General features: G+C 41.7%; 47 protein-coding genes, 1 pseudogene and 1 riboswitch (1 of these 49 cut by a window edge). Of the genes and pseudogenes, 21 read left to right on the forward strand and 27 right to left on the reverse strand.

What is annotated here, in order from left to right; all coding sequences use genetic code 11:
- Positions 1-125: 125 nt before the first annotated feature.
- Entirely contained in the window at positions 126-782 is a 657-nt protein-coding gene (locus IRQ78_RS13460; RefSeq protein WP_194442480.1) for an inovirus Gp2 family protein, read from the reverse strand.
- Between the two features lie 374 nt (positions 783-1,156).
- Here IRQ78_RS13460 and IRQ78_RS13465 point away from each other — a divergent pair, with 374 nt between their 5' ends.
- On the forward strand, positions 1,157-2,071 hold the full coding sequence (locus IRQ78_RS13465; RefSeq protein WP_194442481.1) for a hypothetical protein: 915 nt from the start codon (positions 1,157-1,159) through the stop codon (positions 2,069-2,071).
- Here the strand turns inward: IRQ78_RS13465 and IRQ78_RS20805 are convergent.
- Both IRQ78_RS20805 and IRQ78_RS13470 read right to left on the reverse strand, forming a co-directional pair.
- A complete protein-coding gene (locus IRQ78_RS20805) occupies positions 2,068-2,277 on the reverse strand; it encodes a hypothetical protein (protein ID WP_323741599.1) in 210 nt (69 codons plus the stop codon). The genes IRQ78_RS13465 and IRQ78_RS20805 overlap by 4 nt on opposite strands.
- A gap of 4 nt (positions 2,278-2,281) precedes the next feature.
- Entirely contained in the window at positions 2,282-3,286 is a 1,005-nt protein-coding gene (locus IRQ78_RS13470; RefSeq protein WP_323741600.1) for a tyrosine-type recombinase/integrase, read from the reverse strand.
- 300 nt (positions 3,287-3,586) lie between these two features.
- Here IRQ78_RS13470 and IRQ78_RS13475 point away from each other — a divergent pair, with 300 nt between their 5' ends.
- Together IRQ78_RS13475 and IRQ78_RS13480 are read left to right on the forward strand one after the other, a co-directional pair.
- A complete protein-coding gene (locus IRQ78_RS13475) occupies positions 3,587-4,123 on the forward strand; it encodes a YaeQ family protein (RefSeq protein WP_054552313.1) in 537 nt (178 codons plus the stop codon).
- An 8-nt stretch (positions 4,124-4,131) separates the two neighbouring features.
- Positions 4,132-4,737, forward strand: a complete 606-nt coding sequence (locus IRQ78_RS13480) for a PGAP1-like alpha/beta domain-containing protein (protein ID WP_138599097.1) — start codon at positions 4,132-4,134, stop codon at positions 4,735-4,737.
- 4 nt (positions 4,738-4,741) lie between these two features.
- Here the strand turns inward: IRQ78_RS13480 and IRQ78_RS13485 are convergent, their stop codons facing one another.
- Positions 4,742-4,951 (reverse strand): hypothetical protein, encoded by a 210-nt coding sequence (locus IRQ78_RS13485; RefSeq protein WP_054552311.1) that lies wholly within the window; start codon positions 4,949-4,951, stop codon positions 4,742-4,744.
- Between the two features lie 364 nt (positions 4,952-5,315).
- Between IRQ78_RS13485 and IRQ78_RS13490 the strand changes: the two genes are divergently transcribed.
- The gene (locus IRQ78_RS13490) at positions 5,316-5,789 is read left to right on the forward strand and encodes a Dps family protein (RefSeq protein ID WP_054552310.1); all 474 of its coding nucleotides are present in this window, start codon (positions 5,316-5,318) and stop codon (positions 5,787-5,789) included.
- A 58-nt stretch (positions 5,790-5,847) separates the two neighbouring features.
- Here IRQ78_RS13490 and IRQ78_RS13495 read toward each other — a convergent pair whose 3' ends face one another.
- The 5 genes from IRQ78_RS13495 to IRQ78_RS13515 all read right to left on the reverse strand — a co-directional run bounded on the left by IRQ78_RS13495 (position 5,848) and on the right by IRQ78_RS13515 (position 13,887).
- On the reverse strand, positions 5,848-6,249 hold the full coding sequence (locus IRQ78_RS13495; protein WP_054552309.1) for a hypothetical protein: 402 nt from the start codon (positions 6,247-6,249) through the stop codon (positions 5,848-5,850).
- A 51-nt stretch (positions 6,250-6,300) separates the two neighbouring features.
- Complete coding sequence (locus tag IRQ78_RS13500) at positions 6,301-8,394, reverse strand: S9 family peptidase (RefSeq protein WP_194442482.1); 2,094 nt, start codon at positions 8,392-8,394, stop codon at positions 6,301-6,303.
- Between the two features lie 276 nt (positions 8,395-8,670).
- The gene (locus tag IRQ78_RS13505; protein WP_194442483.1) at positions 8,671-9,240 is read right to left on the reverse strand and encodes a chitin-binding protein; all 570 of its coding nucleotides are present in this window, start codon (positions 9,238-9,240) and stop codon (positions 8,671-8,673) included.
- Between the two features lie 108 nt (positions 9,241-9,348).
- A riboswitch (cyclic di-GMP riboswitch) is annotated at positions 9,349-9,432 on the reverse strand.
- 135 nt (positions 9,433-9,567) lie between these two features.
- Positions 9,568-12,705, reverse strand: a complete 3,138-nt coding sequence (locus IRQ78_RS13510; RefSeq protein ID WP_138619616.1) for an efflux RND transporter permease subunit — start codon at positions 12,703-12,705, stop codon at positions 9,568-9,570.
- 9 nt (positions 12,706-12,714) lie between these two features.
- Positions 12,715-13,887 (reverse strand): efflux RND transporter periplasmic adaptor subunit, encoded by a 1,173-nt coding sequence (locus IRQ78_RS13515; protein ID WP_054552306.1) that lies wholly within the window; start codon positions 13,885-13,887, stop codon positions 12,715-12,717.
- A 265-nt stretch (positions 13,888-14,152) separates the two neighbouring features.
- Between IRQ78_RS13515 and IRQ78_RS13520 the strand changes: the two genes are divergently transcribed.
- Positions 14,153-16,663: a zinc-dependent metalloprotease gene (locus tag IRQ78_RS13520; protein ID WP_194442484.1), complete on the forward strand. Its 2,511-nt coding sequence runs from the start codon at positions 14,153-14,155 to the stop codon at positions 16,661-16,663.
- A gap of 49 nt (positions 16,664-16,712) precedes the next feature.
- On the opposite strand, the gene IRQ78_RS13525 is transcribed toward IRQ78_RS13520, so the two are convergent.
- Positions 16,713-17,327, reverse strand: a complete 615-nt coding sequence (locus IRQ78_RS13525; RefSeq protein WP_138619614.1) for a PQ-loop domain-containing transporter — start codon at positions 17,325-17,327, stop codon at positions 16,713-16,715.
- A 271-nt stretch (positions 17,328-17,598) separates the two neighbouring features.
- On the opposite strand from IRQ78_RS13525, the gene IRQ78_RS13530 reads away from it, so the two are divergent.
- Positions 17,599-18,738: a tetratricopeptide repeat protein gene (locus IRQ78_RS13530; protein ID WP_054552303.1), complete on the forward strand. Its 1,140-nt coding sequence runs from the start codon at positions 17,599-17,601 to the stop codon at positions 18,736-18,738.
- Between the two features lies 1 nt (position 18,739).
- Here IRQ78_RS13530 and IRQ78_RS13535 read toward each other — a convergent pair whose 3' ends face one another.
- From IRQ78_RS13535 to IRQ78_RS13555, 5 genes are all read right to left on the reverse strand, one after another.
- Positions 18,740-21,562 (reverse strand): TolB family protein, encoded by a 2,823-nt coding sequence (locus IRQ78_RS13535; protein ID WP_194442485.1) that lies wholly within the window; start codon positions 21,560-21,562, stop codon positions 18,740-18,742.
- An 85-nt stretch (positions 21,563-21,647) separates the two neighbouring features.
- The gene (locus IRQ78_RS13540) at positions 21,648-21,890 is read right to left on the reverse strand and encodes a hypothetical protein (RefSeq protein WP_054552301.1); all 243 of its coding nucleotides are present in this window, start codon (positions 21,888-21,890) and stop codon (positions 21,648-21,650) included.
- Positions 21,891-21,969: 79 nt separating this feature from the next.
- Positions 21,970-23,532, reverse strand: a complete 1,563-nt coding sequence (locus tag IRQ78_RS13545) for a PH domain-containing protein (RefSeq protein ID WP_228482630.1) — start codon at positions 23,530-23,532, stop codon at positions 21,970-21,972.
- Entirely contained in the window at positions 23,495-24,028 is a 534-nt protein-coding gene (locus tag IRQ78_RS13550; protein ID WP_054552299.1) for a PH domain-containing protein, read from the reverse strand. Before IRQ78_RS13550 ends, IRQ78_RS13545 begins: the two co-directional genes overlap by 38 nt.
- 68 nt (positions 24,029-24,096) lie before the next feature.
- Positions 24,097-24,948 (reverse strand): D-hexose-6-phosphate mutarotase, encoded by an 852-nt coding sequence (locus IRQ78_RS13555; RefSeq protein ID WP_138599104.1) that lies wholly within the window; start codon positions 24,946-24,948, stop codon positions 24,097-24,099.
- Positions 24,949-25,277: 329 nt separating this feature from the next.
- Between IRQ78_RS13555 and IRQ78_RS13560 the strand changes: the two genes are divergently transcribed.
- The 6 genes and pseudogenes from IRQ78_RS13560 (at position 25,278) to IRQ78_RS13585 (ending at position 29,983) form a co-directional block, all read left to right on the forward strand.
- Positions 25,278-25,763 carry a MarR family winged helix-turn-helix transcriptional regulator gene (locus IRQ78_RS13560; RefSeq protein ID WP_138619611.1) on the forward strand — a complete coding sequence of 162 codons (486 nt, stop codon included), beginning with the start codon at positions 25,278-25,280 and terminating at the stop codon, positions 25,761-25,763.
- Between the two features lie 105 nt (positions 25,764-25,868).
- On the forward strand, positions 25,869-27,188 hold the full coding sequence (locus tag IRQ78_RS13565) for a porin (RefSeq protein ID WP_138619610.1): 1,320 nt from the start codon (positions 25,869-25,871) through the stop codon (positions 27,186-27,188).
- A 224-nt stretch (positions 27,189-27,412) separates the two neighbouring features.
- Positions 27,413-27,802, forward strand: a pseudogene (locus IRQ78_RS13570) (YbaN family protein); the annotation flags it as partial.
- Positions 27,803-27,998: 196 nt separating this feature from the next.
- On the forward strand, positions 27,999-28,631 hold the full coding sequence (locus tag IRQ78_RS13575; protein ID WP_138599106.1) for a PepSY-associated TM helix domain-containing protein: 633 nt from the start codon (positions 27,999-28,001) through the stop codon (positions 28,629-28,631).
- Positions 28,631-29,131 carry a DUF2271 domain-containing protein gene (locus IRQ78_RS13580; RefSeq protein ID WP_138599107.1) on the forward strand — a complete coding sequence of 167 codons (501 nt, stop codon included), beginning with the start codon at positions 28,631-28,633 and terminating at the stop codon, positions 29,129-29,131. The genes IRQ78_RS13575 and IRQ78_RS13580 overlap by 1 nt, the downstream gene beginning before the upstream one ends.
- A 9-nt stretch (positions 29,132-29,140) precedes the next feature.
- Complete coding sequence (locus IRQ78_RS13585; RefSeq protein ID WP_138599108.1) at positions 29,141-29,983, forward strand: DUF4198 domain-containing protein; 843 nt, start codon at positions 29,141-29,143, stop codon at positions 29,981-29,983.
- A gap of 26 nt (positions 29,984-30,009) precedes the next feature.
- Here IRQ78_RS13585 and IRQ78_RS13590 read toward each other — a convergent pair whose 3' ends face one another.
- Positions 30,010-30,546, reverse strand: a complete 537-nt coding sequence (locus IRQ78_RS13590; protein WP_194442486.1) for a hypothetical protein — start codon at positions 30,544-30,546, stop codon at positions 30,010-30,012.
- A 128-nt stretch (positions 30,547-30,674) separates the two neighbouring features.
- On the opposite strand from IRQ78_RS13590, the gene IRQ78_RS13595 reads away from it, so the two are divergent.
- Genes IRQ78_RS13595 through IRQ78_RS13605 form a run of 3 tightly spaced genes read left to right on the forward strand, consistent with a single transcriptional unit; the run spans position 30,675 to position 32,969 of the window.
- Positions 30,675-31,100, forward strand: coding sequence for a DoxX family protein (locus IRQ78_RS13595; protein WP_194442487.1), 426 nt, complete (start codon positions 30,675-30,677; stop codon positions 31,098-31,100).
- 60 nt (positions 31,101-31,160) lie between these two features.
- Entirely contained in the window at positions 31,161-32,027 is an 867-nt protein-coding gene (locus IRQ78_RS13600) for a pirin family protein (RefSeq protein ID WP_194442488.1), read from the forward strand.
- 54 nt (positions 32,028-32,081) lie between these two features.
- Positions 32,082-32,969 carry a LysR family transcriptional regulator gene (locus tag IRQ78_RS13605; protein WP_138619607.1) on the forward strand — a complete coding sequence of 296 codons (888 nt, stop codon included), beginning with the start codon at positions 32,082-32,084 and terminating at the stop codon, positions 32,967-32,969.
- Here the strand turns inward: IRQ78_RS13605 and IRQ78_RS13610 are convergent.
- The 4 genes from IRQ78_RS13610 to IRQ78_RS13625 form a co-directional block, all read right to left on the reverse strand.
- Positions 32,964-33,848 carry an SMP-30/gluconolactonase/LRE family protein gene (locus IRQ78_RS13610; protein WP_228482631.1) on the reverse strand — a complete coding sequence of 295 codons (885 nt, stop codon included), beginning with the start codon at positions 33,846-33,848 and terminating at the stop codon, positions 32,964-32,966. The two genes, IRQ78_RS13605 and IRQ78_RS13610, sit on opposite strands and share 6 nt — an antisense overlap.
- Positions 33,849-33,875: 27 nt before the next feature.
- Positions 33,876-34,583, reverse strand: a complete 708-nt coding sequence (locus IRQ78_RS13615; protein WP_138619606.1) for a sulfite exporter TauE/SafE family protein — start codon at positions 34,581-34,583, stop codon at positions 33,876-33,878.
- A gap of 128 nt (positions 34,584-34,711) precedes the next feature.
- Positions 34,712-35,491: an SDR family NAD(P)-dependent oxidoreductase gene (locus tag IRQ78_RS13620; protein WP_054552286.1), complete on the reverse strand. Its 780-nt coding sequence runs from the start codon at positions 35,489-35,491 to the stop codon at positions 34,712-34,714.
- Positions 35,492-35,536: 45 nt separating this feature from the next.
- Positions 35,537-36,259, reverse strand: coding sequence for a FadR/GntR family transcriptional regulator (locus tag IRQ78_RS13625; protein ID WP_054552285.1), 723 nt, complete (start codon positions 36,257-36,259; stop codon positions 35,537-35,539).
- A gap of 261 nt (positions 36,260-36,520) precedes the next feature.
- Between IRQ78_RS13625 and IRQ78_RS13630 the strand changes: the two genes are divergently transcribed.
- Positions 36,521-38,149 (forward strand): sodium:solute symporter, encoded by a 1,629-nt coding sequence (locus IRQ78_RS13630; protein WP_055020596.1) that lies wholly within the window; start codon positions 36,521-36,523, stop codon positions 38,147-38,149.
- A 43-nt stretch (positions 38,150-38,192) separates the two neighbouring features.
- On the opposite strand, the gene IRQ78_RS13635 is transcribed toward IRQ78_RS13630, so the two are convergent.
- Positions 38,193-39,221, reverse strand: coding sequence for a glycoside hydrolase family 43 protein (locus IRQ78_RS13635; protein WP_194442489.1), 1,029 nt, complete (start codon positions 39,219-39,221; stop codon positions 38,193-38,195).
- A gap of 103 nt (positions 39,222-39,324) precedes the next feature.
- Here IRQ78_RS13635 and IRQ78_RS13640 point away from each other — a divergent pair, with 103 nt between their 5' ends.
- Positions 39,325-40,329 carry an arabinan endo-1,5-alpha-L-arabinosidase gene (locus IRQ78_RS13640; protein WP_054552282.1) on the forward strand — a complete coding sequence of 335 codons (1,005 nt, stop codon included), beginning with the start codon at positions 39,325-39,327 and terminating at the stop codon, positions 40,327-40,329.
- 83 nt (positions 40,330-40,412) lie between these two features.
- Here the strand turns inward: IRQ78_RS13640 and IRQ78_RS13645 are convergent, their stop codons facing one another.
- The 4 genes from IRQ78_RS13645 to IRQ78_RS13660 form a co-directional block, all read right to left on the reverse strand.
- The gene (locus IRQ78_RS13645; protein ID WP_194442490.1) at positions 40,413-40,838 is read right to left on the reverse strand and encodes an FKBP-type peptidyl-prolyl cis-trans isomerase; all 426 of its coding nucleotides are present in this window, start codon (positions 40,836-40,838) and stop codon (positions 40,413-40,415) included.
- Positions 40,839-40,848: 10 nt separating this feature from the next.
- Complete coding sequence (locus IRQ78_RS13650) at positions 40,849-43,293, reverse strand: glycoside hydrolase family 127 protein (RefSeq protein ID WP_138619603.1); 2,445 nt, start codon at positions 43,291-43,293, stop codon at positions 40,849-40,851.
- 77 nt (positions 43,294-43,370) lie between these two features.
- A complete protein-coding gene (locus tag IRQ78_RS13655) occupies positions 43,371-44,708 on the reverse strand; it encodes an MFS transporter (protein WP_054562984.1) in 1,338 nt (445 codons plus the stop codon).
- Between the two features lie 272 nt (positions 44,709-44,980).
- On the reverse strand, positions 44,981-47,797 hold the full coding sequence (locus tag IRQ78_RS13660) for a TonB-dependent receptor (protein ID WP_138619602.1): 2,817 nt from the start codon (positions 47,795-47,797) through the stop codon (positions 44,981-44,983).
- 599 nt (positions 47,798-48,396) lie between these two features.
- On the opposite strand from IRQ78_RS13660, the gene IRQ78_RS13665 reads away from it, so the two are divergent.
- The 4 genes from IRQ78_RS13665 to IRQ78_RS13680 all read left to right on the forward strand — a co-directional run bounded on the left by IRQ78_RS13665 (position 48,397) and on the right by IRQ78_RS13680 (position 54,555).
- Complete coding sequence (locus tag IRQ78_RS13665; RefSeq protein WP_138599117.1) at positions 48,397-49,359, forward strand: glycoside hydrolase family 43 protein; 963 nt, start codon at positions 48,397-48,399, stop codon at positions 49,357-49,359.
- 355 nt (positions 49,360-49,714) lie between these two features.
- A complete protein-coding gene (locus IRQ78_RS13670) occupies positions 49,715-53,164 on the forward strand; it encodes a LamG-like jellyroll fold domain-containing protein (RefSeq protein WP_138619601.1) in 3,450 nt (1,149 codons plus the stop codon).
- Positions 53,165-53,294: 130 nt separating this feature from the next.
- Complete coding sequence (locus tag IRQ78_RS13675; RefSeq protein WP_138619600.1) at positions 53,295-53,714, forward strand: hypothetical protein; 420 nt, start codon at positions 53,295-53,297, stop codon at positions 53,712-53,714.
- A gap of 406 nt (positions 53,715-54,120) precedes the next feature.
- Positions 54,121-54,555 carry a DUF4019 domain-containing protein gene (locus tag IRQ78_RS13680; RefSeq protein ID WP_228482632.1) on the forward strand — a complete coding sequence of 145 codons (435 nt, stop codon included), beginning with the start codon at positions 54,121-54,123 and terminating at the stop codon, positions 54,553-54,555.
- A 358-nt stretch (positions 54,556-54,913) separates the two neighbouring features.
- Here the strand turns inward: IRQ78_RS13680 and IRQ78_RS13685 are convergent, their stop codons facing one another.
- Both IRQ78_RS13685 and IRQ78_RS13690 read right to left on the reverse strand, forming a co-directional pair.
- On the reverse strand, positions 54,914-56,860 hold the full coding sequence (locus tag IRQ78_RS13685; protein WP_323741601.1) for an RICIN domain-containing protein: 1,947 nt from the start codon (positions 56,858-56,860) through the stop codon (positions 54,914-54,916).
- Between the two features lie 12 nt (positions 56,861-56,872).
- Positions 56,873-57,671, reverse strand: the 3' portion of a protein-coding gene (locus IRQ78_RS13690; RefSeq protein WP_194442491.1) for an aldose epimerase family protein. The gene runs 413 nt beyond the window's last position; the window shows 799 of its 1,212 coding nt (coding positions 414-1,212); the start codon falls outside the window, past its right edge — the gene reads right to left on this strand; its stop codon occupies positions 56,873-56,875.

Consider the following 57,671-nt stretch of genomic DNA (forward strand, 5'->3'; position numbering starts at 1 on the left):
CTCATAATGGTATTTTGAGAACTTGCCAGCCCTTATATACTAAGGGTTTAAGCTTACTTAGCTAGTTGAAGGTCTCAAAACCTCGTTAAAGCAAATTATGAGAAGCACAGGTCTTAATTTGAATATTACCTCAGACTAGAGCCAAAACAACGCTGCCCTGAACCATATTGCTTAGTATTGAGCTTTGCGAGGTAACTCAGCCGATAAAACAGAGCATCGAAGTCTTGAATAAAGTTAGGGTTATTAGCGTCAAGGTAGTAATGAGCATTTTGAGGCAAATGAACTAATTGCATAGTTTCATCTACAGGTAAGCTCAATGCACTTGCCCAAGCCTTAACTATTCGAGTAAACAGATTATCACTCTCTGCATTTATTTTACCCGTACAGTGATACCGGTCCTTGTTAAAAAATAGAACAAGATGATAATGCTGATGATGAGCAGTGCTCTGTTCTCTTGCCCAAATATACCTAACATTGCAAGGGTGTGGCGTTCTACCTTCACGAGTTTTACGGTTTGTATCAGCTTTAATCTGCGCCGCAAGAGAAGCAATGAATCGTTTAATAACTTTATTACAATCTAAATCAATTGTATTTGAATGAGCAGGTAACCTTAAATCAATTCTCACTGCAAACGTTCTTTTATGCTCAGCACATGCAGCAAGCATGACTTTCTCAATAGCATCTAAGTAGGGAATAACTAGAGGCTGATTGTCTCTAGCGAGTGTTTGATATTGCTTGTAGGTAGGATTGGCAGTTACAGGGTATTGTGTTGGATTATTCATTCTCTTTGTCCTGATAAGCATTAGTTCATATCAGGTGGATGAATAGTATTTTTTAATTTGTATTTGTTGTGATGATTACTTCGTTACTATTAAATCTAATTAATATTACCAAACCGAAATTTACACTAATAATGCCACCTTAATTTACAACGGCTAACTTCACTAAAGCATTACTTAGGGCTGCTTTAAAAATTTAAATTAACTCTGAAGTTATAATTTAGCCAAAAATCGCCTGCCCCCCATATAAAACATAGCACCTAACGCATCTGAGCCACATGAAAATCACTGCAAGGAAACTATATAACTACCATAACGTCACTAAACAAACTACACTGAAGACTACTTTAAATACTACTTAGTAACAGAGCATAATTATGACTAAATTTAAGGGTGTGAGCCAAATAGAGGGAAAAGAAAGACGTTTCATTGAGTCGTGCTTCCGTGTACTCCAACGTGAAGGCGTACAACTCCCTATGAGGTTTGAGACTCCCATAGAAGGTGCAAAAATTATTAATCAAATTATTGCATCAAGAGAGGCTAGCTCAGAAGAAAAAGACCAAATGGCTTTATCTTTAATTGATGAAGCCAAGCAGGAGCTATTGCCTTTAGATGAATTTAATTGGTTTAAAGATGATGAGCGTGCATGTTACTTTGTCTGGGCTTCCATCTATTTATGTAGATATTTATCTACCCCTCATCATCCAATCAACAAATCACCAAATCACCCACTTATATTCGCTGTTCATTACAACCAACTAGGTTTAAAAAACAACCCATCAAACTCACAGGAAAGATTTGATGAGGTTGTAAAATACTTTGATTACATCCCGCAACATAAACAATGGAAGTTAGATTTAATTACTTATCTAAAAGATACTTGGAGTCAAGTATTTAAAAGCCGAAAGCCATTTTCTTGGTTAAAGAAGGATAACGATGAACAGTGCCTCTGGGCATGGGAGTACATGCAAAGAGTAGATATTAATCGCTCCAAACCTATGATTTACCAATTTTCACCTACAAATACAGCTGAAAGATACCTAGCTATATATGCTGCATTTGATACGTGGAAAACAACAGTTGAAGCTAAGAGACTTTTTTCAATCGATTTTAATAAGGCGTGGCAACAAAAAAAGCACCGCGATAGCAGACAAGGAAAAAAAGCATGCAGTTTAGTGTTACACGAAGAAACTAAGTTAAAACTAGACGAATTAGCTCAAGCTAAAAACGTAACCCTAAGTCAGCTAGTTGAGCAATTAATTAACAAAGAACATTCAAAGCAACTTGGCTAAGGTAGATCAACTACCCTCAAAGACCGCTCTAAGCCATCACTCCACCACTTCATTATTGGCCTGCGTTGCTCTAAATAATCTGAGCGGTTATATGCCGCTCTAGTTTCATTTTCATCTGCGTGTGCTAAGCACGCTTCAATTAAGAGGCTATCGTAGCCTCGCTCATGTAGTGCTGTAGACGCAACAGAACGAAGGCCATGAGCCACAAGCTTATCTTTTATAGCCCAAGCTACGCTTTATGGCTGCATTCACTGTATAAGTACTTGCATGGCCATTAGGATCACGTTCATTAGGGAAAATATATTGATGATGCCCGCTGAGTGGCTTCATTTTCTCTAATATTGCTATCGTAGCAGGTGTTAAAGGTACTCTATGCGTTCTTCTGCGCTTCATTTCTTCAGCTGGAATTATCCAAACTTTATCATCAAAGTAAATATCTTCCCATTTAGCCCTAGCAGCTTCTTTTGGGCGAGTCATGGTGTGTAGCTGCCAAAGAATCAATAACCTAGTCTTATTTTGAATATTTGGCGCACCCCATAAAGCTTTTAAGAAGTCAGGTAATTCACCTGGCTTAATAGTTGCCATATGTTCTACTACATTCTTAGAAAATACCTTAATAATTTTGGCTAATGGGTTAGCTTGTATATAGCCATGATTAACAGAGTAATCCATAATCTGATTAAGGCTCTGGCATATACGCTTAACTGTTGAGTGTTTCCCGTCAGATTCTAAAGGCCTAAGAACTTCAATCGTCTCTGGTGCTGTAATGCTCTCCAAAGGCATATTTTTCATTTTTGGAAATACATACTTTTCTAATGTCTTCCACTCACGAGACGCGTGCTGCTCAGTGACAGTAGGCTTTTTACGCTCAAACCAAAGCTCTGCAGCTGCGATAAAAGTATTATTATGCTTACGGACTTCCTCTTTCTTCTTCTCTAACTTATGTGTTTTTGGATCAATGCCATTGGCTAGTAGCTTTCTTTTATCAGCGGCATCATCCCTTGCGTCTGAAAGGGATTTATCTGGGTAAATACCTAAAGGCATTTTGTTGTATTTACCCGTAACTGGATTTTTGTACTTAAACTGCCAGGATTTTGTACCGCTGGGTAAGACACGCAATTGCAAACCGCCACCGTCTGAAAGAGTTTGCTCTTTCTCTTGCGGCTTTGCTGCTTTAACTTTCTTATCTGTTAGTTTAGTTACTGGCCTAGGCATATAAACTCCTGCTTAATTTAGGTCAGTATATACGCTTTTAGAACCCATGGGTACTTTAGTGGGTACTAAAGCATCTGGCAGCTGGTGGAAGACCGCGGAAAAGAATGGCAATAAAAACATTTAATTTCAATAAATTAACTTTGTTTAGAAATGAGCATGGAAAGTAATGGAAGCTAAGACTGTAGACCCGGGAACCACTGGATGGCCATTTTTAACTCCTACAAGATAATTTCACGGTATTTTAACTGGCTCGGCAACGAATTGCGCTATAATGACGCAAATTTTTTCAAGTAAGCAGTTATGGCTCTTAAATCAACCATTATTAAAGCGCAATTATCGTTAAGCGATATGGATCGCCACATTTATCAAGATTTCAATTTAACTCTGGCACAACACCCATCAGAAACCGAACAACGCTTGATGATCCGCTTGTTGGCTTTTGCACTAAATGCCCGTGAAGGCTTAGAGTTTACTAAAGGCTTATGCGCCGATGATGAACCTGAGCTTTGGCACATTAACTATAGCGAAGAAATTGAATTATGGGTTGAGCTTGGTTTACCTGATGAAAAACGCCTGAAAAAAGCCTGCAATAAGTCGAAGCAAGTTGTTTTATATACCTATGGTGAAAATAACCAAGCGATTTGGTGGCAAAAACATCAACCTAAGTTGTATGATTTTAAAAACTTAAGTATTTTTAGTCTCGATTATGCTGCGACTCAGGCATTAGCCGACTTAGCTGATCGTAATATTAAGCTCACTATTACCATTCAAGACGGTGAAGTATGGGTTAGCTCAGACACAGCAAATATCGAAATTAAACCGCAACAGTTAATGTAAGGAATGCGATGGCTATTAGGCAAGTTGTAGTATTACACGGACTATATATGTCAGGCTTTGTGATGCGCCCACTGTGCGCGCGTCTTGAAAAGTCAGGACTAAAAATACTCAATTTGACCTATAACACGCTCTCTCCCGATAGAGCGGCGATTTTCGATAAGATTGATCGCTTTATTGGTGGTAAACCTACCGCCTTAGTTTGCCACTCAATGGGCGGCTTGGTTGCTCGCGCTTACTTAGAGGCCAATTCTCTTCAAAGCCGCCATGTCGAAAAGGTGATCACCTTAGGCACCCCGCATAAAGGCAGCCATATTGCCAAACAAATGCAGCTGAAGGGCTTTGAAATGCTGTTAAAAAATAGCGTGGAGTTTCTATTATCTGAGAATGGCAATTGGCCGTTTAATGCCAAGCTTTATAGTATTGCTGGTGACTTACCCATAGGGCTAATGCCACTGATTGCTAAAGGCAGTGTCTCTGATGGTACAGTTTTGATAGATGAAACCAAGCTCAATGGCATGGCAGAACATAAGGTGTTTCATTTGAGTCACACCAGTATGATCTACTCACGCCAAGTGATGGATTACATCATTAAGCTTATAAATCAAAGTGAGTGATACTTTAATCTTCAGCACTTGCAGCCACTTTATATGAGATTAAAACAATGATCCCTAAGATCAATGGTACAGGTGCTGCAATATAGCCAAAGGTATCAAAGTTTGCGAAGCTAGCACCTGCTAGATGACCTACCAAACCGATAACAAATGCAAGTAATGCGATCACGACAACGACTATTTCAGCTTTGTTTTCTTTAACTGTTTTACCGTCCATTTTTCTTCTCCTGGTTAAATGCGGTAAAGTCATTATGCGCTTCTGGTTCGTTGTTTTTTTGACCTAAATCAAGTTCTAAATCAGCGTGTTTCTCAGCAGGTGCAAACCTTGTTTTAGATCATACTTTCTGCCTAATTTTAAAATATTCGTAAAATAAGGTAGATTTTTTGCTCAGTTGCCCCAAGTCTATTAAAAGTAATTCAAAGTTATATTGATAGTGCATAAATGGACAAAACCAACCTTTGATAGGTAAAACCTATCACTGTGTTCGAATTAAACCATTTTACAGATTAACCAAGATGGCTAATACTTAACACCAAGCACTAGCAAGTAAACACTTAACGGTTTTTTTAAGGAGCAATCTATGTCACAGGTAAATGCAATTGGTTTAAACAGCGCAAAAAGTGAAGATATCGTAAATTCACTAAACTCTTTACTAAGCTGCTACCAAATTCAATATATGAACGCACGCGGCTTTCATTGGAATATCAAAGGTCGTAACTTTTTTGAATTACACCTTAAATTTGAAGAAATTTATAACTTACTACTTGAGAAAGTAGACGAGATTGCAGAGCGTATTTTAACGTTAGGTGGTACACCGGTACATGCATTCTCTGAATACATTGAAGCAAGTAAGATCAGTGAAGCTAAAAATATCACTGAAGGCACTGCTGCAGTAGAAAACCTTTTAGCAGGTTACAGCACGCTTATTCAAATGCAGCGTGAAATCTTAGCACAAGCTGGTGATGCAGATGACGAAGGTACAGCATCATTAATGGGCGACTACATTAAAGAACAAGAGAAACTTGTTTGGATGTTAAAAGCTTACCTAGGTTAATATTCAGAATTGACACGGAAAAGCCCTCTCTTGAGGGCTTTTTTATATTCAGAAGGTATTATTTTAACCACTTTCTTAAATTATCGTACTCGGGTCTTATTTGAAAAAAGCTTTCAGCGTCTTGGTGAAAGTTAATATCCATTTCGACACCAGACCAAACTGTTTCTAATAAATTGCGGGCAATGATATTCGCTTTGATGTAATCAACGCGTTTGTAGCCTCGTGCTTTGACAGCCTGAAAGTAAACCTTAGCAGTTTCAATACTATCGGCAGTTGCTAATTCAAATTGTTCCAAATTAACCACAGCATACTGAATTGAAAACTCTGGGTACTTCATGATTTCTTGAGCAACTTCAATACTAAATGAAGCAACGGCTTCTTTATTAAAACTGCCACTCATTTCCACATAAATCACCGGCGGCTCAACAAAATAACGCCAATCACCATGGGCTTTAAACATGCTTACCCCTTTGAAATACAACTTAAGTTTACGCTTATAAAATTTATTTACCTATTTATCTAAGCCTTTATTCGATAATAAAGCAATAAAAAAGGCCATTTCTAATGCCTTTTCTTCAAGGCTTTTAAAGCGACCCGATGCACCACCATGACCTGCATCCATGTCGGTTTTAAATACCAAAATGTTGTCATCGGTTTTAAGCTCACGTAGCTTAGCAACCCACTTCATTGGCTCCCAGTATTGCACTTGAGAGTCATGAAACCCTGTTGTAACAAGAATATTAGGGTAAGCCTGTGGCTTAATATTATCGTACGGTGAGTAAGCCTGAATCACATCATAAAACGCAGGATCATTTGGATTACCCCATTCGTCGTATTCATTGGTCGTCAGTGGAATACTCTCATCTAGCATAGTAGTTAGCACATCCAAAAATGGCACATGACAACCAATACCTAAATAAAGCTCAGGTGCTTGGTTAACCACAGCGCCCATTAATAAGCCACCAGCACTGCCACCAGACGCGAATACTTTCTCTGGGTGTGCATAGCCTTGCTCAGTAAGCGCATGCGTAACATCAATAAAATCGCTAAAGCTATTTTGCTTATATTGCTTTTTACCTTGCTCATACCAGTGACGCCCTAGCATTTCACCACCACGAATATGTGCAATCGCATAAACAAAACCGCGGTCAAGCAAGCTTAGTGAGCTACTTGAAAAACTAGGATCGATGGTAATACCATACGCGCCATAGCCATATTGCAACAGCGGATTACTTCCATCTTTATTAAATTGGTCGATACGATAAACCAAAGATACCGGCACTTGCTCGCCATCTCTTGCAGTAACCATTAAACGTTCTGAGCGATAATGCTCTGGGTTAAAATCACCCAATACTTGCTGTTGTTTTAATAAGGTTTTGTTACCTGTTTTTAAATCAACATCATACAAAGAACCTGGCGTCGTTAAGCTTGAATAGTAAATACGCGCAGAGCTCACATTCGGCTCAGGGTTCATGGCAATAGCAGCATAATAGCAAGGGTCATCAAACTCTAAAGTAAGACGCCCTGCTTGCTGATCCACCACCACAAAACGTGTTTGGCCAAGCTCTCGTTCGGTGAGGATAAGGTAGTCATTGAAAATTTCGACCCCTTCTAACAATACGTTCTCGCGATGTGGTGTATGCTCCTGCCAACGATTTTTATCGGCAATGGTGCTTTGCGTCGCGGTCATTAAGCGAAAGTTTTTCGCTTGCCAGTTGGTAACAATGTAAAAGGTATCACCTAGCTTATCGACATCGAACTCATGACCTTCTTCGCGTGGCATTAAGGCGCTAAATTCACCCTCTGGGTTATTGGCATCAAGCACCCAAGTATCGTTTGTTTCTGTGGTCGCAAGGTCAATTATGATCAGGCTTTCATCGCGGCTTTTGCCAAGCCCCATAAAGAAGCTTTTATCTTGCTCTTCATAAACCAGTACATCATCAGCTTGCGGGGTGCCTAAAACATGGCGGTAAACCTGAAAACCCAATAAGGTTTGCAGGTCTTTTTTCACATAAAACACCGTTTTATTATCATTAGCCCACACCACTTGGCCTTCGGTGTTTTCCAGCACATCACTAAACATCTCGCCGCTGGCAATATTTTTAAAACGCACGGTATAAATACGACGACCTTCAGTGTCTTCAGAGTATGCAAGTAGCTGCTCGTCAGGGCTAATTGCAACTTCGCCTAATTCATAAAATTCGTAATCGCCAGCTAATTGATTTACATCTAACAGCAAGTGCTTGTCGCGTGCCTCTATTGAGCTACTGCGATAATGGCGTGCATATTCATCGTCGCCACGTACTTCTGAGTGATACCAATATTGGCCATCTTTCACGGGTACCGTGTTGTCGTCTTTTACAATGCGGTCTTTTAGTTCATTAAATAATTGTTCGCGCAGTGGTTTTATATCGGCGAGTTGCTCATCGCAATAATCGTTTTCGGCGTTTAAGTGCGCTAATACATCTTTATTTTCACGCTCATCATCACGCATCCAATAATAGTTATCGGTGCGAGTTAGTTGATGAGTAGTTAATGGATGAGGCTGTTTTTTTGCAACAGGAGGATGCGCTAATAAAGACAAAGAATACGAATTTGACGACACAAGAAAAAACCAAAATAAAAAACGAATTGCTGGCAGTTTATCACAGAATTATACCAATCAGCTTAATTAAGTAGTCTATTTTGAGGCAATAAAACCTCGTTGATAACAAGGCAAAAATTTCGTTATTTAGTTGTTCTAAATGAGAAATTTTTAACGCAGTTAACGACAGGTTTAATCCCTCAAAATGATTAAGTATTATTGCGGGTTGGTATTTAAAAAAGCCCACTCAAATTGAGTGGGCTAAGCAATGCTAAAATAGCATTTAGGGGGAAACTCTTAATGTGAAACTTGCTGCCAAGCCATAGCCCAGCTTTTTCCTACACCTGGTTCAAATAGCGGGTTGTGTGAATCTTTAACACGACAAAACTCGCTAAATGGCCATGGTTTACACATATAAATATGGCCTGTTTTAGGTTGTAAAACCTTAATTCCTGCACTGTAATAGTTGCATGCTTGAGGATAAATATAGTCATAATCTTGCAGACTATCTTTTACTCGCTCTTCACACTTGGCGATACAATTAAACGCCACTTTTACATGCGTAATACCCGAGCCTTCTAGGGCATAAATTTGGTTTGAGCGATAGGCTACCACTAAACCTTGATCAGTCATTTTTCCAGCTTTTACTAGCGGAATATGCACATTAATATGCTCAGCAACGGAGCGCGGCCAATTATGAGGCTCACCTTGATCCGTACTGACTATTGGATATTCGAATGATAAATCGACTAGCTCTCCTTGCATGTCATAAAAGGTCACAATCACCCTATCACCAACAAATAGTTGGGTATGATGATTCAAGCAACCAATCGGCAACCACTTCCCGGAGGCCATTGACGTATGCATAAACAAAGTATCACCCTAAGAACAACTAATAGGCATTATCTAACAACCGTACAAAATAAATACTTTTTAGTTTGAGGCAAAAGATCCAAAGCACTAGATTATGTGCTTATCAGCGGTCCCGCTATCATAGTTTAAAACCTTAGACCGGAAACTTTGCGTCCTAACTTTTCAGTTAGTTTGCCAAAAACAAGACTGAGTATAATCGCGACCGAATCACAAATCAAACAAAAGAATGTAACCAAAGGTCTTATATAGCAAATAGTTACTAGCAAAAGATGCAGAAACAAAAAAGCCAACCGCTCGGTTGGCTTTAAAACAGAAAGAGCTTTAGTCTTTCACCAGCTTTCTTCTGGTCGTTACTCGGTGACCAGAACGGAATATATTCAAAAAGCCATTACCTACATCACTCATGATAATGTACAAACAAGGTACTAGCACTAAAGTGATTAGAGTTGCAAACATAACCGCAAAACCAAGTGCAACCGCCATTGGAATTACAAACTTAGCTTGCAAGCTGGTTTCGAACATAATCGGTAGTACACCGGCAAAGGTTGTAATTGATGTCAGGGTGATTGCTCTAAAGCGCGCACAACCTGCTTCAATAACCGCTTGGCGAGTTGAAATACCTTCGCGGCGTGCTTGGTTTACAAAGTCGGTCATAACTAACGAGTCGTTAATTACAACACCAGCCGCAGCAATCAAACCAAAGCCCGACATCAAGCTAATATCTAAACCAAACCAGAAGTGACCCCAAATAGCACCGGTTAAGCTAAATGGAATAACCGACATAACAATTAGAGGCTGCGAATAGCTCTTAAGCGGAACAGCAAGCAAGATATACACTAAAATCATACCGCCGATGAAGAACATGATTTGCTCATTAGCTTGCGCCTGCTGCTCTTCAATTGAACCACCTAGCTCAGTTTTAACTGACGGGTATTCTTCTTTTAACTGTGGCAACAAGTTCTCGTCAACTTGCTTAACCACTTCACCCGGTTCAATCGCTTCTTCATCGATACTGCCGTAGATATACACAGTACGATAGCCACCTTCACGGCGAATATAGCTAATACCTGGTTTTTCGTTCAGTTCAACAACATCACCCAGCATCACCTCTTGACCTGCAGGCGTTGTGATAACAGCATGCTTTAATGATGCAAACGCTTCACGTGTTAGTTTCGGGTAACGAACCATAACACGCACTTCTTCACCGCGACGAATAACACGCTGAGCTTCACCACCGTAGAAACTTGCACCTACTTGGTTAGCAATGTTGGCAAGGTCTAAACCTAGATCATATGCCACTGGTTTTAAGCTTAATTGCACTTCTTTACTCGCCGGATCGATAGTCGAGCTAATATCAAACAAGCCTTTTTGCTGTTGTAATAGTTGGATGAAACGACGACCTGCCTCATTTAAGGTATCGATATCTGGGCCATAAAGTAAGTAACCAAACTCACCATCCATACCACCGCCATTTACATCATCATAAATTTGCAGTGATTTCACACCTGGGATGCTTGGCATTTGTTCACGCCAACGACGAGATAGTTCGAATGCGTTATAAGGGCGAAGCTCTTCATCTACCAGCGGAGCAAGTAATTGTGCTTCAGTACGACCTTGGTTGAACACTAAGATATCGCGAATTAGCTTTTGGCCAAATTCACGTTCTGTTTCTTGGTCTACCTTGTTAACCATGGCTTCGATTTCACGAATAGCATTAATTGTTTGCATATCCGAGGCATTTTCATTCATTTCTAAACGAATTTGCGGAAAGTCCTGAGGTACTTTTGGTGTTGGTACCACACGCACTTGGTTTGAAGAAATTAAGCCAAACGTCAAAATTAATAAACCGATAAACGCAAATAGCACAAACCAACGCCATTCAACACATAGCTCAATAAAACGCTTATATGGGCCATTTACAAACTCAAAGAAACGTTTGTTAAAACGCGCTCGCCAGCTATTAGGATTAATTGGCGGAAACTTAGTATGGGCAATGTGTGCGGGTAAAATAAGTTTCGATTCAATCAAACTAAATATCAAACACAGAATTACCACCACTGCGATACCAAAGAAGAATGCGCTCTCTGGGCCACTTGATAGTGTAAACGGTGCAAATACAGCAATTGTTGTTAGAACACCAAATGTTGCTGGAGTAGCAACGCGTTTTGCGCCATTTACCACGTTTACAACACCACCGCCTTTTTTCTCGATTTCGGTGTAGGCGCTCTCCCCTATGACTATGGCATCGTCGACCACGATCCCGAGTACCATAATAAAGGCAAATAACGACACGATATTAATACTGATACCAAATAATGGCATCATCATCATTGCACCTAAGAAACACACAGGTAAACCAATCATTACCCAAAGTGCTAGCTTAAAGCGTAAGAAGATAGACAGCATAATGGCCACCAAGATAGCCCCTTGGAAGAGGTTGGTTTTCATCATGTCTAAACGGGCATTGAGGTAATAAGTCATGTCCATCAGTGGCACAAGACGAAGACCGGCTGGTAGCTCTTTATTCTTTTGTTCAATAAAGGCTTTAACTGAATCAGCAACCGGGATCATATTTTGCTCTTTGGTTGCTTTTACTGATAAATAAACGGCATTTTCACCATTAAATTTAAAGTAGCGTTCACCTTCAGTGAATTGGTCTTTGATCACAGCAATGTCGTTTAAAAGCACTTTCGCGCCATTAGCACCAATTTTTACTGGGATCTGGCGGAACTCATCACCGCTGTAATATTGATTTTCAACACGTACCGAGATAATACCTGCGTCAGTACGTAATTGACCTGCTGAAATATTTGCAGAGTAACGACGTACAGCACTGGCCACCTCACTTAAAGTAAGGTTGTATTGACGAAGTGAATCTGGGTCAATTTCAATCGCAATCTCATCAAGTGGTACATCGTTTTGTACCAGCGACACATTAGATAATTGCAGTAACTCATCTTCAATTTTATTTGCAACAGGCTTTAACTCAGTAAGTGGAATATCACCTACTAGGGTCATACCAATCACGTCTTGGCGAAACTCAACCTGACTAATCGTCACCGGCTCCATGCCGGCAGGGAAAGTCGCAATACTGTCTACTCGTAGCTTCACTTTATCGAGTACATCAGTGAGCTCTGCATCTGTGTTGATCTCTAAACTTGCAGTGCCACTATTTCGGAACGAACGATATACACCACGTTTAATTTCGGTGACATCTTTTAGTGACTCTTCAATTTTGATTAGAATACTTTCTTCAATTTCCTGTGGTGAGGCACCCGGATAATTGGCCTGTACCTCGATATAGTTAATTTCAATATTCGGGAACATCTGACGCTGAATAGTGAAATAACTAATGATCCCCATGATGATGATAAACACCATCATTAAGTTAGCAGCGACCGAGTTATTGGCAAAATAGGCAATAAGGCCAGACTGTTTTTCTGTGTTTGTATCAGTCATAGTGCTACCTTAAAGCTTTTCAACCGCTGCAGTTTCTGCATCGCTTGTCATTTCTTTCATTCCAGCAATCTTCACTTCCATACCCTCTTGCGGATACTCAGGTAGCGTCAGAACCAACTGGTCATTCACTTCAAGGCCATCACTGATATAGAAGTACTCACCTTCTTCACGCACTACGGTTACTTTACGTGGTTCAAGTTTATTCTCGCCGTTCACAATCCACACCGTTTGGTTATTCACTAAAGACTGCGGTAAACGGTAGATGTTTTGTAATGTTGCACCGGCAAAGTTCACTTGAACGTAAGCACCAAATTTAATAGGTTGTACGTCGTGCTTTAAGCCGTATGGGTCATCAACACGAACAACTAAGTTGCTCATACGCGTCGCGTTATCAACAACGCCTAGGTCACGGTCAATTTCGGCTTCACGAGTAAAGCTGTTTAAGCCTTTATTGATAATGGTCGCTTTAACGCCTTTTAAGCGTTTTGGTAAAAATACACTATCGAAACCAGCAATTGGTACAATGATTTCTGCACTTTCAATATTATTAATTTCAGCAACTTGGCTGCCTACATTAATGTATTGACCAACACCAATTTCACGGCTGATCACCAGTGCATCGTAAGGTGCTTTCACCTCACAGCGAGCAAGGTCACGCTCGGCACGTTTTAATGCCGCTTGAGCTGATTTAACAGCTGCTTGTGCACTTAAAACTTGAGGTTTACGTAGGAATAAGTCGGTGCGCTCACGCTCTGGGTAACGTCTTGCTTCATCCTCTGCCACTTTAGCCTGTGCTTGCTCTTCGATCAGTGCCGCTTGAGCACTGGCAAGTGACGCTTCAGCTTGTAGTACAGCTGCTTCGTAGTTATCTTTTTCGATGGTAAATAACACTTCACCACGCGCTACGATGCCACCAGCAACAAAATTTGGATGCCAGCTTGTAACTTCACCTGCCACTTGCGAGGCAAGTAAGGTACTTTCAAGCGGTTTCACTTCGCCGTAACTATTAATAATCACTTGATGATCATCACTTGCTACTGGCTCAACCTGTACTAAAGGACGCACATCAACTACATCCTTGTCTTTAGGCTCTTGAGCAATCGCGTTTATTGCCTTAAAACCAGCAACACCAACGATTAATGCAACAAACGGTAAGATCCATTTTAATAAACTTGTGCGCATAACTTACACCTATAATATTTTCACTGGCCCTATCATACCAAAGCTGACAGAAACATTAATGTGACATTTGTAAGGAACTGTTACAAAAACAGATAAATTGGCAACACAAAAACCAAAACTTATCTAAGAACAATTTGTTACAAACAAAAACCACTTAATATCAGAGGCTTACAACACTACTTTCACACTTGTTAACAAACAGCCTTTTATCAAAGGGTTAATTCATTAAACTTGATTGAGAAATAATTAAAGGAACGAGTTAACAATGAAAATAACAAACATTGCGCTGGCACTAAGCTTAGCGTTTGCCATGAATGGCCACGCCGCCGAAGCGAAAAAAGAAGAAAAGAAGCCAAAAACACTGGCTGAAATGATCAAAGATAAAAGCGAGTTTGCCGGTGTTTTCAGCATTTACCAAGATGCGAAAACCGGCGATAACTTAATGGTGATCGACCAATCTCAACTTGATACACCATTTGTGTACTTTGCTCACACCGTTGATGGTGTTACTGACGCAGGTCACTTCAGAGGGGCATATCGCGAGACAAAGCTAATTGAGTTTCGTAAATACTTTGACCGCATTGATATTATTAGCAAAACACCGCGCTATAAATTTGATGAAAACTCAGCCCTAGCACGCTCTGCCGATGCCAACATCAGCGAAGCTGTCCTTGCGAGTATTAAAATCGAAAAAGAAGAAGACGGTAAAATTGCTTTTAAAGTTGATAAGCTCTTTTTAAGTGAAGCACTGCATAAAGTGTCACCTTGGGCAAACCCAAAAGATAAAAATGCCAGCAAACGCTTTAAACTTGGTAAGTTAAACGACAAAAAATCGCGAATCGTTAAACAGCGCCCTTACCCAAATAACCTAGATGTTGTGGTGGATTATGTATTTTCTAATGCTAACCCAACAGTACGAGGTTCAAAAGCCGTAAGCGATCCTCGTAACGTTTCAATTAAAGTACAGCATTCATTTGTCGCGCTACCGAAAAATGATTATCAAGCTCGCCAAGATGACGCACGTATTGGTTATTTTACTAACGAATTCGACAATATGACATCAGCGGATTGGGCACCATATGAAGATGTCATCAAGCGCTGGGACTTACAAAAGAAAGACCCAACAGCGGCACTGTCTGAGCCAGTTAAACCAATTACTTGGTGGATTGAAAATACCACGCCAGTTGAGTGGCGAGACACTATTCGTGATGCAGTACTAGCATGGAATAGCTCATTTGAAAAAGCAGGCTTTAAAAATGCCATCGAAGTAAAAGTACAACCTGATGACGCTGATTGGGATGCAGGCGATATTAACTACAACGTGTTACGTTGGACTGCATCACCACGCCCTCCATTTGGTGGTTATGGTCCTGCCCTTGCGAACCCATTAACCGGTGAGATCTTAGGCTCTGACATCATGTTAGAGTATGTTTTCATGAAAAACCGTTGGATGTATGACACTTTATACACCCAAGGTGCAACCGCACTTGAAACTAACCAAAGCAGCACCGATTTACATTGCTCATTGGGCCACAGCATTCAAGAAAACATGCTACTTGCTAAAGGCTTAGGCACAGGTGCGAGCATTGAAGACAAAGAGATTTTACGCCAAGGCTTAACTCAGCTAGTTTTACACGAAGTGGGCCATACCCTTGGTCTTAACCACAATATGAAATCATCTATCTTGTGGGATGAAAAAGAAGTTCACGATAAGAGTAAAACGCAAGGTATCGTAACGGGTTCTGTTATGGACTATGCACCAGCAAACATTGCCCCTATTGGTATGCAGCAAGGTGATATCTTCCAAACCAAACCAGGTCCTTACGATGATTGGGCAATTGAATACGGCTACAGCCAAGCATTAGCAGATAAAGCCGCTGAGCAGCAGCGACTTGAGAAAATTCTCGCTCGCTCATCTGAGCATGCTTTAGCGTTTGGTAATGATGCTGATGATATGCGTGCTCCAGGCCGCCATATTGACCCACGTGTAATGATTGGCGATATGTCATCTAACCCTGCCGCATATGCTGATGATCGTATGGAGCTTATCAATAAGCTGCTTACTGAACTTAAAGACAAAGCCACGGTTAATGGTGAGTCATACCAACAGCTGGTTACCTCAGCGAACATTTTATTTAGAAGCTACAGAACACAAGCAGGCGTGGTATCTCGTCAAATTGGTGGTGTTTATGTAGAACGTAATGTGGTGGGCGATGACAAAAATGGTGCACCATTTACGCCTGTGCCACTTGAGCGCCAGCAACATGCAATGCAAGTGTTAGCCGACAAAGTATTCTCGCCAAATGTGCTTTCGAGCATGCAGCCACTGTATAACTACCTGCTACAGCAGCGTCGTGGTTTTAATCATTACGGTAAGAACGAAGACCCTAAACCACACGGCATGATTTTAGGTATGCAGAAGCTGGTACTTGCTCAGTTATTACACCCGGCTGTCATGCTGCGTATTTCAGACAGCGCAATGTATGGCAACGAGTATTCACTTAACCAATTTATGAATGACTTAACAGCAAGCATTTTTGTAGACAGCAAAAAAGCAAACACCCTAAGTCACAATCTACAAGTTGAATATGTGAATCAGCTAATCACGATCGCTGGTTTAGGCAAAGCGAGCAAGCACGATAACCTAGCCAAAGCTGCCGCGCTTTATCAGTTAAATCAAATTGCTGATATGAGCGTACCATGGGGTGCAGACACCGCAGCTAAAGCGCATAAGCAATATATCGATCGCTTAATTAGTAAAGCCCTCGAAGCATAATCTTAGCAACACAAAAAAGGCTGCCACTTGGCAGCCTTTTGTTTTTAGTTTAAGCCATTGCTGGGCGCGATTTATAATACTGAATACACCCTAGTTGCGCTGCATTAGTCAGTAGAATCATTACAAAGGTCAGTATGTGAGACACACTCGGTGTCGTCATAGCAAGCTCGGCAGCAAGGCCGCAGCTTCCAGCAACAAACTGTAGGCTAAAGTAGCGCGCACTTAAATTACTAATATCACCACTTTTAATGGTTTTATAAGTCTGCGGCATAACACGAATAGAGCTCATGACTAAACCTACATAGGTTAGCCAGTTAAGCACCGTTGCTGTTTCATAATGAGGGTTAAGCAACAAACCAAAAGGCACGACCGAGATAGCTAATAACCCAGCTAGCTGCATGCGTTGCTTTCGTTCAGCATTGTAACGAACAAAGTAGTAAAGAATCACACCACTTAGCATGCCGGTAACAACAAACGGCAAAACCATGTAAAAACGCTGAAAAAACAAATTAAAGGTGATGAAATACACACTTTGCGCAACACCAAAGCTCATCATTAACAGCGAAACGCCCGACACACTGCGATTTTTACGGATCTTATTTAAAAGCGGATAAAAGCTAAACGCTAAAATAAAGCATGAAATAATCGGCAAAAAGTGCGCCAAAACAGACCTCTCTCGTTACAATTTAGTTAATAAGTTAGCAATTTATAAATCGCCCATGAAAGTGCAGTAAACAACTGTTTTTAAAGCGATTTAAAAGAGCGCGGCATTGTAATGAGAGAGTATTAGAATGCAATAAAGAATAAAAAATATACAACTGACTATTGGCAAGATATCCGTACAAGCTGTTTACAGCTGATGACACTAACGACTGACTTGAATAGTCACTGCAATATGGGTACATTGAGCGGATAGTATTCAGGAGAGAAAAGCTATGAAGCCAATTTTATATGTAATTGTTTTATTTTCCTTTTTGGCTGGATGCGAGAGTACAAGCCAACAGTCAGCCCCCCCTCCTAGCGTTGCCAGCTTACTAAACAATGAACATTTTCAACAAGTTGAACTAAAAGACCCTGAACTTTTTACCTTACCAGCCGAGGAACAAAAACGCTTCCTTAACTATTTCACAAGACACCAAGGTGACTATTTAAGAGATGATCAAGTTCTTTATCAATACTTAGAAAATAAGCTCAGTAATTTTAATTATTTTAGCGCCACCTTAAATGCCCAACAGGCATTACAAAATGAGCAAGGCAATTGCATCAGTTTAGCAATTTTAACTCACGCATACGCGCAACTAGTCGGGCTCAAAACTGGTTTCCAAGCGGTCTCAAGTGAGCCTGTTTATAGTAAGCAAAATAATATAGTGTATGTGTCAGGCCATTTTCGCACCAAAGTCTATGCCCCTTTAAGTGAAGAAGATAATTATTTGGTACCGCCAGGTACTGTCATTGACTACTTTCCTGCTCGTGGTAGTTTTTATTCCGGCCGCGCTGAACTAAAAGATTTAATTAGCCGTTATTACAGCAACCTAGCAAGCGACGCACTTATTGCTAACCAATTTGATTTGAGCTACAGCTATATTTTAAAAGCCAATGAATATACACCAAATTCTGCTGCGCTTTACAATTTAGCTGCCGTATTACATCGTCAATCGGGTGATTTAGCTGGAGCAAAACATATTTATCAAACAGCGATGCAGCATGGCTTTAAAGATACGAATTTACTACATAATTACGCAGTGCTGGCCGAGCAACTGAATGATCAGGTTTTGGCAGAGCAGCTCAATTCTCAACTTGCTATGCTTAGACAAGACCCATTCGAGTTACTCGCTACAGCGATTAACGCTCGTAACAATGGCCAATTTTACAAAGCAAAACAACAACTCGAGGAGGCTATCGCATTAGCTCCGTATTTATCTGAACCATATATAGAGTTAGCGATTGTAAGTTATCAGCAAGGTAATGAACAAAGCAGCAAAGAATGGCTAGAAAAAGCCATTGAGATAGAAAATAAAGACGAAAAACTAGCACTTTATCACGCCAAGCTTTTCGCCTTAAAAGGTCAACACTAGTTTATAACGAGTAATAAAAGCTTAGCCAAGCGCGTAAATCATTTTCAAAGTCGTCGCCTTCTACTCGGGCGACGCCAAAATCAAGGTTTACATCATTTAAACCTGCAGGCCCCATGCCAAAGCTAAAGTCTCCTTGCCACTTGAGACCGTAACTTTGTGCATAAACTCGGTTATCGACCTGATGCTGTTGGTAATAAAGCCAAGGTAATGAATCTTTGTAACTAATACCCCCGCCATAGCCTTTATAGCGGTTACCTAATTGACTAATAAACGGCAGCTCAGGGGCAACAACAAAGCCACTTTGCGTGTCATTATTAATTAAGTTTGACTCATAACCGCCAAGCGCAAGGCTACTGTCATCGCGATATTGCTGAGCAAAATTAACATAAACGGGAATATCATAGGCATAACCGCTTAATACGGTAGCAAAGTTATAGCCCTGCCAATTATTCGGGTCAGCATCACCGGATAGCCACTGGGCACTTACGGACTGAGCAAAACCATATTGCTGTCTATCATGTTGCCATTTTTGTTCAAGGCCAAGCGTTAACCATTGATCATCCCCATTACTAAAGTCACTGTAGTTATAGCTCAAACTCGGCGTAATACTAAGCTGCTGAAACTGCAACGGGTAACTCAAAGCTAAATGCGCCCCTGTGTTACTAATGTTTAGTGGCATTTGTGAGTGGTACTGTTTTGCTGATTCAAGGTCGTAATCAAATAACAGCGCTTTAAATTTTAAATCAAACGCTGAGTACTTAACGGCCGCGAACACCCCTTCTAATGCTTTGTCATGTAAATCAGCACTATAGCCTGCCTGTAAATCGAGCTGCTTTAAAAAGTCATTGCTTTTTACGCCAAGGGTAAGCAGTGAAGATGAAGCTGAATAGTACTGAGATGCCAACGAAAAGGTTGGTTTTTGCTGCCAAATATCATAATCGGCTGGCTCAGTTGGGCTTTGCGGGTAGATTTTCGCCTCAGGTAATACTTCGCTCGTTACTTGCCCTCGTGGTGGCGCCGCACTTTTAGCAAATTCAACAACCTCTAATCCTTGTGGTTGCTCAGCAAAATGCTTGATATTCGGCCCTTCAGCAGTGATCGATAAATACAAAAGTTCACCATTATTCATTGCCATTGGGTGTGCAACAGCTTCTTGGCCTTGCGTTAATTGGCGTAGTGAATTGCTTTGTAGATCATAATGATATAAATCGAGAGCTTTCTTTTTACCGGCAACAAAATATAGCCCTTTGCCATCTGCTTGCCAATTAGGTTGTGACAGATACTGATAGCCCTCAGGCATTGGCACAGTAAGTGATTTTTGAGAGCTTAAATCTTGTATATACAACTCCCAGTTGGCATTCAATGTCGCTTTTAAATAAGCAAGTTGAGCTTTATTAGGGCTTAGTAATGGATAGTCATAAACCGTTTCTAGGCTTTTCTCAAATAAAGGGGTAGAAACACCCGTATTGAGGTCAAGGCGCACTAGCTCAGAGAAACCATGCTGAGTTTGCTCAGCATAAACAGTTTGCCCGTTATCACTAATACTAAAGCGGCGCAGCCCTGCATGATGCGTCAAAGCGCTCACTTTACCAGTGTCGATATCATAGCGGTATAAATCAGAAATACCTTGAATGGAGCCTTTAGCAACTGTTGTTGTGGCAGTGAAAAACAAAGTATTTTCGTCTAACCACTGCGGGTTTTTTATACCCTGCCTATTAATTTGTTGAAGCACATGTTTTTGCTTACGCTTAAAGACATTGGGGGCTTTATCTGCGATATCGACAGGATCATTATCAAGTAACGCTTGTTGCTGCTTTGCAAAATCATCGGCAGCCTGTTGATTGTCATCAGTGCTATAAATGACTAAACGGGTTTCGTCATCTTTGTTGCGCTCAACAATCGCAAGTTTACTGTTATCTAAACTTAAAACAGGGTTCGAAGCGTATAAATCAAGCTCTAACCAAAGCTTACTTGTAAGTGTTTGCTCACTTACCTCTTTAGCCATTGCTTTATAAGTATATTCGGCAATAAAACGACGATATAGGCGCTCAGGTGAGTCGCCAAATACCCCGCTAAAGGCCTCATCAAAATCACGTGCTTTAACCGCTTGCATGCGTGTCCAAACTGCATCAAGAGTTTGCGCTGAATAGTTCTCTTCGAGCCATGCAAGAAAGCGAGAACCCATTAAATACGCCATTGAGCCAGCTAAATAGCCTCCTTCGGTACTACTCAATTGGTTATATTGTGGCAGCGCACCTTGCTGGGCAAATTCAACCAGTATTGCTTCTGAAAGGTTATCGTATAAACGGCCTCGGCCTGTCATTTTCGACTCAAGCAGCGTTGCATAGCCTTCGGCAGCCCAGCGCGGCATTTCGCCATCAACTAAATCGTAAATATCCCAACTATTACGAATAGCTTGGCGCACGTCACTTCGAGTAGGCTGAGCAAGGTGCACCAAATGAATATATTCGTGCAAAATTAATAACTGCTGCCAACCATCGGTGTTAGAAATCACCGTGTCGGATTGTGGAGGCGTGGTAAACAAAGCCATTAGAGGTTTGTTAGTCACCGGCAAAGCAAAGCCATTGGAGGCGTTAAACGGGTCGAAAACTAGTACATCGACCACTTCATCAAGGGCACGGTTTTGCTGTTTTAAAACCTTATCACGAACAATTTCAAGCTCTGTTGCTGCTGAACGGGCCCATTGCTGATTCTCAGTACTAAAATGCACATTAAAGTGCTCGGTATGAATAGTTTGCCAAGTCTCTTGGCTTGAAGCGTGGCTAGCAGCAAGTAGTGCCGCAGTTAACAGGGCTTTTTTCATCACAATCCTTGATTAGCAAGTTATTTAATTTAAGGATTAGTATGCGATGCTTTTTAAAAAGGCTGAAGTTAAAAAGTGTAAGAAATTACTCGATTTTAAGTGGGCGAACCAAGCCTAGTAATTGATAAACAATAAATATTGTTGCTGCAAACATAATACTGCTTCTCAATGCACCAAGACCCGCAAGAGCCATCGCGCCAGTCACAAGCAAAGCAATACAAGTCACTGCACAACTTACGCAAAGACCTTTACACTCCTTCTTATTGCGAGCATAGCAAAGCAATCCGACAACACCTGAAATAGCTAAAATAGGTAGTAAATAAATCATTGCGAACCTCCATCTGTAGCTTTTGAGAAAGTATACTCAAAAACCCAAACAGGTCAATGATATTGAGAATTATTTTCATTTAAAACCAATTCCGCTCGACGCCTTCTATTTCATATAGGGCGAAATCAGCAAACTGCTCAGCCAGCTCTGCTTTTAAATAAGGCATTGATACTGAACCAGAAGCAAGTTGTATATACAAACTTTTAAGCTGTGATCGGCGCATTAAATAAGTGCTTATTGTGGTGACACTTTGTGCTTTATAGATTTCAAAAACACGATACTGCACACCCAGCATGCCGGTTTTAAATACGGCAAAAAAGCGGCCGTCATGTTGATACATAGCCACACCCGTTTTTTGATAATTCAAAAACACACCGATCATCAAAACTAAGCCCACGACAATGCTCCACAGCATCGTAGCAGCATCAAATAAGGCATTGAAAATTAAAGCAGAAAATATAGTAGGTAGGAGCACATATAAAAACGTATTCTTATAAAGTAAAGCGCGCTCAGGCTTAACAAAGTTAAGCTCTGTTAAATCAACAAACCATGGAAATAACCAGCCACACACGGCTTGCACTTGCTCTTTGGTGATTACTGGCATCACTAACGTTTGTTTATTTTTATGTGCCGCAACCCCAGCAGCCATACCACCACTACTCACTTGTGGGCAAATTAAGGTATAGCGATTAAGCAGCCGAGCAATAATATTTTGCTTGATTTGCACACTTTGAATTTTCGACACGCTGATCGAGAGTTGCTGGCGCTCAAATAAACCTGCCACACGCTTAAACTTATCGTCCTGAAAATACAGCTGAAAGTTAAAAAAGCGCACCAAGGCCATGACAACAGAAAGTAAAATAGCACATAAAACAATGGCAACAACCATGATTAACACAGCGATTGCAGCGGCACTACCAACGAACGCAGCTTGCTCATTCAGTATGGCCTCTAGGCGGTTTATAATGGTTTTTTCGAGGTACTCAAAAATCACATTCATAAATGGAGCAAGTGCAGCCAATGCCAATATTGCCATGTTCGACATCAAACCAAACTTAGCAATTTCAGCATTGCTGATAGTTAATGTTTTCGGTTTATCTGTTGCTTCGCTCTGCTCAATAGACGGCTGTTCTTGCTGTTGTAACTGAGCCTTAAATTCCATAACTTGTTCACGAACTTGCTCGGCATAGCTAAGCTTAACTCCCGGGATCACAGCTTCTTGAGCACTACTACCGGCGGCATCGAAAATACAATTAACTAAATTAACTGGCTGAAAATAAAAAGGTTCGGCAATGTTTACGTTCTGTACTCGAGCAAATTTTAGGGTTAGCCGCTCTTTTTTAAATACCCCTTTATTGAGCAGTATTTCGTGACCATCCGTTATGCGGTATTTAAAATTACGATAATAAGCAAAGGCATACAGCACTAAAACTAAAGAGGCCACGGCAACAGCTATTTGCCCCCAAAACAGCTTTTGCTCAACTTGCGTAACAAATAACACCAAAATAGGCAGTAAATTAAGCAGCCCATCTTTTATGAAGCGCAGTGCAAAGTGAACAATAAAATACAGTAGCGCCCATGGCGACACGCGTTGCCATTGTTGATCACTCATCGGCAAGCTCATTTTCTTGAGTTGCTGCATTATCACCATAACTTTGCACGAACTGGCGAACATCATTGCATTGTTCGTCCGTTAACCCACTGATATGTAAATCAGCACTCATGCCACCGGCACTGTAAAGCCTGAGTGTTGCGAGTCCTAACTTTCGCTCAATTGGGCCGCGATGAATTTCGGTGTGTTGCACACGAGAAATAGGCAATAAGGTGATTTGTTGCCAAATTAAACCTCGCTTAAAGGCAATATCATGCTCTCTTACTGCCACCCCTTTGGCGCGAACGCTGTAAAGGTTGTAAACCATTGACAGTATTACCAACAATGGCAAAACCAAAAGCCAAGGTGTAGCAATAGCTTGGCTAATGGCTGGATTAAAGTGCCGTACTGTAATGATCACGGCCATTAAAGGCACATAAAACAACAACCAATTTAGTTGTACATGCCATATCGCATTATCTGCAAGTGGTTGGAATTGAATCGTTTGATGCTTTGGTAGGGTTTCTATTTGTTGATTACTAAACACGGTAATTCCTTGTAAAGGCCAGCGGTGCCGGCCTTACGTGCTAACACTGAGTTATTATATGTTATAAATTATACCCAGCGTAGTTTTGTTGCAAGTGTGTGGCTTGCTCCTGGTGCAAGTTCAACACTATCATCAAGGACATTAGCCGCTTCTAAACACAGCATGACGTGATATTCGTCATCAGCAAAATTTGAAAGACGTTTTGATTTATCAATCCATGGGTTCCAAAGTACACACGATGTTGAATTTTCGCGGCCTACTTCAATAATGCCATCAGGTGTAATGATACGCTGAGTGTCTTTTGCTTCGGTGTAAACCATGTCTGTTTCACGCGCGAACGACACTAACTCATTTTGCTCAAATGGACCTTCAGCAAATTCGATGTATTTCGCGCCTTGCAGGCCATCTACTTTTGTTTCTTCAATTGCTGGTGTTGGGAAATACGTGTGCAGTGCTTGAGTGAATTGTACAGTTTGGTTATCTAAGTTTGTGGTTGTTAAACGTAGCTCTAAGCTAGAGGTTAAAATAAACTCGGCCAATAACTTAGTTTTATAAGGCCAATACTTTTCATCAACTTGCGTCATCGGTAATGACAAGCTGATATAAATAGAATCGTCTTGTTCTTTCACTTCTTCTGCGCGCCATAAACTTGTGCGAGCAACACCATGAGCTGGCCAGCCTTCATGTTGGCTTACTCCGAACCATGGCCAACAAATCGGAATACCGCCTCGCACACCTTTGCCTTCTTGGTAATCTTCTAATTCTGAGACCCATAATAGTGGCTTTTTATCGGTTGGCGTGAACTCAGTGATCTGCGCACCTTGCAGAAAAATAGTAGCGCTACAAAACTCACTAGCAACTTTAATAAATTCAAGCCCGGTTTCACTTTGCTCAATCGTAACTGATGGCGATAACTTCATAATTCGTCCCATTTAATGAATGAAAAATCCACCTTACCCAATGCAGTGGCTTTTAGTAAATAATATTTAGTTATTTGTATAAATTGTTTTACTACAAAGTGATGGTGTCACCTCGTAGTTGCATTTTAAGTGTTAACAACAATTACTCCATCTAAATTTCAACTTTTATGTTTTAATTTCTACTCTAATTAATAAATAAACACGATAACAACCTTTATGGCCACAAATTATAAGCCACATAGTTATTATTTATTTGAACTCAATTTATTAGATGTGTAATATTTTGCGATTGCGGTTGTTCCACGCCGCCTTATTTAAGAGACAGAAACATGCAAAAGTATGACGAGCTACTAGTGTCGCTGCGCAAAGTGATCAGAGCCATCGACCTTCATTCAAAACAGCTCAATAAAACCTCAGGCTTAACAGGCCCACAATTACTGATTATGAACGAGGTTGCACAAACCGATGGCATCACCGCTAGTCGCATTGCACAAAATGTAAATCTAAGCCCGGCTACGGTTACCAATATCTTAGACCGTATAGAAAACCGTAACCTGATCACTCGTGTACGTAGCCAATTAGATAAACGCCGAGTTAGTTTGCATCTAACAGAAGCGGGTAAACAGCTACTAGATCAAGCACCTCAGCCTCTGCAAGAACACTTCATTGAAAAGTTCTCTGCACTTGAAGAGTGGGAGCAAAGCTTATTACTTTCATCAATGCAACGTATTGCCGCAATGATGGATGCAGATCAGCTTGATGCTTCACCCCTGCTTGAAGTTGGCGCAATCACCAAGACATTAGAACCACAGTAAAAATTAAAACTGATTGATTAATATTAATTTTCTGTGGCTAGTCTTGGGTTCAGCATGAATATCAACTATGCTTGGTAGTACCCATTCCAACACTAGCGAAAATTCATGCTTAAACTATCAAAGTTAGCCCTCGCAATAGCCTTGGGCACAACTTCAAGTCTTAGTCAGGCATCTGAAATTGATGACCTTCAAAAACAGCTGCAGTTACTGAAACAGCAAATGCAGCAACTGCAAAGCAAACTTGATGCTGCAGAAGAAAAATCACAGCAACAAGCCGAGAAACAAGCGCAAATTGATGCACAAGTAGCAAAGCAACAAAAGCAACTTGAGCAGCAAACAGCGGCTGTTGAAGCTCCTAAAAAAGAATCTGGCATTAAGGTTGGGGGTGCAGTACGTACCAACTTCAGCCATACATCCTATGACGATGGTAATAAAAACCGCGGTGGCGACTTCGACTTTGACATCTTCAGACTAAATTTTGCAGGCGATGTCGGTGATGTACAGCTTAACGCTGAGATCCGTTTTTTCGATTACATGACTGCAGTTAAATATGCCTATGCAGCCTATGACTTTGCTGAAGACTGGCAGGTGCAGGCAGGTATTACCAAAGTGCCTTTTGGTAACTGGCCTTACAACTCGCACAACTATTTCTTTGGCACTACTTATTATATAGGTCTTGAAGATGATCATGATTTAGGTGTTCTATTCAAGCGCAAAATTGCTGATAACTGGCAAATTGATCTTGGCTTTTTCAAAAATGATGAGCTAGGTGGTGTTGATGGTTACGTAAGCGACAGAAGCGACCGCTACTCATATGATGTTGTCGGTTTCCGCTCTGCTGATGAAGGTGTTTATGCCGAACCAACCAATCCGATTGGTGAGTACAATACCTTCTCTGGCCGTTATGGCTATCATTTTGAGCATGACGGCGGCACCACCGAGCTAGGTGTTTCTGCGTTATCAGGTGGTTTGCATGACGGCGAAGACAAAGCCGGCGATTACTACGCTTGGGCACTGCACTTAAACAGTACTATTGGCCCATGGAATTTCCAGCTTCAGCATGGTGAGTATAACTACGATATCGACAACGTCGACCGTATGGCTGTGGGTGCTTATGCGTTTTACGATAGCATTGCCGCAGAAGCAACCATGACTAATGCCAATATCGCTTACAGCCTGCCTGTAGAGTGGGGTCCGGTAACAAACCTGCAGTTTTATAATGACTACGGCATTATTTATGACAAGTCAGATAACAGCGAAGATACATGGATGAATGTAACAGGGGTATCTGTTGCCGCAGGTGGCTTATTCACTTATTTTGATTTTGTACAAGCGAAAAACCAACCATTTGTTGGCGGCTCAATTGCTGGCGACAGCGACGACACTGAAACTCGCTTCAATATCAATATTGGTTATTATTTCTAGAAATAGCCAAAAATAAGACCTACAAGCCCAGTTTAAACTGGGCTTTTCATTTGTTTGAAGTAAGTTTACCTATAGTGTTAGCTAATAATATTAAGCTGAGCTAAAGTTAAATAAACAACATGGTGTAGACTATGTTGCTAAAACCAATAAATACAAACCACCTTGATCATAGGTATCGAGCAAGCACTACAACGATTTAAGTTTTATCAGGCCCAACTTTATTGATGAATGTGAGAGCGGCGTTTAACGCCTATAAAAATGGCTGCTATCAATTACTCGGGTTATTGATGGTGGGTTTAGGTATCATAGGTATTGCATTACCTGTGATGCCTACGACTATCTTTTTTATACTAGCATTGGCGTGCTTTACCCGCTCATCACCCAAGCTTTCTGCCTGGCTGCTAAACCACCCAAGATACGGCCAACCGTTAAGGTTTTGGCAAGAGCATAAGGTTGTCCCTAACCGCGCTAAGTTATTAGCAGGTTTTGGTATGGCTATCGGATATGCTTTTTTACTACAAAGTACCGCGCCAATTTGGGTGATATATCTTGTGGCAGTGATTGAATTGAGCGTATTAGCCTATTTAATTAACCGCCCATCTGCGCCCAATAAACCAACCCTAATTCAAGTTAATATAACCACACAGATGCGCTTGATGTTGTTTGCCTGTTTTCTCAGCTCGCAGCTAGCAGTTATGGCTTATCTCGCTATTCATTTCTAGCACAAAGAAATGTAAAGAACGTAAACCTGCTTGTTATCAGTAATACAAATCATTATCATATTTGTATCTTTAACGAATAAACCGCATTATGTTCTCATTTAACAAACGCAACTTTTATAGCGTTAGCCGTGCCTTACATATATACCTTTCAACGGCCTTATTCTTTTTACTTATTTTATTTTGTGTCAGCGGCATCATCCTTAACCACGTTAGTTGGCTCGAAAATGATAAACATAATGGTCAGAACCAACTACTTGTTTCTGCTGAGTTATTTGAAAAAGCGCAAACAAACCTCGACACATTGCCAAGCCTTTACCCTGAAATAGAACAATACATGCAACAGCAGTTTTCACTCAGCAATGTAAAAAGTATTGAGTGGGAAAAAGAAGATGCCTTGGTAATGCTCGACTACCCGCTTCCGGCTGGCTTTGCCTACGCCGAAATCGATTTTCAAACCGGTGAACTTAATATTGATTATCAAACCGGTGGCTTTATGAGTCTGATCGGCGACTTACACAAGGGTCGTCATACAGGTGAAGCATGGAGCTGGGTGATTGATATTTCAGCTGTTTTGATGATTCTGTTTGCTATTACCGGATTATTTATCCTCTTTCAAAACCGTAAAAAACGTGCCGCAGGTCTATGGTTAACGCTTCTTGGTGTTGCCACGCCTTTGGTTATTTATCTAGTTTGGGTGCCTCAACTTAAAGGAGTATCTTAATGAAACAAGCCCACTTACTCGTTGCTCTACTAATTAGCTGTTTATTCAGCCCTCTGAGCTTTGCAAAAGATCCCAACCTCACCGTTGAATTTACCTTACCTGAGCTAGATGTTTCTCCATATCATCGCCCTTACGTGGCGTTATGGCTAGAAACACCTGAACGTAAACACGTTACCACGATTGCACTTTGGGTCGAAAAAGCTGAATGGTTTAAAGACTTACGTCAGTGGTGGCGAAAAGCCGGTCGTAGCAACGACAACTTTGATGGTGTGACAGGTGCAACAAAACGCCCAGGTACTTATACGATTGAATGGCAAGGTAAAGATTTAAAAGGTAATCCAGTTAAACCTGGCAGCTACCTACTTAATGTTGAAGTTGTACGTGAAGAAGGTGGCCGAGATTACACCCGCGTTGAAATCGACTTAACAAAAGACGGCAAAGTCACAATTAAAGGCGAAAAAGAGTTCGCGACTAGCTTTGTTACCATTACCAGTAATTAAGGACAAACAATGAAATTAAAATTATTAAAAACAGCGCTGATCGGCGCTGTGACCTTCACAGCACTTGCATCTGGCTACGCACAAGCACATGCCCGTTGGTTAATGCCATCTCACACTTCTTTATCTGGTGAGAAAACTCACTACGTGATGATCGATGCCAGTATTTCTAATGAGTTATTTAGCCCAGATAAAGCATACCGCCCAAAACAAAAAGGCGCAGAGTATGACGACAACTTATTAGTTGCCCTTGCACCAAATGGTAAGCCGGTCGAAGAAACGATTCGCGCATACTATTTAAAACGCAAAAACTCAGCGGCAGTGAGCTTAACGCAAGACGGTACTTACCACATTGCTATGCAGCAAAAGCCAATGCTAATGACTTTCTATAAAGACAAAGATGGCAACCGTGGCCGTGTGTTCGCAGGTAAAAAAGAAGCAGACCTACCAGCAGGCGCAACCGACGTGCGCACTGTAAAATCAATCGCAACTGTTGATACTTTTGTAAGCCGTAATGGTACTTCTAAGCCAACATTGCTTGGTCAAGGCTTAGAAATTTCAGGACCTACTCACCCGAACGATCTATTTGCTGGTGAAGAAGCTAAGTTCCAATTATTAATGGATGGCAAACCAGCCGCTGACGTTGAGCTTGCGATTGTTCGTGGTAGTGCACGCTACCGTAATGAACGCGACGAAGTGAAAGTAACAACCGATAAAAAAGGCTTCTTTACGGTGACATTCGCTCACGCCGATATGTATCTAATTGAAGCATCTGTTGATCAAAAACCAACTGAAGCCGATATCGATAACGTACGCTACTCATTATTCACAACACTTGAAGTAGCGCCTGAATAATAAGCTGATTAGGCCTCAATAAAGGCCTAATTCAACTTTCGAGGAAGACTGTAGTCAACCGTGTGATCGCAGCTACCGTCTTTCTCGCAATCATTTACCCCATCACCATCGACATCCCAGCTTGGGTGCATGCCTCTTAATGTACTTTTTACGACGCTAATATCGACAGTAAATTCACTTTGCTCATCACGGCGCGCAGCATTGCGCATCAAAAACACTCGAATCACATAATCGCCATTATCAGGAATTTTAATCTCGGCATGATCACCTTTTGCCGGGCCAACAAACAAAGCTGTTGGGTTGCCTTTTGGTAAAATATTAAAGTAGCTGCTTGAATTTGATGGAGCAAAATCAACCTTTAAAGTAGTGCCTTTATTAAGGTTAATTTGATATTCCAGCAACTCATAACCTTTGATTGCGTCTTTAACTTGCCAGCTTTGCTGCACAGCAATATCTGAAGCTAGCAACTCATAATGACGACTATTTGGTAAATTTTGTTCAGCAAACACCAAGCTACTTTTAGCCACCGAAAAACAAAACCCTATTAATAACAACAACTTCATATTTTACCTCCTTTTAAATTCTCTTTTAGAGAATGATAAACGCTAATTTTACAATTTTTAATTCTTTTAAAGTGAACCTATAGTTACTCCATCGCAGACACACTGCTCAACTAAACAGGATACCTACTATGAAACTTTTTACTTTAATCTCAGCTCAACCACACTTACAAAATATTAGCACTTTATTGGCGCGTATTGGTTTATCGGCCATCTTTTTACTAACTGGCTTTAGCAAAATAGAATTCTTTGATGCAACTGCTCAATACATGAGCAGTGTTGGTTTACCAGAGTTCTTACTACCGTTTGTGATTGCTTTTGAAATTGTTGGCGGGTTATTTATTTTACTAGGCTTTTTAACACAACTAACCGCTATCGCTTTTGCTGGTTTCAGCTTAGTCAGCGCTTTGCTATTCCACTTTCAACTTGATGATCAAATGCAATTTTTAATGTTCTACAAAAACATTGCGATGGCAGGCGGCTTTTTAGCATTAGCCAGTGTTGGTGCAGGCAAAATCAGCCTAGATCAACTAGTGTTAAAACGTAGTCAGGCGTAATATTTCTACCAGCCAATAACCTAGGTTGTTGGCTGAATTTGTTTTTAAGGGAGCGCGAAAATGGCAACGTTATTAACAGCAACCAGCCACGATATTGGTGGGCTAGATGTAAAACGCATCTTGCCGCATTTTGACAAAAAAATGGTTGGCCCATTTATCTTTTTTGACCACATGGGGCCGAATCACTTTCCTCGCGGTGAAGGCATAAATGTGAGGCCTCACCCTCATATTGGCCTATCAACGCTCACTTATTTATTTACTGGCAGTATTTACCATCGCGATTCGCTAGGTAATAGCCTGCAAATAGAACCCGGCGATGTTAACTGGATGACCGCAGGTCGCGGTATAGTGCACTCAGAAAGAGAAAGCCTTGAAGTGCGGGCGAGCGAGCACGACATTAATGGTCTGCAATGCTGGGTTGCTTTACCTGAGAGTATGACCGAAATAGCACCGCGTTTTGAACATATCAAAAAACAGCAATTGCCTGAGAAAATCGAAAAAGGCGTGCTGATGCGACTCATTGTCGGTGATGCCTATGGCTTAAGCTCCCCAGTGAAAAACTACTCACCGATGTTTTATGTCGATACAGTCGCCGAGCAAGGTAGTCATATTACTAAACCGCACCCTCATCATGAAACCGCCGTGTATGTTATTTACGGTGAAATTAGTGTGGGTGATACTCGCTATACCCAAGGTGACTTTGTGCTACTTGATGACAGCGAACACGAAATAACGACTTTGCTGCACAGCCGTTTTATTTTACTCGGTGGCAGTAAATTCAATAAAGTCCCGTATTTACACTGGAATTTTGTTGCTTACAGCAAAGAGCGCATCGAGCAAGCAAAACAAGATTGGCAAGCACAGCGTTTTGCTAAAATCCCCGGTGATGATCTTGAGTATATTGAGTTGCCCTCATCTAAAAAGTAAACTTTTTCAGCATTTACAGGTACTATTAGGTAGTTAAGTAAGCAAAGGAACATCATGCTAAGAATTACGCTAGAACAGTGGCGCATGTTTCGTGCTGTTGTTGAATTTGGAGGCTTTAACCAAGCCTCACAAGGTATTCATAAAAGCCAATCGAGTATTCATAACGCAGTTGGCAAAATTGAATCTGCGCTCGATGTAAAATTATTCAGCATTCAAGGCCGTAAAACCGTGCTCACTGAAGCCGGCGAGATGATGCTGCGCCGTGCTAATTACTTACTTGATGAAGCCGCTAAAGTTGAGGCAATTGGGCAAACTTTGGGTGAAGGTATCGAAAGTAAGTTACGCATTGCCGTTGATGCTATTTTCCCACAACAATTACTTTATAAGGTACTTAACGACACGTCATCGCAATACCCGCAACTGCGTATTGAGCTGCATGAGTCTGTACTAATGGGGGGCAATGAACTGCTCGAAAACGATCAGGTTGATATTGCTATTACCGGCTTTCCAATTGCGGCAAGCTTTCACGAAGAGTTATGTGATATCGAGTTTATTGCCGTCGCCCACCCAGATCATCCCTTGCATGCGATAGAGCGTGAAATTACCCTCGAAGATTTAAAATCACACCGCCAAATTGTTGTTCGCGATTCAGCGAATAAGCACAAACAAGATGGTGGCTGGTTAGGTGCCGATCAGCGCTGGACCGTCACTCATATGCGCACTTCGATTGATATGATCAGTAATGGATTGGGCTTTGCGTGGTTACCAAAAGTCGCGATAGAAACACAACTTGCGACAGGGCAAATGAAAGCACTTAATTTAACTCATAACAGCAGTCGCAGCGCTAAGTTACATTTGCTCTTTAAAGACGGTGACAAACTGGGTCCTGCAGCACGCTCGTTTATTGGCGAGTTGCGTTATCAAGTAATGAAAAACCTATAGCTTCAAGGGCGTTTCAGCAATACCTTTAACGCCCGGCTCAAGAATAAACACGCCACCACTGTGCGGGTAATCAGCGAGCACGGAGTCTTCGAGCCCTACTGCCGCTGTTGTCACCGCCAGATGCGTGAGCTCTTCACCTACAAATGCGACACTCGTAACACGCGGTGCGGGTAAGCGAATAAACTGTACTTGCTCACCGCTTGGAGCAAAACGATACACGCCATAACCATTCCATGCAGCAACCCACAAATGATCTTCGCTATCAACGGTCATGCCATCAGGAAAACCCATATTGTCAGTAAAGCGAATAAACTCGTGTTTATCAGCAAGCTCGCCATGCTCATTCAGAGTAAAGCGGTAGATTGTTTGTTTATCTGAGTCTGTAGAATATAAAAACTGACCATTTTTACTTACCGCAGGGCCATTACTAATTATGTAGTCATGATCAACCGCTGTCGGAGCCTGACCATGACCAAAACGGTATAACTTGCCACTATCGGTTTGCTCTTGAGAGTCCATTGAGCCAAAAAAGCCAAAGCCTTGGCGAGACGTTTTACCATCGTTTAAGCGGTTTTGTGAGGGTTCGTGGTCGATTGAGTAAAGGAGTTCGCGGCTAAAGTCTTCACTATTTAGTTTATAAATGCCTTTGGCAAAGCCTGCGATTAATTCAGCTTGCTCGGTTTCCATCACCCAGCAAATCGGTTCTGGCATAGTAAACTGGCTAACTCGCATCGATTGACACTGCAAACGAAACAAACGCTGCCCTAAAATATCGACCCAAAATAAACAGTTATGTGCCTTAGCAAAATAGGCACCTTCGCCCAATTGGCATTGGCTAGAAATGATTATTTTAATGGTGTCATCGAGCATTGGCTTCATTACACAAAAAGCTGAACTATTCTCATTCTATCTGTGTATGAAAATAAGTGCTAGACCAGATAAACCCGCAACCAGCAAGATGATGCCGCGAATGGCCTTTTCATTGAGGTTATTGTTGATCACAAACGATAAGCCCCAGCCAATTAAAATGGCGGGTAAGCAAAAAAAGAACAGCTTTACATCGGCCATATCGGCAGAGCCTGTTAGCATCAATACAATAATGCCAAATAAGTTTATAAATACAAAAAAGGCACTTAGGTTTGCTTTAATTTTGTCTTTATCTTCAGCTTGATAGAGTAGCCCCATTGGCGCGCCACCGGCTGACGTTGTGGTACCTAAAAAGCCTGACGACATTGACGCAAGTAAGCTTGTAATAGTGGAAATTTTCGGTTTCATACCTATGATAGACAACGCCACCACTATCAAAATACTCACTCCTAGCAAGAGTTGATACTGCTTCGCATTGACATACCACATCACCACAGCAGCAAGAATAACTCCCACTGCACCACCAATAATGGAAATGCCCGTCTGTTTCATGTCTATCGCACCGCGGTGTTTAATCATTAACACCGACGTTAAAAACAGCGCATTCAAAATCATTGGCCCAGGCACCAGCTCTGGCATAAGCCAGTAAAGCACAGGCACACATAGCATGCCTAAACCAAAGCCAATAACACTTTGCAGGCAAGCGCCAATAATCAGAATTAAATAAACAAGTACAAAGTCGGTCAAACTTTCTTACCACCTTCCTAACTATTAGATTCAAATGTTTAAAATAATTATTTATTATTATAGTACTATTTGGATCGTGTAAAATTTTTTCTTTGGTTTAATTTAAGTTAAAGCAACTAACAATTTAATTAAGTCCAACCTGCATCCACTATCAGTGATTGTGCTGTCATCATGCGGCTGTCATCAGCAGCTAAAAATAACGCGGCATTCACTATATGGTCTGGTTGTATTGTTTCGTTAATACACTGACTTAAACGAACATCTTCAATCATTTCTGGGGTTAGCCAATGAGTCATTTGGCGCTCTGTCATCACCCAACCCGGAACCAGTGAATTCACACGAATATTGTCTTTACCGTATGAAGCAGCTAATGAACGGGTTAAACCTTCAATTCCCGCTTTTGCGGTTGTGTAGGCTGGCATGCCTGTTTGCTTAATACGCCAACTTACCGACCCCATATTGATAATGCTACCGCCGCCCAAGCGCTGCATGTGTTCAACTACAGCTTGCGATGAAAAGAAACACGGGCGCAAGTTAACAGCAAACTTATCTTCCCAATATTTCACATCCATATTCTCAGCGGCATGGCGGGTGTCATCGGCTGCGTTATTAATTAACACACCAATGTCACCCTGTTGCTGACGCGTTTGCTCAATAGCCGCTTTTAAGGCTTCTACATCACGAATATCGCAATGGATAAACTGCGGGTCAAACTCATATTTACCAGCTAATTTAGCGCATAACGCATCGCTTTGATCAGTTGCAATATCAACAAAGGTGACTTTCGCGCCCTGCTCGCAGAACCGCGTTACCATTACTTCACCAATTCCCGATGCACCGCCAGTAATAAACACACTCTTACCAGCAAGGCTTGGGTAAACTGTTTTTAGCTCGTTTGAATTTGGCATGATAACCTTTTGTTTTAAAGTAATTACAACGTCAAGAAGCGATACTTATTGAGCCGCTTCTTTATCAGCGATTTCTTTTTCAATAAACGCCATTGCTTCATCAATCATGTACGTCATCATGTTTTTAGCACGTTCAGGATCGCCGCTTGCAATCGCGTTATACACTTTAAAGTGCTCTTCAGCGATCGCCTTTTTATTACCCTTAGCAGGTGTAGTATGTTGAATACTTACGTGTAATGCGGTGCGAATAAAGTCACGTAATTGATAGAAAAAACGGTTACCACTGGCATGTAAAATTGCTGTGTGGAAGGCAAGATCTGGCTCATGCATTACGCCTTCTGGCTCTTCTGCTGCCGCTTGCATTTTATCGAGTGCCATTTTAATTTCTGCAATGGCTGCTTGGTCGCCTTTTCTTGCTGCAAGTGCTGCTGCTTGTGGCTCAATCGCCAAGCGCACTTGTAGAAATTCTTTAAGTACGTAAAGTGATGGGCTGCTTTCTAACAACCATTTTAATACGCTTGTGTCGTATAAGTTCCAGTTCTCCGCCGACTCAACACGAATACCTTGTCGTGGACGAGAAGAAATCAGTCCTTTTGCAGCAAGCATTTTCACTGCTTCACGAACAGCTGTGCGGCTAATACCATACACTTCACAAAGTTGTGCTTCGGTTGGTAGCCCCGTTTCAGTGTTATAATCACCAACAATTATTGCTTTACCAAGCTCATTGGTAACTTGTTGTGATAGGTTTAAATTTTCTAAACGCGCCATGTGTGTTCCTCAAAAGATCTGAGTAATATGATACATCTATAAAGCTATTCCGTCATCCTGGAAATAATTGATTAAAATCAATAACAAGCAAAAAACAGCCTAATACAAGTGTCTATATTTCAAACAATACAGTCACCATTTTACCTACAGACTGTCACCTTATTTTAACAAATCTCTTTCACTTACCTTATTTATAATATAATATTTTTATTCAACAACTAAAAAAGCAAAATTCTCTTTCAAAATTAGGTGGAACACACGATGGTCGAACTAAGTACCTTAGACTGGGCAGTGCTAGCAGGATTTTTTGTCCTGTTACTAGGCGTTGTCGTGATGTCTATGCGACAAAAAGAAGAAGACACCGCTGATTACTTTTTAGCGGGTCGTAATGCAAGTTGGTTAGTGATTGGTGCCTCTATTTTCGCATCGAACATTGGCTCGGAACATTTAGTGGGCCTTTCAGGTTCAGGCGCACAATCGGGTATGGCACTGGCTCACTGGGAAATGCAATCGTGGATCATTCTACTACTCGGTTGGATTTTCGTGCCTTTCTATTGGAGTAGTAAAGTCTACACCATGCCTGAATTCTTAGAGCGCCGTTTTAACTCTAAATCACGTACCTTCTTATCTGTTATCTCATTGATTAGTTATGTATTAACCAAGGTTGCGGTAACGGTTTATGCCGGCGGTATCGCATTTAAAACAATCTTGGGTATTGAGAGCATTTGGGGTATCGACTTCTTCTGGATTTCAGCAATTGGCCTTGTCGTGATCACCGGTATTTATACGGTACTTGGCGGTATGAAAGCCATTATGTGGACCTCGGTGTTGCAAACTCCGGTGCTCATTATTGGCTCCTTGGTCATATTAGTTGTTGGACTAGATAAAGTAGGTGGCTGGGCAGAAGTTGAGCGTATCAACGATGCTAATATGCACCTTATTCGCAGTGCTTCAGATGCTGAATTCCCTTGGCCTGGCATTGTATTTGGTTCATTCATTATTGGTTTTTGGTATTGGTGTACCGACCAATACATCGTACAACGTGTTTTATCTGCAAAAGGCATTAAAGAAGCGCGTCGCGGTACCATGTTTGCTGGTTACTTAAAATTACTTCCTGTATTTATCTTCTTAGTACCAGGTATGATTGCATACGCATTGAATGTTAAAGGTATTATTAGCTATGAAAGTGCTGACCAAGCTTTCCCAACTTTAGTTGCTGAGCTATTACCAGCCGGCGTTAAGGGGATTGTAATTGGTGGTTTAGTAGCGGCTCTTATGAGCTCTTTAGCATCATTATTTAACTCATCAGCAACCTTATTTACCATTGATTTTTATAAGAAATTCAAACCTGAATCATCTGAGAAGCACCTTCTGAAAGTAGGCCGTATTGCCACTATCGTGATTGTTGTATTAGGTCTTCTGTGGATACCCGTCATGAGCTTAATTGCCGATGTGCTTTATGAATATCTGCAAAGTGTGCAGTCTCTTATTGCACCAGGTATTGCTGCGGTATTTTTACTAGGTTTATGTAGTAAACGCATCACTCCAACAGCGGGTTTTGTGGGCTTAGTATCAGGTTTTGTGCTTGGTATGATCCGCTTAGTATTACTGCCATTTAAAGATGATTTAACAGGTTCATCATTTGCGTGGATCACCACAATGAACTGGTTATATTACTGTATTCTGCTATTTGTCGTGGTCGTTGCGATTATGATTGTGGTAAGTATTTTCACCAAACAAGCAGACGAAGAACAATTGAAAGGTCTTACTTTCTCAAGCCTAGATAAAGCAACTATGAAAGAAGTAGCTGCCGGCTTAGATAAGTGGGACTACATTCATACTGCGGGTATTATTGGTATTACTGCCTTTATTTACTACCGCTTCTGGTAATCGTTCGTTCCCAAAGTTGTAGGGCGCCAATTGGCGCCCTTTTTTAATCAGCGAGTTCTGGTGAAAACACAGGAAAACCGTTTTTATCCCACGTAATAATGCGTGCTCGCGCATGGCGATTTGGGTCTGTAAGCGGTGTGCCTTTCAACTCTTTATAGTCACGACTGTGATAAATCATTAAATCGGTTACACCATCTTCAGCTTTTACAAAACTGTTATGCCCAGGGCCAAAACGACCTAGCTCAACATTGGTGGTGAACACCGGCTCAGCCTTTTTATGCCAACTAGCAGGATCAAGTAAATCAGCATTCACATCTGCCCATAGCAAGCCCATCGCATATCGATGATCGGTGGCACTGGCTGAATAAGTGACAAATATTTTATCGCCATGGGTAATGACTGCAGCACCTTCGTTCACCTTGTAGCCTTGCACTTCCCAATCAAGGGTTGGCTCAGTAATCGCGATAATGGGTTCTTTAATTGATGTTGGTGAGTCCATTTCAGCTAACCATAAAGCTGAGTTATAAGTTGCAGGCTGGTTCTGCTGCGCCCAAATCATGTAACGCTTCCCCTTGTGCGTAAAACTTGTGGCATCAAGCGAAAAACTATCAAGGTGGCTAGTTACTTGCCCCATTTCTTGCCACTCACCTTGCATCGGATTAGCACTGTCGTTTTTAAGTGCATACATGCGAATACTGAACGGTTTTTCGATATCACCTGCAGCGAAGTAGATATACCAACTGCCATCAATCTGATGCAGCTCAGGGGCCCAAATATTGACACTCATAGGGCCTTTATCACGCTTTTGCCAAATAACCTTCGGCTCAGCTAATTTTAAGTCATTTAAACGACAAGCTTGGCGTAGTTCAATTTCATCAAATTCCGGCGAACTACCTATAAACGTGTAACAGCCACTTTTATCATCGCGAACTAACCAAGGATCAGCACGTTTGAGTACAATGGGGTTATCAATTGGCGCTAAAGTCTTGCTACTATTAGCATCAGCAAAGGCTGACAATGGCGAGGCGCTTAACGCACTAAGAAGCGTTAGCCGAGATAATTTTTTGAGCATAATGTGTCCTGTATTTCGTCTCGATTTTATTGTTAATATTGTATTACATATTATATAGTAGCTGAATGAACACAAGAGTTAAAACAACAAAAGGTATTCAAGCATGAGACCCGTAAGTAAGGTGACACACGCAATGAAGTGGCTTTCAACAGGGCTACTTTTTTCTGCCGCAGCCGTATCTGCAAAGCAAGTTGAAGTTCACGACCCGGTAATGACCAAAGAAGGCGACACGTACTATGTATTTAGCACAGGCCCGGGCATTACCTATTATGAGTCGAAAGATTTAACCAACTGGAAACTTACCGGCCGCGTTTTTAAAGATGAGCCGAGTTGGGCAAAGCGTATTTCACCAAGCTTTGATGGCCACTTATGGGCACCTGATGTGTATGAGAAAAATGGTAAGTTTTACCTTTATTACTCAGTCTCTGCATTTGGCAAAAACACTTCGGCAATTGGTGTAACGGTTAATGAAACCCTTGACCCATCATCACCTGATTACAAGTGGATTGACTACGGCATAGTGGTTGAATCTGTGCCTGAGCGTGACGATTGGAACGCTATCGACCCTGCCATTATCGAAGATGACAATGGTACACCGTGGATGAGCTTTGGTTCGTTCTGGGGTGGTCTTAAACTAGTACAACTTGATGATGACATGGTGCGCTTAGCAAAACCTGAAAAATGGCATCACATTGCGAGTCGCCCAAACACGGAACATGGCCCAATTGAAGCACCTTATATCTTTAAAAAGAACGACTATTACTACCTATTTGTTTCGTTTGATAAATGCTGCCGTGGCGTAGAGAGTACTTACAACGTGCGCGTAGGCCGCAGTAAAAACATCGAAGGCCCATACTTAGATCAACAAGGTCGCTCTATGGTTGATGGCGGTGGTAGTTTAGTTATTGAAGGTAATAAAGATTGGGCAGCCCTTGGTCATAATGCTGCGTACACCTTTGATGGCAAAGACTATTTAGTATTACACGCCTACGAAACAGCCGATAACGGCGTGCAAAAGCTACGTATTTTACCTATGAGTTGGAAAAACAATTGGCCGGTTGTTAACCCAGCCGACCTAAATAAGCTCAAAACCAAGCTTAAGAAGTAATTATTCAACACACAAAAAACCTGCAAAATTGCAGGTTTTTTATTTGCTTTAATGACCTCGTTTGAGGTTGAAAGTAGGTGTTATCAACTAAAATCAACCAAGGTAATATCAACAAGCATGGGGCTTTGGCAACCTTGCTGATGCTTTTCTTCAATAAATGCGCTGTACACATCACGCGCCAGATGTGCAGGTACAAGCACTTCAAAGCGACTGCCTTTATTCATTAATTGCAACGCTTCTTGCAAGCCCACTATCGCCTCTGCAATTTCGTACTCTACAGCGACGCCTTGCTTGCGAGTATCAAATAACACCCGACCATTTGTAAGGGTAACGCGTTGATGCACAGTCACAGTAGCATCCCAACTAGGTTTATCCCCCTGACCTTGCTCAATCACTCGATAACCAAGCCCTGTGGGTGTTTGGTAAAAACTGTGTTGCTCAGCGCTGTTATCTAAAAGCGACGGTAAAACATGCTCTTTAGCCGTCGCAAACACATTGTTGCTTAACATAGCCAACTCTTTATTGTGCGTTGATTAAACGAATACCATAGATACCACCGGCAACAGAGTCTTTGTCGGCAGCAAAACGTAAAGTAAGCGTTTTCGACTTTTTCATTGCTTCTGTTAATGGGTAATCAATGGTGTAGAACTCATCCGTTGGTTTACCTACAGGCAAACTAACTCCAGCTAATTGCTCACCATTTAAATTAATTGAGAAATGACGATCTACATCGCCAATAAAATAGCGAACACGCAAAGCAACCGCTTTTTGTTCTGGGTTGCTAAGCTGATACTCAAACCAACCTGTCGCATCGCGCCAATGATGACCATTATTAACACCCGCACGGGTTCCTTCACCTTTAAAGTCGTGTTCGACTTCAGGTTGTTGCTCACCCGGCGTAATTTGATCAACGGTTAATAAACGAAGCTGCTCTTTCGCTTGCTCAGCCGCTTTTGCATCGGCAACAAATTGCGTGAACTCTGCTTCGCTTTGCTGAGGCCAATACACTTGATAGCGACTATCGTGTAAGCGGAAGAACGGAATTAGCTCTGTGCTCTTAGTGTTATCGATACCTTGCTTGGCAATCGCCACATTTTTATCGGCGATAAATGCGAGCTCTTGGCCCGGTTTACGAATAAGGTCGGCAATAAATTTTTCTGGCTCACTCAGCATGATTGGTAGAGCCTCTGGCGGACAAGTCGGCCCCGCGGCGATGTGGCCCATGCGGCTATTGTCAGCAACAAAGTTAAGCTGCTCATTTGCAAATGCTTGTACTTTAGTGGCCATTACAACAGGTCCGTACATCACCGAATAATAATGCTGACCATCAGGTAGCTGTTCAGTATAAAGCTTAGGACTAAGCTCAAAGGCAAGCTTATCACCGCTTTGCCATGCATAGCTGATGCTGTAGTAACCGTCTTTTTCGGTTGCGCTTACAGCTTGTCCATTTAAAGTAAAGCTCAGCTCACCTTGCTGCCAAGACGGTTTACGAATATGAATTACCGACTCAGTGCTTTGCCCCTCAGACAAACGATTCACGGTCAGTGAGACCTTGTTATCATCTGGGAATTGGCTTTCTTGCGTGATCTGTAAGCCCTGCTGTTGCCAGTTTAACGTGCTTGGAATAAACAAGTTTACCCATAGCTCTTTACCGGTATTGCTATAAATCAGCTCACCATATTTGCTGTGATTCTCAATACCTGAGCCTACACAACACCACATTGAATCTTGCACTGACGAATACATGCGGTAATGCCCAGGGCGCATTGAGGTAAAATAAACAAGACCACCATGCTCTGGGTGTTGTGACGATAAAATATGGTTATATATGGCGCGCTCATAATAGTCTAAATAACGCGTATCACCGGTTTTTAAGAACAATAACTTACTCAATTTCATCATGTTGTAAGTGTTGCAGGTTTCTGGGCCTTCAACATCTTCAACCATTGGCGTGAAGTCACTTTTATCATGAAAATGCTCACGTACCGAGTTACCGCCAATTGATACTGAGCGCTCTTGGCTGACTGTTTTCCAGAAAAAGTCAGCACCTTGCTGCCATGCTTTGTCATCGCTGGCATTTGCGACCTTCAACATACCAATAATTTTTGGAATTTGCGTATTGGCATGCAGGCCCGTTAACTTATCTTCTTTGTGTAATAAGGGTTCAATAATGATGTTATGAGAGAACTGACGGGCTAGTTTTAAGTAGCGCTCATCATCACTAATAAAGTACATATCAGCAAACACATCATTTAAGCCACCATGCTCTGAATACAGCATTTGTTGAACTTGTTCATCAGTTAGCTTGGCAGTGGTCGCTAAGAACCATTCACCTAGCTTAAATAGCATTTGTTTGGCTTTATCACTACCGGCTACGTCGTATGCATCACGCAAGCCATGGAAGATTTTATCTATGTTATACAGCGGCACCCAGCGGTCATTTAAGCTGAATAAATCAGCTTTGATTTCACCCTTTTCAATCTGCTGCCACATTTCATCGCCATTTGGGATACCGCCTAAGTAACCACCAGTGGCTTGTTGAGCGCGATCCAGCTCACTCAGCATATAATCTAAACGCTGCTTTAATTCTTCGTCACCTGTGGCTGCCCATGCAAGGCTCAGGGCTGAAAGATAATGACCGCCAATATGGCCATCAAGGCCAGTGCTTTCCCAGTTGCCATAGTTAGGCGCTTTTGGCTCAAGACCTGCTTCACGCAGATAAGGAGCAAGCAGCTGATCTGGATGAAGAGCTAATAAATAACGCACATTAGTTTGCTGTGCATGTAAAAACGGGCTGGCGCTTAAACTTACTTGGTTTAGGGCAAATAAATGTTGTTCGCTGGTATGTTCAGCATGCTCCACTGAAGCGGCTTGTTTACTGTCTGTTGGCAGCTCACTGCAACCGGTCACAGTTAATATTGCAGCGCAAACGCTTGCTAAATAGCTAACCTTGAATGTGTTCATACTGTTGTCTCCCAGCGAATTATTATTTTAAAGAGCAAAGCGCACACACTTAGTTAGTGTGTGCGTTTAAAGAGTGGTTATTTTGGTAGGCGCTTATGAATAACCATATCCGTATAGTACTCATCGGTAATTTTGTATTTTTTCAAAATCAGACCTAGTAAGGCGTGGAATACACCCGGAATGATAGTTAGCATCAGTGCTAAGCCCATAAGGGTAAATTCGGTTTGCTCAACGTTAGGCTTGTACTCAAAAAATGCCAATAATAAACCACCTGCTAAGCCCGCTAAACCGCCCCCAGCTTTTTGGCAGAATGAAATACCACCAAACGATAGGCCCGATGCACGAACGCCGTCTTTAATTTCACCGTAATCAACGGCTTCAGCAATGGCAGACCAGAATACTGGTGCATGTAAATCAACCACAAATGACAAGATGATATAAAGCACAAACGCCGTCATCACATCGCCAGGCTGCACTACAAAGTACATTAGTAATGAAATAAATAGTACGGCAATTTGTGATTGACGGAATAGCTTCATTTTACAGTAGCGCTGGGTGATCCACGTACTTGCCACCATTGAGACAATAGATGCTGCAATACCCGCACTGGTAAAGGCACCCGCTAAATCTGGTACACCTAAGTAATAGGTTGCGTAATACATAGCAACACTGCCACGAATCGCATAGCCAAGCGTACCAAGCACACATGCTGCACACAGGAGTAACCATTGGTCGTTTTTAATAAGTACTTTTAATTGTGTAAGTACACCTTCGGTTTGTGGCTCATGGGTAATACGTTCGCGAGTAGTAAAAAAGCAAAACAAAAATAGTGCTACGGCACAAGCCGATACTAATGCCATTGCCAGTTTATAACCATACGACAAGCTGCCATCTCCCCAATATGAGGCAAGCAGCGGTACTGAAAATACGATCACCACATTGGCAATCTTAGCGAAGAACATACGGTAGCCATTAGCTGACAAACGCTCTTTAGGATCGGCAGTTAATACACCAATGTAAGAGATATAAGGGATAGCAACACCGGTAAACATCAAGGTCGCAAACAAGTATGTGGCATAAGCCCAAGCTAACTTCATGTTGTAGTCGAAATCAGGCGTGGTAAATAACAGTACGACCGATAAACCATATGGCACAGATAAAAATAAGAACCAGTGACGGAACTGACCCCAACGGGTTTTCACTTTATCGGTGATCACCCCCATTAAAGGGTCGGTAAAGGCATCAACAAAACGCGCCACTAAGAACAACACACCCATATCAACCGGATCAAGCCCGTAGATATCGGTGTAAAAGAAAGACATAAAATAGAATAACGCTGCAACCATGACATTTACTGCCATGTCGCCGGCACCAAAGCCGACCTTTTCTACAACGGATAACTTTTGAGATTCCATACAACAACACCCTAATTGGTCAATAATGAGCCGCCGCTCACTATTTCAAGCAATGCTAAAAAGTTTTCAACACTGCGTATCAAATAAATTTACAGCCTTAGATATTACACAGCTTGGCCATTGCGTTCGTTATTTTTGTAAATTTAATGCTAATCTAATTAATAGTATTATCATACTTATTAAATCGCAACTCTTTTCGACCGATGGTTTGGTTTATAAAAACCAATAAAAAACCCCAGCAAAGCCGGGGTTTTTAGGTCTATAAAAGAAATTTAGAAAGAATAACGTGCACCAAGTGCGAATGTGCGTGAGTAGATACCGTTACCAAAGTTAAATAGGTTGTCGTTACCTTCACCGTAATAGCTTTGATATACGTCATCTAGGATGTTCGTTGCATCAAAAGTAACTACTAAATCATCATTCACATTGTAGCTAAATTGGAAATCTAAGCTTTGCTCAGGGCGATTCCAGAATTGAATCGGGTTAGCAAAGATTGCCGCTTCGTTACCTGTGTAGAACTCAGAACGCCATACATAAGATAAACGCATGTCGAATGAATCACGCTCGTAGATACCTACGATGCTGTATGATTCATCAGAAACACCTGCCATTTGCGAATCAACATACCCAGAGATTTCACCTAGCTCATTGAATTCAGGTGTATCTTGCTCTGAGTCAAGCATCGTGTAGCTTGCTTGCACACCAAAACCATTTAAGTACTCGGGTAGGTTTTCTGGGAAGTAAACTAAACCAACTTCTAAACCAGACAGTTCACCGTTTGAAGCATTCACTGGTGCACTTAATACATATGGGCGTGTTACGCCATCATCGCCTTCGCGCACAACTTGCTTACGACCCGCAACAACTAAGCCTTCAATTTCACGGTAAAAGTAAGCTGCGTAAAGTGAGCTTGTATCTGCGAAGTACCATTCAAGTGATACATCATAGTTCTTTGATTCTGTTGGTTTAAGATCTGGGTTACCACCATTACCTGTACCGTAGGTAGCACCTTCTGTTAAAGGATCATACCAGTATTGCAGCGCGTTTAAGTCAGCAAAGTTAGGCATACGTAGTGTTTCTGTGTACGCGACACGGCCCACTACATCATCAGTGATGTTCCAGTTTAGTACTAAGCTTGGTAGTAATGCGCTGCTATCAGCACTTGCTGAGCTTTCTTCAAATACATTTGAGTTCATACCGCCAGACTCAGCAACAAAGTCCATGTCTTGCTCATAGCTTACATAACGTAAACCAAACTCACCGCTGATATCTTCCGTTAAGAAAAAGTTAGTTGTTGCATATAGCGCGTACGAGTTTTCTTCGATATCAAATGTTTTGTATACGTCTTCAGCTTCAAGGCCATATACGCTACGGACAGCATCGCCGTTATCTAGCATGTAGCCACCGTCAGCAGTTACAAAGCTATTGAATACATCAGCACGGCCATCGAAATAGTCATCAACTTGGAACACAATGCCTGTACCATCGCCAGATGCCCCCGCCGCTGCTAGCTGTTCAATTAAGCTAGCCACTGAGGTGTTAGCAATACCAGCCTCTTGACCACGCGTGTACTCTTGCGCAGTTCGTTTTTCGTAACGACCGCCGAACTTCACTTTATCAAAATAAGTACCACCAATTAGGTATTCAGCATCAAATGTGAAAGTTAATGCGTCACCCGCGTTACCGCCGCCATTGTCATAAACAGTACCTGCATTCCAGTTTTCGATAGCAGCCATATCTGCTTCGTTTACCGCTGTGTTTGGATCATCCCAAAACGCAATACCTGGTACGCCGTCTTTATCGTTAAAGTCTACATCTAAGCCATATGCAGTGCGGTCAAAACGCATTGCGAAGAAATCTGTTTCGTACTCACTGTCTTGGTAAACAACTTCTGTGTTGATGGTTAGGTAATCGCTTGCTTGCCACTCGGCACCTAATGCATATAAGTAGCTATCTGTTTTACCATATGAAAAGTCACCACTTTGGAAACCGCCAGCACCAATCGCTTGCTTTTCTTTAACTACGTTAGTGCCATCAAACACCGTTGGTGTTTCGATGAAGCCGTTACCGTTTTCGAATGTATTTGAGAACCACATCGCGTTTTGCGATTCGTTTTCGTAACCTGTGTAGAAACCTTCAGCTGTGATTTCGAGTGTTTCATTAGGTGCCCACTGTAAAGAGACAGACGCAGCTGGACGCTTACGAAGACCAGTGAATGAAGTACCAAAAATAGCATCACGTGCAAGTAAGTATTCAGTTGGCTCACCATTTACGTCTAAAGTAGAACCTGCCGCAGTCGGTAGACCTAACTCAGTACCTTGAGTCCAAAATTCATTTGGTACACGTGAGTACGGTGAGTAGTTGTACTGTGGTTTATCAGTAAAGAATGGGAACGCTGCACCCGCTGTGATGGTGTCATCGCGGTAATGTGTTTCAGCATAAGAAATATTGAAAAGTGCGCCAAACTCACCAGCGCCGTCGATTTCCCAACGGTTAGAAAGTAACGCACTGATATTTGGATCAACTTCATCTGGTTGATCTGAGTAAATCGCACGTGCCGCTAAAACAACTTTTTCACCTTCGAAGTTGAAAGGACGGTGGGTTTTGATATCGATCGCACCTGCGATACCACGTTCAATTTGATCCGCCGAACGAGTTTTATAAACTGTTACACCCGAAAGTAAACTTGCAGGTATGTCTTGCAGCGCCACATCACGACCCGCACCTGTAAAGATAGCACGGCCATTCACTGTGGTATTAACATCAGTAAGACCACGGATTGAAACTGCACTTACTTCACCAGCACCACGGCCTGTTGTTTGTACACCTGTCACACGTTGTAGTGCTTCAACTACGTTGTTATCAGGGAATTTACCAATATCTTCAGCAACAATTGCATCCACGATTTGAACGCTTGCACGTTTTTCATCTAGCGCTTTGTTTAAACTGCCGCGAATACCTGATACTTGAATAACTTCCATCTCATCGACGTTATTCTCAGGAGTGTTTGGTGCTTCCTCCTGTGCAAAAGCAAATTGACAGGTAAATGCCATAACTACAGCACTGGCTATGTGTGTTCTTTTAAACATAAGCGGTGTTCTCCAAATTATAGTTATATCGGTCCGCTGAACTTTCCCCATTCAGTTACCGAAGAGTGACCACTGCATTGTGCATCGTGTGTTGTCAAAACGGTGCGCGAGTGTGTCTACATTTTATTATGTTAATACATTGCTGCCTGAACTTTGATCATATTGTATGATTATTTAACAGTCAACTCAAAAAGCCAAATTAAAATTAGTGCCATAGTGTTTACAAAAAACGTTGTAATTATAACACGTTACAAACTAAAAAAGGGCTGCGTTTTTATCTTGGGAATTTATGTAGACCCATTATTATCAGTCACTTAGCGTTTATTTGTTTGCTTGTTTTATTTGTCTTTTGTTCATCCAGAGCAACTAAAAAGGGCTAACAAGTTATTTACCTGGCGTTTTTTGGTGCTACTATGATAAAAATACAATAATACAATATAAAGTTATTTTTTGCTGCACTTTTACTGGTTTGTTTCGATGTAAACAATCAGTTACTCAGTATAATCAGGCATACACTGTGTATTATCTGGTCATTCAGAGCGAGCTCTAAGTACAAAAGCTGCAGTTCGAACAACAATTATTAGTCACAGAGGACACTCATGAAGAAATTGAAAGCGTTAGCGCTGCCATTGCTTTTTTCGAGCAGCTTAGCCGTTGCACAAAACCCATTATTCACCGATGTATTTACTGCAGATCCAGCAGCACTTGTTCACAATGACACCGTATACCTTTATACAGGTCATGATGAAGCACCTAATAATGATGTGTTTTTTGAAATGCACGACTGGTTAGTCTTTTCATCAACAGACATGGTGAACTGGAAAAAACACGGCCCAATCATGAAAGCAACCGACTTTAAGTGGGCTAAGGGCGAAGCATGGGCTTCACACATGATTGAGCGTGATGGCACTTTCTATTTCTTTACAACCGTTCGTCACAACGACACAAAACCAGGTTTTGCAATTGGTGTTGCGACGTCTAAATCACCAACAGGTCCATTTAAAGACGCGATTGGCCATGCATTGGTTACCGATGATATGACCAAGCATACGCCAAATGATTGGGACGACATCGACCCTGCTATTTATACAGAAGAAAACGGCGATACTTACATGTTCTTTGGTAACTTAATGCCAAAATACGTAAAGCTAAGCGACGACTTACTGTCTCTTGATGGTGAAATTAAAACGCTAGACTTGCCTAACTTTACGGAAGCGTTATGGGTTCATAAGAAAAACGACAACTACTATGTTTCGTACGCGTGTGAGTTCCCAGAGAAGATCTGTTATGCCATGAGTAAAAGTATTCACGGACCATGGGAATATAAAGGTATCTTGAATGAGATCGCAGGTAACAGCGAAACCAACCACCAATCAATCATCGAGTACAAAGGTAAAGACTACTTTATTTACCATACTGGTGCTGTACCACCGATTGATGGCAAACCAAGTGGCGGGCGTTTTCGTCGCTCAGTGGCGATTGAGCCACTTTACTACAACGAAGATGGCACACTTAAACGTATTATCATGACCACTGAAGGTCTAAGTAAACAAGACAAGTAATATCAAAAAGGGCTCTTTAAGAGCCCTTTTTAATGTTCAAATGTAATACAAATAAACAAATTTAACGGAAAATCCTCTCTTTCAGATAAGTAAAAAACTTCCCTAATAGCGCAAAAATACCGAAAAAAACGCCAAAAATGACAACTTGAGAAAATTAAAATCACACTGTACATATTGTAAACACTGATACTTCATGTTTACATACCAATTACCTTTGCAAAAGTATTTGCACATTTTAAATCATACTATAAAATTACAATACTACGTTCTTATTAGTTTGATATAGGCACGCGGCAATTTTATTGACAACAATCGAATAAAAAAAATGAATCCCAGTTTCAAGAGGACACATAAAATGAAATTAAATAAATTAGCCATGGTCATAGCCTGCTCTTTGGCTGTTACAGGTTGTGGCAAAGAAGATGGTACTAAGCTTGACACAGCACCAGCGGTTGCCGACCCGCAAAGTGCAAAACCGACAGTAAGCAGCAGTGTTGAATACACTGAATCAGGTAGCGTAATGGTTACCAATGTAAGCGTGCACGATCCTTCTGTCGTTAAAGTTGACGACACTTATTATATTTTTGGTTCACACCTTGCTGCCGCTAAATCAACTGATCTCTTGAACTGGGAAATGGTTTCCTCGCCTTCAGTAGTAAAAGTAGACGGGCAAGATGTATTACAGGTCAATGAAAGCCCGTTGTTTGATTACAATTACTTAGCAGAAATAGCCGAAGGCGTTGAGTGGACCGATGGTTACCCTAGTAACTGGGCAGCCGATGTAATTCAATCACCAAATGGTAAATTTTGGTTCTACTATAATAGCTGCGGACAAGACAATACCAAAACGACTGACATAACTAATGATCAAATTTGTTGGGATAGAGGTTATTTAGGATTAGCTGAAGCCGACAATATTGAAGGCCCTTATACAAACAAAGGCATTTTCTTACGTAGCGGCTATCGCAATGAAGCTGAGTTTGCTGCATACCCTCTAGATAACGGGCAAACGACCTATGATGGTGGCATAGATCCGAATGTGATCGACCCAGCGGCATTCTATGATACAGACGGCAAACTGTGGATGGTGTACGGTTCTCATCATGGTGGTATTTTTATACTGGCTATGGACGAAGAAGCGGGCATGCCAGAAGCTGGTCAAGGCTATGGAAAACACCTTCTTGGTGGTGCTGGGCGCTTCATCGAAGGTGCTTTCGTAATGTACAGTCCAGAAAGTGAATATTACTACTTATTTTATTCTACTGGTGGCCTTGACTTAAACGGTGGTTACAATATCCGTGTAGCTCGTTCAAAAACACCGGATGGCCCTTACCTAGACAACGCAGGTAACGATATTTCAACATTAGGCGGCTTAGAAGTTGGTGAAAAACTAATGGGCGGCTTTGAGTACACGCAAGAACTTGGCGAAACAGCACCTGCATGGGGCTACCAATCACCGGGCCATAACTCTGCTTACTACGATGAAGCGACAGGACGTCATTTATTAATCACGCATACGCGTTTTCCACAAACGTCTACTGAGTTCCCTGAAAATACAGAAGCACACCAAGTTCGCGTACATGAAATGTTCATTAACTCATTAGGTTGGCCTATGGCTTCACCGCAGCGCTACGTACCGCTTGAAGGCGACAACATGGTTGTGGCAGATGAACTTTACGGTTATTACAAATTTATCAATCATGGCACTGATGTAAATACAGATGCTATTCGTTCAATGCATATTGCACTAAATGAAGATCACTCAGTAACAGGTGATGATCCAGGTATCTGGTACATGATTGATGACTCAAATATTAAGCTTGAGTTAGATTCTGGTACGTACTTTGGTGTCGCTAAATGGCAATGGGATGATGCAACTAAAACGATGGTTGTCACTGTATCAGCAACATCAAGCGAAGGTGCAACCATTTGGGCAAGTAAACGTGATGAAATTACCGCAACTACAAACGTGCTGAGCACTGTTCAAGAAGCACTAGATATCAAAACTGAATTATCAATTGCTGACGAAGGTTACTCATTACCAACTAAAGGTAAAGACGGTGCTGTAATTAACTGGGAAAGTAGCGATGAATACTACATCACCAGTGAAGGCTCAGTATTCATTCCAACGCCAGATCGCGGTGATAAAGCGGTTACTTTAACGGCTAATATCTCTTTAAACGGTGAGAGCACAACCAAGACATTTAATGTAAACCTTGAAGCACGCCCTGAGTTTAAAAATGCGATTGCTCACTATGCATTTGAAGACTCACTAAGTGATAGTCTGGATAATCTTGATGATGCGGGTGTAACAGATAACAACCTACTAAATGTAGGTGCTGGTACAGCTGCATACGCAGAAGGTCAAACAGGTAAAGCATTTAACTTTGACGGTGCAACCGGCGTACGCTTACCTGATGAAATTATTAACTCTGACAGTTTTACAGTTTCTTTTTGGTCAAAACCAGACACTCTCAATCCTTACACACCACTATTCTTTGCAGCAGAAAATGTCAATCGTTGGATTAGCTACATACCTGCTGGAGCTGCTCATTTTACCGAAAATCCATTAATTTGGAGTTTTTATCTTGGTGATAATGGTGAAGAGCTATGGAATCAAATAGTCCATACGCAAAAAGCGACTCTAAGCGCATGGACTCATGTGGCTATTAGCTATGATGAAGGGGTTATGAACTATTACTCGAATGGGGTATTAGTTGGCTCTATGCCTCGCCCCGATATGTTCAGCCATGAATCTAGTAACTTTGCGCTGGGTGTGAACTACGGTTGGGACTTACCTTTCCAAGGTCAAATTGATGAATTCATTGTATATGACTATGCCTTGAATAGTTTTAATATTAATGCTGCAGCAATGACAAACCAAACCAACCCAGATAACTTCCCTGCATTCATAAAGAGTGCGCTTGATTTAGGTGATGTATCTGCAGTACGTGATAACTTTGAATTACCACGAGTAGGTCCATTTGTATCTGGTATTAGCTGGACGTCAAACAACGAAGAGTACTTAAAACCAGTTAATGGCACAGCTGTTGTGACACAACCAAGTGCGTCTGCTGGCGACCAAGTAGTGACATTAACTGCAACTATTAAGTACAAAGACTTTACGGATACTAAGTCATTCGATGTAACCTTAAAATCACTTGCACCTGCTGAATACAGCTTTGAAGGTGACCTAAGTGCATTAAACGGCGCATACGCGGCGGGTAAATCAACGGGGGGGTTCATCAATAATACTGGCGGTAGCGTAAGCTATGTTGACGGTGTAATTGGTCAAGCAGTATTCCTAGAAGGTTCAGGTGTTCGTTTACCGGATAACCTAATCACAACTAATGACTACTCAGTATCTATGTGGCTTAAACCAGAAAGCTTCACAGATTACACAACAGCGTTCTTTGCCGGCGCAAGTGCAAACGCATGGTTAAGTTATGTACCATCGATGGCTGACACAGCGCTAACGCGTTTATGGGCAAATAACGGTGCCTTCTTCGATAATGCAGAACTAGATAGCCGTATTCCTGCAAAAGAGTGGACACATGTTGCTTTCACTGTTGATGGTACAAACGGTGATGTACTGAAGATGTATGTTAACGGTGAACTACAGCTAGAAGCCGATGGCTTCCCACGTGTATTCACGGTTCCTGGTGAAACAAATGAGTTTGCTCTAGGTGTTAACTACTGGGATACGCCATACCACGGTGCTATCGATGAACTGAAAATTTTCAACGGTGCGATTAGCGCTGAAGAAATAAAAGCACTCTTTGATGCAGCACCTGCACAAGAGTAACAAAGTGAGGTGAGCTGCCTCACCTCAACTATTTGTTGTCTGAAAAGGCCGGGTGAAAACCCGGCTTTTTTCTAAAGCTTTAGTACCTTTTGCCGATACATACATATCATTCACTTTCATCGCTCTCATTATGGCTATTAACTCATTAGCAAGTGCGTTAACTAACTCAAACGCAGATACAGCAAGCAGTAATACCAACTCAAAAGTAGGCTACAAACTCAGCAACCAAGAAATGAATAAGCTCTCTGGTCGTGAAGTAGAGCCCGCTCAAAAAGAAGAAGTATCTAGCGAACTCCCCGCACATATTCGCAAAATGGTTGAACAACTTGAAAAGCTCAAAGAACAACTCGAACTTGCCAAAGAGCAATTAGCCAAACTGCAAGCACTCAAAAACCAAGAAGATGAAACTGTAAAAGTGCAAGTTGAAACACAGACCAAGATGGTTATGGAAATCCAAACGCAAATAATGTCTCTTAGCCAATCAATTAGCGATGCGCTAAAAGAAGCTGGTATTAGCGATCCCGGAGTGCTAATGAGTGTGTTAGTTTGATGAAGGCTTTGAGCTTTAAGTCTCAAGATTTGCTCTTGCAACTTTCCCCTTGCTCACTCCTCATATAACACCCAAAAGCGAGTCAAAACCCAGTGAATATGCGGGCTCTGAAATATCGAGTGCGGAAATACGAAACTTCCTTTGCGGCTAAAATCAGTTATCTCATCTGTCATCTAGGCACACTACCACAATAGAGAAAAGTTAAACATTTAACTTTAAAATCAAAGCCATAACATTAAGAAAACAAAAGATTTAACCTTCTAATAAGTTCGAAATTAAAGCTCTCCTAGAATTAAATCAAAGCTTAACCTTGTCAAAACCCCGCTGAGCAATACTTTGTTAGTATAGAAATTAGCCAGCTCAATCGTACTATGGACTCCCCCTATCAACGAAGTGAGGGCGTGTTATGCGTCAAATTTTATTACTTTCTGTAAATGGATTTACGCTACAAAGATTTTTATTAATGACATGTCTTTGGGTGTGCTTTTTTGCCACAGCCGATGAAACAAACCCAATTCTTACCGCAAGATCATGGTTAACTTTAGTGGACAATGGTGAATATATAAAAAGCTGGGAACAAACTGATCCACAATTTAAAGCAAAGACTCCACAAACAAAATGGCTTAAAGCATTAGATTACGCGCGAGTTCCTCTTGGTAGAGTGATGTCTAGAACTTACTTTTCCACTTCAGAGTATTCATCACTTTCGGGATTACCTGATGGCGAGTATTTAGTTATTAAATTTAAAACCGAATTCATTAATCAAGACAGTGCCATGGAAACAATCAGTTTGAGTAAAAATAATGGCCAGTGGCAACCTTTAGGTTATTTTATTAATTAGGAGTTTGCAAAGTTTGAGATGGATTATGTTGGGTTTCGCTTCGCTCAAACCAAGCTACCCGAAGAATGAGTAGGGCAAGTAATATGGTAGGCGTCACGCTTGCTTGGCACGTCATGAAAGCAATACCCTACGAGCAGACAAACATATCACCAACATACCCGAAGAATGAGTAGGGCGAGTAATATGGTAGGCGTCACGCTTGCTTGGCACGTAATGAAAGCAATACCCTACGAGCAGACAAACATATCACCAATATACCCCACCGCTCAGCTAAAAACTGACAGCTGAAGGCTGACAGCCACAAAAAAGCCACTCATAAATGAAGTGGCTTTGGTTGAGTCGATTTTTTACTTATAACTTAATTTGGTTCACGCAAATGGAACACTTGGCACTTGTTACCTAAATCAGGTTGTTGTGCGAAGTTAGTGTTTTCAGCTAAACCACAGTTACTTAAGCCAAGCGCTTGTTTTGTGTAGCGGTTGATCAGCATCACGCCACCGCCTTCTACCGGAGCAATACGCCACTGTGCTGTTTTCGCTGAACAAGACGCCATTTCTACGTTGGCACCTGGTACTAAGGCGTTATCAGCTACCGCAGCACAGAACTCGCTATCAGCGCTTTGTTTAAGGCTTACATAACCTGTATCTGTTGGTGTGAAGAACCATTGTTGTGCATCTTTATGCGTGTAAGCTTGTTGCTCAACATTGGTACCTGCTTTAACCGTACCAGCCACGCTAAGTGCTTTACCACTTTGTTGGCTTAATACGACAACACTGCCCATAGGGCGTAATTGCCAATCACCACACGCTGTTGCGTCACTTTGCTGTAAAACCGCTTGGTTTTGTGCAGCAGAACAACCAGCAACCGCTAATGGTTTGCCTGTGTAACGGTTAGTAATAGATACATTACCATCTGTGCTTGGTGCTACTTTCCATTGCTGACAGAAGTTATTGCGCCATGCTGCAGATTGTACTTTAGCGTTATCTGCATCATTACAGCTTTCAAGCTCTAAGAACTTGCTGTCTTCACGGTTCGCTAAACGAACAAAACCATCTGTAGTCGCATCAATAACCCATTGACCATTAGTGCTTGCACACTGACGTTGCACAGCACGTGCATCTTGTGGATCAGCTGCAATGTCTAAACATAAACCGCTTGTTGCATTCACTAATTGGTAGCGCTGACCTTGTACTCGCGTTACCAGTGGACCGTATTCACCTGATGGCGGAGCTACTTCAACGCCTGGTGTTAATGGTTTACCAAAGCTTGGTGTGCCATCGTCGTTCCAAGTAAATTTTTGCGCACGTAATGAACGCGTCGCACTACAACCGTGCTCTACCGAATCATTACCGTGATAAACTAACCAGTCTTCTGTACCGTCTGGCGATGTGAAAAAGCCGTTGTGACCAGGGCCAAACACTTCTTCTGTACGCTCAAATACTGGCTTGTCGTATTTTTTCCAGCTGCTCGCTTTAAGCGGATCGTCACCAACAAGCTCAAGCATACCTAGTTTGTAATCAGGAGTATTACAGAAGCTCGCTGAGTACGTCATAAACGTACGACCATTGTGCTGTAAAATTTCAGCGCCTTCAGTTACTTTGCGACCACTGATTTCCCAATCTAACTCAGGACGCGTGATCACCGTATGCGGTGAGTTCTTCTTCAGAGTCCATGGGTTTTCCATTTCAGCAATAATGTTTAATTGCTGATCACCCTGCCATTGTGAGTAGATCACATACAACTTATCTTTGTACGTTAGGTAGTTACCGTCGATGTTCCATACGTTAGGCATTAATGCGCCCTTGTATTCGTATGGACCCATAGGATCGTCACCGGCACTTTCTAGTACGTTTAAGTGTTGGTTATCTAAAGTGCCATCAGTACCGGCTGTGTACATCATGTACCAACGGTAGCCGTTTGGCCCTTTTAGACGATGGAATTCAAACGCCCAGAAGTTACAGCAACGCTCAGGGTTTGCATCAGACCAAACATTGATAGGTGTTGCATCAGCAAGGCCCGCTAATGTTGGTGATTTACGCATCACTAACTCAGAAGTCCACGTTGTTGTAGTTAGGTAATAGTTACCATCCCAATACTCAAGCCATGGATCGGCGCCATTTGGGAAAAGAGGATTAGTAAAAATACCATTATCTTGGATTGGCGCTTTTGCTGTGGCTGCGATATCTGCTTTGGCTGTGTTGTCTTCAGCCGTAGTCTGACAGCCCGTCAGAGCGCCAAACGACAAGGCAAATACGCTGGCTAAGCCAGCCTTTTGCATTGCGCTTTTAAGCTTTGTTGTTTTCACGATTGTGTTCCTTTATTTTGTACCAAATTCGTACACGATGCGTGTTGAATACACGTCACCCGGTAATAATGTTGTGCTTGGGAACGTTGGCTGATTAGGTGCATCAGGGAAATGCTGTGGCTCTAAACAAAAACCACTTCTAAAATTATGCACTAAGCCAGACGCTTGCTGAGTACTACCGTCTAAGAAGTTACCTGAATAAAACTGTACTGCAGGCTCTTCTGTGTAAACTGTTAACGTACGGCCAGAGTTTGCTTCGTAAACCGTCGCTGCTTCAATAAGTTCATTGCTTGGCGTGTCTTTAAGCACAAAGTTATGGTCATAACCTTTACCAAGTTTCAGTTGTTCGTTACTTGCTTTGATATCTTGACCGATTGCTTTAGCTGTACGGAAGTCAAACGGTGTGCCAGCCACATCCATCAACTCACCAGTTGGGATCAAGCCGCCATCCACAGGCGTAATTGCTTTTGCGTTAATTTGCATTTGGTGATCAAGAATGTCGCCTTTACCCGCTAGGTTAAAGTAGCTGTGTTGCGTCATATTGATAATGGTCGGCTTGCTTGTTGTAGCAATAAACTGCATATCTAGTGTGTTGTTGTTCGTTAGCGTGTAAGTCACTTCTGTCGTCACTTCACCCGGGTAACCTTGGTCACCATCAGGGCTCACTAAGCTTAAGGTAACACCGGCGCTGTTTTGCGTCGTGAACGGTGTCATGTTCCACACTTTTTTGTCGAAACCTTGCACACCACCATGTAAATGGTTGTCACCATCGTTAGTCGCTAATTGGTATTCAGTGCCATTTAAGGTGAAT

Origin of the sequence: Pseudoalteromonas simplex (genome assembly GCF_015278155.1) — a bacterium.
Classification (GTDB): domain Bacteria; phylum Pseudomonadota; class Gammaproteobacteria; order Enterobacterales; family Alteromonadaceae; genus Pseudoalteromonas; species Pseudoalteromonas simplex.

Coding starts and splice junctions, on each gene's coding strand:
- IRQ78_RS13460 (WP_194442480.1), bottom strand. CDS start 782: ATGAATAATCCAACACAATACCCTGTAACTGCCAATCCTACCTACAAG.
- IRQ78_RS13465 (WP_194442481.1), top strand. CDS start 1,157: ATGACTAAATTTAAGGGTGTGAGCCAAATAGAGGGAAAAGAAAGACGT.
- IRQ78_RS13470 (WP_323741600.1), bottom strand. CDS start 3,286: ATGCCTAGGCCAGTAACTAAACTAACAGATAAGAAAGTTAAAGCAGCA.
- IRQ78_RS13475 (WP_054552313.1), top strand. CDS start 3,587: ATGGCTCTTAAATCAACCATTATTAAAGCGCAATTATCGTTAAGCGAT.
- IRQ78_RS13480 (WP_138599097.1), top strand. CDS start 4,132: ATGGCTATTAGGCAAGTTGTAGTATTACACGGACTATATATGTCAGGC.
- IRQ78_RS13485 (WP_054552311.1), bottom strand. CDS start 4,951: ATGGACGGTAAAACAGTTAAAGAAAACAAAGCTGAAATAGTCGTTGTC.
- IRQ78_RS13490 (WP_054552310.1), top strand. CDS start 5,316: ATGTCACAGGTAAATGCAATTGGTTTAAACAGCGCAAAAAGTGAAGAT.
- IRQ78_RS13495 (WP_054552309.1), bottom strand. CDS start 6,249: ATGTTTAAAGCCCATGGTGATTGGCGTTATTTTGTTGAGCCGCCGGTG.
- IRQ78_RS13505 (WP_194442483.1), bottom strand. CDS start 9,240: ATGCATACGTCAATGGCCTCCGGGAAGTGGTTGCCGATTGGTTGCTTG.
- IRQ78_RS13510 (WP_138619616.1), bottom strand. CDS start 12,705: ATGACTGATACAAACACAGAAAAACAGTCTGGCCTTATTGCCTATTTT.
- IRQ78_RS13515 (WP_054552306.1), bottom strand. CDS start 13,887: ATGCGCACAAGTTTATTAAAATGGATCTTACCGTTTGTTGCATTAATC.
- IRQ78_RS13520 (WP_194442484.1), top strand. CDS start 14,153: ATGAAAATAACAAACATTGCGCTGGCACTAAGCTTAGCGTTTGCCATG.
- IRQ78_RS13530 (WP_054552303.1), top strand. CDS start 17,599: ATGAAGCCAATTTTATATGTAATTGTTTTATTTTCCTTTTTGGCTGGA.
- IRQ78_RS13535 (WP_194442485.1), bottom strand. CDS start 21,562: ATGAAAAAAGCCCTGTTAACTGCGGCACTACTTGCTGCTAGCCACGCT.
- IRQ78_RS13540 (WP_054552301.1), bottom strand. CDS start 21,890: ATGATTTATTTACTACCTATTTTAGCTATTTCAGGTGTTGTCGGATTG.
- IRQ78_RS13545 (WP_228482630.1), bottom strand. CDS start 23,532: ATGCAGCAACTCAAGAAAATGAGCTTGCCGATGAGTGATCAACAATGG.
- IRQ78_RS13555 (WP_138599104.1), bottom strand. CDS start 24,948: ATGAAGTTATCGCCATCAGTTACGATTGAGCAAAGTGAAACCGGGCTT.
- IRQ78_RS13560 (WP_138619611.1), top strand. CDS start 25,278: ATGCAAAAGTATGACGAGCTACTAGTGTCGCTGCGCAAAGTGATCAGA.
- IRQ78_RS13565 (WP_138619610.1), top strand. CDS start 25,869: ATGCTTAAACTATCAAAGTTAGCCCTCGCAATAGCCTTGGGCACAACT.
- IRQ78_RS13575 (WP_138599106.1), top strand. CDS start 27,999: ATGTTCTCATTTAACAAACGCAACTTTTATAGCGTTAGCCGTGCCTTA.
- IRQ78_RS13580 (WP_138599107.1), top strand. CDS start 28,631: ATGAAACAAGCCCACTTACTCGTTGCTCTACTAATTAGCTGTTTATTC.
- IRQ78_RS13585 (WP_138599108.1), top strand. CDS start 29,141: ATGAAATTAAAATTATTAAAAACAGCGCTGATCGGCGCTGTGACCTTC.
- IRQ78_RS13590 (WP_194442486.1), bottom strand. CDS start 30,546: ATGAAGTTGTTGTTATTAATAGGGTTTTGTTTTTCGGTGGCTAAAAGT.
- IRQ78_RS13595 (WP_194442487.1), top strand. CDS start 30,675: ATGAAACTTTTTACTTTAATCTCAGCTCAACCACACTTACAAAATATT.
- IRQ78_RS13600 (WP_194442488.1), top strand. CDS start 31,161: ATGGCAACGTTATTAACAGCAACCAGCCACGATATTGGTGGGCTAGAT.
- IRQ78_RS13605 (WP_138619607.1), top strand. CDS start 32,082: ATGCTAAGAATTACGCTAGAACAGTGGCGCATGTTTCGTGCTGTTGTT.
- IRQ78_RS13610 (WP_228482631.1), bottom strand. CDS start 33,848: ATGAAGCCAATGCTCGATGACACCATTAAAATAATCATTTCTAGCCAA.
- IRQ78_RS13620 (WP_054552286.1), bottom strand. CDS start 35,491: ATGCCAAATTCAAACGAGCTAAAAACAGTTTACCCAAGCCTTGCTGGT.
- IRQ78_RS13625 (WP_054552285.1), bottom strand. CDS start 36,259: ATGGCGCGTTTAGAAAATTTAAACCTATCACAACAAGTTACCAATGAG.
- IRQ78_RS13630 (WP_055020596.1), top strand. CDS start 36,521: ATGGTCGAACTAAGTACCTTAGACTGGGCAGTGCTAGCAGGATTTTTT.
- IRQ78_RS13635 (WP_194442489.1), bottom strand. CDS start 39,221: ATGCTCAAAAAATTATCTCGGCTAACGCTTCTTAGTGCGTTAAGCGCC.
- IRQ78_RS13640 (WP_054552282.1), top strand. CDS start 39,325: ATGAGACCCGTAAGTAAGGTGACACACGCAATGAAGTGGCTTTCAACA.
- IRQ78_RS13645 (WP_194442490.1), bottom strand. CDS start 40,838: ATGTTAAGCAACAATGTGTTTGCGACGGCTAAAGAGCATGTTTTACCG.
- IRQ78_RS13650 (WP_138619603.1), bottom strand. CDS start 43,293: ATGAACACATTCAAGGTTAGCTATTTAGCAAGCGTTTGCGCTGCAATA.
- IRQ78_RS13655 (WP_054562984.1), bottom strand. CDS start 44,708: ATGGAATCTCAAAAGTTATCCGTTGTAGAAAAGGTCGGCTTTGGTGCC.
- IRQ78_RS13660 (WP_138619602.1), bottom strand. CDS start 47,797: ATGTTTAAAAGAACACACATAGCCAGTGCTGTAGTTATGGCATTTACC.
- IRQ78_RS13665 (WP_138599117.1), top strand. CDS start 48,397: ATGAAGAAATTGAAAGCGTTAGCGCTGCCATTGCTTTTTTCGAGCAGC.
- IRQ78_RS13670 (WP_138619601.1), top strand. CDS start 49,715: ATGAAATTAAATAAATTAGCCATGGTCATAGCCTGCTCTTTGGCTGTT.
- IRQ78_RS13675 (WP_138619600.1), top strand. CDS start 53,295: ATGGCTATTAACTCATTAGCAAGTGCGTTAACTAACTCAAACGCAGAT.
- IRQ78_RS13680 (WP_228482632.1), top strand. CDS start 54,121: ATGCGTCAAATTTTATTACTTTCTGTAAATGGATTTACGCTACAAAGA.